53 protein-coding genes (2 of these 53 cut by a window edge) are annotated in these 57,671 nt (G+C 69.8%); 33 read left to right on the top strand and 20 right to left on the bottom strand.

Annotated features, from left to right (window positions below):
- On the top strand, nt 1-173 hold the end of the coding sequence (prfA, locus tag QUC20_RS11375; RefSeq protein ID WP_120264810.1) for a peptide chain release factor 1. 904 nt of this gene lie to the left of the window's left edge; 173 of the gene's 1,077 nt are visible here — the last part of the coding sequence; its start codon lies off the left edge, out of view; it ends in the stop codon at nt 171-173.
- Nucleotides 174-278: 105 nt separating this feature from the next.
- On the opposite strand, the gene epsC is transcribed toward prfA, so the two are convergent.
- The gene (gene epsC, locus QUC20_RS11370; protein ID WP_120264811.1) at nt 279-851 is read right to left on the bottom strand and encodes a serine O-acetyltransferase EpsC; all 573 of its coding nucleotides are present in this window, start codon (nt 849-851) and stop codon (nt 279-281) included.
- The gene (gene cysK / locus QUC20_RS11365; RefSeq protein WP_120264812.1) at nt 851-1,804 is read right to left on the bottom strand and encodes a cysteine synthase A; all 954 of its coding nucleotides are present in this window, start codon (nt 1,802-1,804) and stop codon (nt 851-853) included. The genes epsC and cysK overlap by 1 nt, the downstream gene beginning before the upstream one ends.
- A gap of 127 nt (nt 1,805-1,931) precedes the next feature.
- On the opposite strand from cysK, the gene prmC reads away from it, so the two are divergent.
- From prmC to QUC20_RS11280, 17 genes are all read left to right on the top strand, one after another.
- Nucleotides 1,932-2,813 (top strand): peptide chain release factor N(5)-glutamine methyltransferase, encoded by an 882-nt coding sequence (gene prmC / locus QUC20_RS11360; protein WP_289329927.1) that lies wholly within the window; start codon nt 1,932-1,934, stop codon nt 2,811-2,813.
- A gap of 34 nt (nt 2,814-2,847) precedes the next feature.
- Nucleotides 2,848-3,606, top strand: a complete 759-nt coding sequence (locus tag QUC20_RS11355; protein WP_289329926.1) for an L-threonylcarbamoyladenylate synthase — start codon at nt 2,848-2,850, stop codon at nt 3,604-3,606.
- Nucleotides 3,603-4,760, top strand: a complete 1,158-nt coding sequence (locus QUC20_RS11350; RefSeq protein WP_120264815.1) for an MraY family glycosyltransferase — start codon at nt 3,603-3,605, stop codon at nt 4,758-4,760. Before QUC20_RS11355 ends, QUC20_RS11350 begins: the two co-directional genes overlap by 4 nt.
- A complete protein-coding gene (locus tag QUC20_RS11345) occupies nt 4,757-5,242 on the top strand; it encodes a Cg1360 family ATP-synthase-associated protein (RefSeq protein WP_120264816.1) in 486 nt (161 codons plus the stop codon). The genes QUC20_RS11350 and QUC20_RS11345 overlap by 4 nt, the downstream gene beginning before the upstream one ends.
- 142 nt (nt 5,243-5,384) lie before the next feature.
- Nucleotides 5,385-6,191, top strand: a complete 807-nt coding sequence (atpB, locus tag QUC20_RS11340) for a F0F1 ATP synthase subunit A (RefSeq protein ID WP_259455379.1) — start codon at nt 5,385-5,387, stop codon at nt 6,189-6,191.
- 43 nt (nt 6,192-6,234) lie between these two features.
- The gene (gene atpE, locus QUC20_RS11335) at nt 6,235-6,474 is read left to right on the top strand and encodes an ATP synthase F0 subunit C (RefSeq protein WP_023955203.1); all 240 of its coding nucleotides are present in this window, start codon (nt 6,235-6,237) and stop codon (nt 6,472-6,474) included.
- Nucleotides 6,475-6,505: 31 nt separating this feature from the next.
- Nucleotides 6,506-7,060 (top strand): F0F1 ATP synthase subunit B, encoded by a 555-nt coding sequence (locus QUC20_RS11330; RefSeq protein WP_120264817.1) that lies wholly within the window; start codon nt 6,506-6,508, stop codon nt 7,058-7,060.
- Nucleotides 7,060-7,848 carry a F0F1 ATP synthase subunit delta gene (locus QUC20_RS11325; RefSeq protein WP_289329925.1) on the top strand — a complete coding sequence of 263 codons (789 nt, stop codon included), beginning with the start codon at nt 7,060-7,062 and terminating at the stop codon, nt 7,846-7,848. The genes QUC20_RS11330 and QUC20_RS11325 overlap by 1 nt, the downstream gene beginning before the upstream one ends.
- Before the next feature lie 73 nt (nt 7,849-7,921).
- Entirely contained in the window at nt 7,922-9,562 is a 1,641-nt protein-coding gene (atpA, locus tag QUC20_RS11320; protein ID WP_289329924.1) for a F0F1 ATP synthase subunit alpha, read from the top strand.
- An 18-nt stretch (nt 9,563-9,580) separates the two neighbouring features.
- Nucleotides 9,581-10,483: a F0F1 ATP synthase subunit gamma gene (locus QUC20_RS11315; protein WP_023955196.1), complete on the top strand. Its 903-nt coding sequence runs from the start codon at nt 9,581-9,583 to the stop codon at nt 10,481-10,483.
- Nucleotides 10,484-10,504: 21 nt separating this feature from the next.
- Nucleotides 10,505-11,950 carry a F0F1 ATP synthase subunit beta gene (gene atpD / locus QUC20_RS11310; protein ID WP_094260016.1) on the top strand — a complete coding sequence of 482 codons (1,446 nt, stop codon included), beginning with the start codon at nt 10,505-10,507 and terminating at the stop codon, nt 11,948-11,950.
- 1 nt (nt 11,951) lies between these two features.
- Nucleotides 11,952-12,209 (top strand): F0F1 ATP synthase subunit epsilon, encoded by a 258-nt coding sequence (locus tag QUC20_RS11305; protein WP_023955192.1) that lies wholly within the window; start codon nt 11,952-11,954, stop codon nt 12,207-12,209.
- Nucleotides 12,210-12,278: 69 nt separating this feature from the next.
- Nucleotides 12,279-13,031 carry a YaaA family protein gene (locus QUC20_RS11300; RefSeq protein ID WP_289329923.1) on the top strand — a complete coding sequence of 251 codons (753 nt, stop codon included), beginning with the start codon at nt 12,279-12,281 and terminating at the stop codon, nt 13,029-13,031.
- Nucleotides 13,032-13,140: 109 nt separating this feature from the next.
- The gene (locus QUC20_RS11295; protein WP_120264822.1) at nt 13,141-13,872 is read left to right on the top strand and encodes a large exoprotein; all 732 of its coding nucleotides are present in this window, start codon (nt 13,141-13,143) and stop codon (nt 13,870-13,872) included.
- Between the two features lie 85 nt (nt 13,873-13,957).
- A complete protein-coding gene (locus QUC20_RS11290; protein ID WP_289329922.1) occupies nt 13,958-14,941 on the top strand; it encodes an aldo/keto reductase in 984 nt (327 codons plus the stop codon).
- A 72-nt stretch (nt 14,942-15,013) separates the two neighbouring features.
- Entirely contained in the window at nt 15,014-15,838 is an 825-nt protein-coding gene (locus QUC20_RS11285; RefSeq protein WP_120264824.1) for a PP2C family protein-serine/threonine phosphatase, read from the top strand.
- 67 nt (nt 15,839-15,905) lie between these two features.
- Nucleotides 15,906-18,662: an FtsK/SpoIIIE domain-containing protein gene (locus tag QUC20_RS11280; protein WP_289329921.1), complete on the top strand. Its 2,757-nt coding sequence runs from the start codon at nt 15,906-15,908 to the stop codon at nt 18,660-18,662.
- Here QUC20_RS11280 and ald read toward each other — a convergent pair.
- Nucleotides 18,620-19,735, bottom strand: a complete 1,116-nt coding sequence (gene ald / locus QUC20_RS11275) for an alanine dehydrogenase (RefSeq protein WP_289329920.1) — start codon at nt 19,733-19,735, stop codon at nt 18,620-18,622. The genes QUC20_RS11280 and ald overlap by 43 nt on opposite strands.
- A gap of 34 nt (nt 19,736-19,769) precedes the next feature.
- Nucleotides 19,770-20,759, bottom strand: coding sequence for an asparaginase (locus QUC20_RS11270; RefSeq protein WP_120264827.1), 990 nt, complete (start codon nt 20,757-20,759; stop codon nt 19,770-19,772).
- 52 nt (nt 20,760-20,811) lie between these two features.
- Here QUC20_RS11270 and QUC20_RS11265 point away from each other — a divergent pair, with 52 nt between their 5' ends.
- Nucleotides 20,812-21,291 (top strand): OsmC family protein, encoded by a 480-nt coding sequence (locus QUC20_RS11265; protein ID WP_120264828.1) that lies wholly within the window; start codon nt 20,812-20,814, stop codon nt 21,289-21,291.
- Nucleotides 21,292-21,300: 9 nt separating this feature from the next.
- Here QUC20_RS11265 and QUC20_RS11260 read toward each other — a convergent pair whose 3' ends face one another.
- A complete protein-coding gene (locus tag QUC20_RS11260) occupies nt 21,301-22,104 on the bottom strand; it encodes a lysophospholipid acyltransferase family protein (protein ID WP_396652171.1) in 804 nt (267 codons plus the stop codon).
- A 232-nt stretch (nt 22,105-22,336) separates the two neighbouring features.
- On the opposite strand from QUC20_RS11260, the gene QUC20_RS11255 reads away from it, so the two are divergent.
- A complete protein-coding gene (locus tag QUC20_RS11255; RefSeq protein WP_183045402.1) occupies nt 22,337-23,314 on the top strand; it encodes an FKBP-type peptidyl-prolyl cis-trans isomerase in 978 nt (325 codons plus the stop codon).
- A 39-nt stretch (nt 23,315-23,353) separates the two neighbouring features.
- A complete protein-coding gene (dxr, locus tag QUC20_RS11250) occupies nt 23,354-24,439 on the top strand; it encodes a 1-deoxy-D-xylulose-5-phosphate reductoisomerase (protein ID WP_120264830.1) in 1,086 nt (361 codons plus the stop codon).
- Nucleotides 24,440-24,448: 9 nt separating this feature from the next.
- Here the strand turns inward: dxr and pflA are convergent, their stop codons facing one another.
- From pflA to QUC20_RS11225, 5 genes are all read right to left on the bottom strand, one after another.
- Entirely contained in the window at nt 24,449-25,252 is an 804-nt protein-coding gene (pflA, locus tag QUC20_RS11245; RefSeq protein WP_289331516.1) for a pyruvate formate-lyase-activating protein, read from the bottom strand.
- Between the two features lie 14 nt (nt 25,253-25,266).
- Nucleotides 25,267-27,540: a formate C-acetyltransferase gene (gene pflB, locus QUC20_RS11240; protein ID WP_289329919.1), complete on the bottom strand. Its 2,274-nt coding sequence runs from the start codon at nt 27,538-27,540 to the stop codon at nt 25,267-25,269.
- A 182-nt stretch (nt 27,541-27,722) separates the two neighbouring features.
- The gene (locus QUC20_RS11235) at nt 27,723-29,330 is read right to left on the bottom strand and encodes a Mur ligase family protein (RefSeq protein ID WP_289329918.1); all 1,608 of its coding nucleotides are present in this window, start codon (nt 29,328-29,330) and stop codon (nt 27,723-27,725) included.
- Nucleotides 29,331-29,396: 66 nt separating this feature from the next.
- Complete coding sequence (locus tag QUC20_RS11230) at nt 29,397-30,092, bottom strand: DUF1775 domain-containing protein (RefSeq protein WP_289329917.1); 696 nt, start codon at nt 30,090-30,092, stop codon at nt 29,397-29,399.
- A 56-nt stretch (nt 30,093-30,148) separates the two neighbouring features.
- Nucleotides 30,149-30,736: a hypothetical protein gene (locus tag QUC20_RS11225; RefSeq protein WP_289329916.1), complete on the bottom strand. Its 588-nt coding sequence runs from the start codon at nt 30,734-30,736 to the stop codon at nt 30,149-30,151.
- A 56-nt stretch (nt 30,737-30,792) separates the two neighbouring features.
- Between QUC20_RS11225 and QUC20_RS11220 the strand changes: the two genes are divergently transcribed.
- Nucleotides 30,793-32,097, top strand: a complete 1,305-nt coding sequence (locus QUC20_RS11220; RefSeq protein WP_289329915.1) for a M50 family metallopeptidase — start codon at nt 30,793-30,795, stop codon at nt 32,095-32,097.
- Nucleotides 32,098-32,121: 24 nt separating this feature from the next.
- Here QUC20_RS11220 and QUC20_RS11215 read toward each other — a convergent pair whose 3' ends face one another.
- Complete coding sequence (locus QUC20_RS11215; RefSeq protein ID WP_120264837.1) at nt 32,122-34,059, bottom strand: anthranilate synthase family protein; 1,938 nt, start codon at nt 34,057-34,059, stop codon at nt 32,122-32,124.
- A gap of 238 nt (nt 34,060-34,297) precedes the next feature.
- Here QUC20_RS11215 and ispG point away from each other — a divergent pair, with 238 nt between their 5' ends.
- Nucleotides 34,298-35,428: a flavodoxin-dependent (E)-4-hydroxy-3-methylbut-2-enyl-diphosphate synthase gene (ispG, locus tag QUC20_RS11210; RefSeq protein WP_023955151.1), complete on the top strand. Its 1,131-nt coding sequence runs from the start codon at nt 34,298-34,300 to the stop codon at nt 35,426-35,428.
- A 218-nt stretch (nt 35,429-35,646) separates the two neighbouring features.
- On the opposite strand, the gene pcp is transcribed toward ispG, so the two are convergent.
- Nucleotides 35,647-36,282 carry a pyroglutamyl-peptidase I gene (gene pcp / locus QUC20_RS11205; protein ID WP_289329914.1) on the bottom strand — a complete coding sequence of 212 codons (636 nt, stop codon included), beginning with the start codon at nt 36,280-36,282 and terminating at the stop codon, nt 35,647-35,649.
- A gap of 75 nt (nt 36,283-36,357) precedes the next feature.
- On the opposite strand from pcp, the gene QUC20_RS11200 reads away from it, so the two are divergent.
- On the top strand, nt 36,358-38,115 hold the full coding sequence (locus QUC20_RS11200; RefSeq protein ID WP_289329913.1) for a proline--tRNA ligase: 1,758 nt from the start codon (nt 36,358-36,360) through the stop codon (nt 38,113-38,115).
- Between the two features lie 113 nt (nt 38,116-38,228).
- On the opposite strand, the gene QUC20_RS11195 is transcribed toward QUC20_RS11200, so the two are convergent.
- The 3 genes from QUC20_RS11195 to QUC20_RS11185 form a co-directional block, all read right to left on the bottom strand.
- Nucleotides 38,229-39,038, bottom strand: coding sequence for a DUF1206 domain-containing protein (locus QUC20_RS11195; RefSeq protein ID WP_289329912.1), 810 nt, complete (start codon nt 39,036-39,038; stop codon nt 38,229-38,231).
- Nucleotides 39,039-39,133: 95 nt separating this feature from the next.
- Nucleotides 39,134-40,240: an NAD(P)-dependent alcohol dehydrogenase gene (locus QUC20_RS11190; RefSeq protein WP_289329911.1), complete on the bottom strand. Its 1,107-nt coding sequence runs from the start codon at nt 40,238-40,240 to the stop codon at nt 39,134-39,136.
- Between the two features lie 98 nt (nt 40,241-40,338).
- The gene (locus QUC20_RS11185; protein WP_289329910.1) at nt 40,339-40,947 is read right to left on the bottom strand and encodes an acetate uptake transporter family protein; all 609 of its coding nucleotides are present in this window, start codon (nt 40,945-40,947) and stop codon (nt 40,339-40,341) included.
- A gap of 142 nt (nt 40,948-41,089) precedes the next feature.
- On the opposite strand from QUC20_RS11185, the gene nusA reads away from it, so the two are divergent.
- The 4 genes from nusA to rbfA all read left to right on the top strand — a co-directional run bounded on the left by nusA (nt 41,090) and on the right by rbfA (nt 45,816).
- Complete coding sequence (gene nusA, locus QUC20_RS11180) at nt 41,090-42,076, top strand: transcription termination factor NusA (protein ID WP_120264845.1); 987 nt, start codon at nt 41,090-41,092, stop codon at nt 42,074-42,076.
- Between the two features lie 30 nt (nt 42,077-42,106).
- Nucleotides 42,107-42,358, top strand: coding sequence for a YlxR family protein (locus QUC20_RS11175; RefSeq protein WP_112617239.1), 252 nt, complete (start codon nt 42,107-42,109; stop codon nt 42,356-42,358).
- Nucleotides 42,359-42,453: 95 nt separating this feature from the next.
- The gene (infB, locus tag QUC20_RS11170) at nt 42,454-45,246 is read left to right on the top strand and encodes a translation initiation factor IF-2 (RefSeq protein WP_289329909.1); all 2,793 of its coding nucleotides are present in this window, start codon (nt 42,454-42,456) and stop codon (nt 45,244-45,246) included.
- 132 nt (nt 45,247-45,378) lie between these two features.
- Nucleotides 45,379-45,816: a 30S ribosome-binding factor RbfA gene (gene rbfA, locus QUC20_RS11165; protein WP_071919310.1), complete on the top strand. Its 438-nt coding sequence runs from the start codon at nt 45,379-45,381 to the stop codon at nt 45,814-45,816.
- Between the two features lie 43 nt (nt 45,817-45,859).
- On the opposite strand, the gene QUC20_RS11160 is transcribed toward rbfA, so the two are convergent.
- From QUC20_RS11160 to QUC20_RS11150, 3 genes are read right to left on the bottom strand one after another with little or no spacing between them, the layout of a single operon-like run.
- Entirely contained in the window at nt 45,860-46,726 is an 867-nt protein-coding gene (locus QUC20_RS11160) for an HhH-GPD family protein (RefSeq protein ID WP_289329908.1), read from the bottom strand.
- A 4-nt stretch (nt 46,727-46,730) separates the two neighbouring features.
- Entirely contained in the window at nt 46,731-49,109 is a 2,379-nt protein-coding gene (locus QUC20_RS11155) for a glycosyl hydrolase family 95 catalytic domain-containing protein (protein ID WP_289329907.1), read from the bottom strand.
- Between the two features lie 34 nt (nt 49,110-49,143).
- Complete coding sequence (locus QUC20_RS11150) at nt 49,144-50,145, bottom strand: LacI family DNA-binding transcriptional regulator (protein WP_289329906.1); 1,002 nt, start codon at nt 50,143-50,145, stop codon at nt 49,144-49,146.
- Nucleotides 50,146-50,404: 259 nt separating this feature from the next.
- Here QUC20_RS11150 and QUC20_RS11145 point away from each other — a divergent pair, with 259 nt between their 5' ends.
- The 5 genes from QUC20_RS11145 (at nt 50,405) to QUC20_RS11125 (ending at nt 55,487) form a co-directional block, all read left to right on the top strand.
- Nucleotides 50,405-51,682 (top strand): ABC transporter substrate-binding protein, encoded by a 1,278-nt coding sequence (locus QUC20_RS11145; RefSeq protein WP_220700932.1) that lies wholly within the window; start codon nt 50,405-50,407, stop codon nt 51,680-51,682.
- A gap of 61 nt (nt 51,683-51,743) precedes the next feature.
- Entirely contained in the window at nt 51,744-52,715 is a 972-nt protein-coding gene (locus tag QUC20_RS11140) for a carbohydrate ABC transporter permease (RefSeq protein ID WP_120264851.1), read from the top strand.
- A complete protein-coding gene (locus tag QUC20_RS11135; RefSeq protein ID WP_289329905.1) occupies nt 52,712-53,626 on the top strand; it encodes a carbohydrate ABC transporter permease in 915 nt (304 codons plus the stop codon). Before QUC20_RS11140 ends, QUC20_RS11135 begins: the two co-directional genes overlap by 4 nt.
- Nucleotides 53,623-54,402 (top strand): ThuA domain-containing protein, encoded by a 780-nt coding sequence (locus QUC20_RS11130; RefSeq protein ID WP_120264853.1) that lies wholly within the window; start codon nt 53,623-53,625, stop codon nt 54,400-54,402. The genes QUC20_RS11135 and QUC20_RS11130 overlap by 4 nt, the downstream gene beginning before the upstream one ends.
- Entirely contained in the window at nt 54,399-55,487 is a 1,089-nt protein-coding gene (locus tag QUC20_RS11125; protein ID WP_183045405.1) for a Gfo/Idh/MocA family protein, read from the top strand. Before QUC20_RS11130 ends, QUC20_RS11125 begins: the two co-directional genes overlap by 4 nt.
- Before the next feature lie 292 nt (nt 55,488-55,779).
- On the opposite strand, the gene QUC20_RS11120 is transcribed toward QUC20_RS11125, so the two are convergent.
- Nucleotides 55,780-57,054, bottom strand: coding sequence for a glycoside hydrolase family 27 protein (locus tag QUC20_RS11120; protein WP_289329904.1), 1,275 nt, complete (start codon nt 57,052-57,054; stop codon nt 55,780-55,782).
- Nucleotides 57,051-57,671, bottom strand: the 3' portion of a protein-coding gene (locus QUC20_RS11115; RefSeq protein WP_289329903.1) for an alpha-galactosidase. Its footprint extends 1,587 nt past the window's final position; only the last 621 of its 2,208 coding nucleotides appear in the window; its start codon lies off the right edge, out of view — the gene reads right to left on this strand; the stop codon is at nt 57,051-57,053. The genes QUC20_RS11120 and QUC20_RS11115 overlap by 4 nt, the downstream gene beginning before the upstream one ends.

Genomic DNA, 57,671 nt, shown 5'->3' with positions numbered 1-57,671 from the left:
GCTCCGAGCGCATCCGCACGTACAACTTCCCCGAGAACCGCATCGCCGACCATCGGACGGGCTACAAGGCATACAACCTCGATCAGGTGATGGACGGCGCCCTCGCGCCGGTCATCGAGAGCTGTATCGCCGCCGACGAAGAGGCGCGCCTAGCCGCTCTGGCCGACGACTGACCCAGCCCCTTCTCGATTCGGTCCGTCGACTCGCCAAGATCTGCGGGTCCGGCGGGCCTGGCACCCGCCGTTCCTGGCGAGTCGACGGGGGCGTCGGGGGAGTAGTCAGATGTGGTACTCGGGAGCGGTGAGCACCGCGCGGGTGTCCTCGCCCTCGCGGCGGGCACGCGGCCGGGCGGGGACACCGACCAGCACCGAGTCGGCGGGCGCATCCTTGGTGACCACGGCGTTGGCGCCGACGACGCTGCCGGCGCCGATCGTGATCGGACCCAGGATCTTCGCGCCGGCGCCGACCGCGACCCCGTCTTCGAGAGTGGGATGCCGCTTGCCGGCGTGACGGGTGCGGCCGCCGAGCGTCACGCCGTGGTACAGCATGACGTCGTCGCCGATGACGGCGGTCTCGCCGATCACGACGCCCATGCCGTGGTCGATGAAGAACCGCCGGCCGATCCGCGCTCCCGGGTGGATCTCGATGCCCGTGAGCCAGCGGGTCAGCTGCGACCCGGCGCGCGCGAGGAACCGCGCACGCCGGAGCCACAGCCTGTGCATGATGCGGTACGACCAGACCGCGTGCAGCCCCGGGTACAGCAACGCGATCTCCAGGCCGCTGCGAGCCGCGGGGTCGCGGAGCTTCGCGGCGGCCAGATCCTCGCGGATGCGTGCGCGGAGCGTTCCCATCAGTCTTCGCGCAGGTCCTCGAACAGCGGGGTCGACAGGTAGCGCTCTCCGAACGAAGGGATGATCACGACGATGTTCTTGCCCTCGGATTCGGGGCGTGCCGCCACCTGGAGTGCGGCCCAGACGGCCGCTCCCGACGAGATCCCGACGAGGATGCCCTCCTTCTGCGCCACCTCGCGCGCGACGCGGATCGCGTCGTCGAACGTGACGTCCTGCACCTCGTCGATGACGCCCTGATCGAGGATCGGCGGAATGAAGTTCGGCCCGATGCCCTGGATCTTGTGGGGTCCGGGCTTGCCCTCGGTCAGCAGGGGGGAGTCCTTCGGCTCGACCGCGACGACCTTCACATCGGCGACGCGTTCCTTCAGCACCTGACCGACCCCCGTGATCGTGCCGCCCGTGCCGATGCCGGCGACGAAGTAGCCGACCTGGCCATCGGTGTCGCGGAGGATCTCCTCGGCGGTCGTGCGACGGTGGATGTCGGGGTTGGCTTCGTTGGCGAACTGCTTCGCCAGAACGGCGCCGGGAGTCTCGGCGGCGATCTTCTCCGCCTCGGACACGGCGCCCTTCATGCCCAGCGAGGGGTCGGTCAGCACGAGCTCGGCGCCGTATGCCTTGAGCAGCAGGCGGCGCTCCATCGACATCGACGAGGGCATGGTGAGGATGACGCGGTATCCGCGCGCTGCACCGACCATCGCCAGAGCGATCCCGGTGTTGCCGCTGGTGCCTTCGACGATCGTGCCGCCGGGCTGGAGGGCGCCGGCCTTCTCGGCGGCGTCGACGATGGCGATGCCGAGACGGTCCTTCACGGACGACGCGGGGTTGTAGAACTCGAGCTTGGCGAGCACGGTGCCCGGCAGACCCTCGCTGACGCGGTTCAATCGCACGAGAGGCGTGTTGCCGTACGCGGTGGTGATGTCGGGATGGATGCCGTGGGTGACCGGGTCGGACATGTCTGCCTTTCAGGGTTTTCGAGCGGATGCCGCGTCGCGGCGGGATCGTCGCCCCAGCCTATTGTCGTGCTCCGATGAGAGAGCCGAATGTGACGAATCCGCGAGCGTGATTAGGCTTGTCGGCGCCATGAGCACCGCGTCCCTCCCTGCACCGCCCCTGACCGAGGTCCTGCGTGCCGCGACCGCCGAGCTCGAGGCCGCCTTCGTGCCGACTCCACAGGTCGATGCCGAGCTCCTCGCCGCGCACGTGCTGGGCATCGGGCGCGGCGAGCTGTCGGCCGCGGTCTTCCGCGGCGATGCGATCGGCTCCGAGGATGCCGCGCGACTGGCCGAACTGGTCGCGCGTCGCGCGGCCCGCGAGCCCCTGCAGCATCTCACCGGGGTCGCGCCCTTCCGTCACCTCGAACTCCGCGTCGGTCCCGGTGTCTTCGTGCCGCGTCCCGAGACGGAGTCGGTCGCCCAGATCGCGATCGACCTGCTGCGCGCGGCCGCCGGCCCCGAGCCCGTCGCGGTCGACCTCGGCACGGGCTCGGGAGCGATCGCCCTGGCGCTGGCGACGGAGGTGCCGCACGCACGGGTGCACGCGGCGGAGAACTCGGTCGACGCCTTCATCTGGACGAAGGAGAACTTCGCCCTCGTGGGTGCGCCGAACGCGCGCCTCGCCTTCATCGACCTCGAGCACGCGTTCCCGGAGCTCGACGGCACCGTGTCGGTGCTCGTCTCCAACCCGCCCTACGTGCCCGATGACGCCATTCCACGCGACCCCGAGGTGCGACTGTGGGACCCGCCGGCGGCGCTGTACGGCGGCCCCGACGGGTTGGACGTCGTCCGCACCCTCTCACGCGTCGGGCTCCGCCTGGTGCACCCGGGGGGCAGCATCGTCATCGAGCACGGCGAGCTGCAGGGGGCCGCCATCCGCGGCATCCTCGCCGCCGACGGATGGTCTGCGACCGCCACGCATCCCGACCTCACGATGCGCGACCGCACCACGACGGCCGTCCGCTCCTGAGAGCGGACGGCCTCCGCCGTACACTGGAGCGGTCATGTCTCCCGTTTTCGACTGCCGCGACGAGACCCAGGTCCTCCCCGGCATGCGCCAGGCGCGCCAGGCCATCGGTCGCGGCGATCTCATCGTCCTGCCCACCGACACCGTCTACGGTGTCGCCGCCGACGCCTTCAGCGCCGCGGCCGTCACCAAGCTGCTCGCCGCGAAGGGGCGGGGTCGCCAGTCGCCGCCCCCGGTGCTGGTCGCCGGCATCGCGACGATGCGCGCGCTCGTGGCCGAGGTGCCCGAGCCCGTCGAGCGGCTCGTCGAAGCGTTCTGGCCGGGAGGTCTGACGATCGTCCTGCCCGCGCAACCTTCACTGTCGTGGGACCTGGGCGAGACCCGGGGAACCGTCGCGGTGCGCATGCCCGCCGACAGGTTCGCCCTCGAGCTCTTGGAGGAGTGCGGGCCCCTGGCGGTCTCGAGCGCCAATCTCACGAAGATGAACGCTGCCGTCACGATCGACGACGCGATACGGATGCTGGGCGACAGTGTCTCGGTCTACCTCGACGGCGGCCCTGCCGCGACCGGTGTGGCCTCGACGATCGTCGACGCGACGACCTTGGTGGGCTCAGACCCTGCCCCGGTGCGCGTACTCCGCGAGGGTGCCGTCAGCCGCGAGGCACTGCGCGACGTGCTCGACGACCTGCTCGAACCCGACCCCGAGCCCGAGCACGCCGAGGCGGCGAACCGCACCCCCATGGAGCCCGGCTCCGGGGGCGGCACCGGCGAGACCGCCGGCGGCAGCGTCGCGTGAGGCTCTACCTGGCCACCTTCGTGGTCACGGCCCTCGTCACCTTCGGGTTGACGTGGCTCGTCCTCAAGGTGAGTCTGCGGTACAAGCTCTACCCCGAGATCCGCGACCGCGACGTCCACCGGACGCCGACGCCGAGACTCGGCGGCGTCGGGATGTTCCTCGGTGCCACCGCGGTCATCCTGGCCTCGTCGCAGATCCCGTTCTTCGCGATCTTCTGGGCCAAGCCCGAACCGATCTGGGCCATCCTCGCGGCGACCGCGCTCATCGTCGTCGTCGGCGTCGCTGACGATCTGTGGGACCTCGACTGGCTCATCAAGCTCGGTGCGCAGTTCGCCGCCGCGGCCATCGTCGTGGGTTTCGGGGGAGTGCAGATGTACACGATCCCGCTCGGGGGCCAGACGGTGGTCTCGAGCGCCGCGAGCTTCACGATCACGGTGTTCTCGATCGTCGTGGTGATGAACGCCGTCAACTTCATCGACGGCCTCGACGGCCTCGTGGCGGGGGTGGCCCTGATCGCGAACGGCGTGTTCTTCACGTACACCTATCTGCTCGGGCGCGACTTCGGCGCGAGCAGCTACGCGAACCTGGCATCCTTCCTGGCCGTCGTCCTCCTCGGGGTCTGCGCCGGCTTCCTGCCGCTGAACTGGAACCCCGCGAAGCTGTTCATGGGCGACTCGGGAGCCCTCATGATCGGGCTGCTCATGAGCTGCTCGGCGATCCTCGTGACCGGCACCCTCGTCCCGGCCACGGGAGACAACGACGTGTTCGGCCGCTCGCAGCTGCTGGGTGCGTTCATCCCGATCCTGCTGCCGGTCGTCGTCGTCCTCCTGCCGCTGCTCGACTTCGGCATGGCGGTGATCCGCCGCATGTCCCGCGGTAAGTCGCCGTTCTCGCCCGACCGCAAGCACCTGCACCACCGCATGCTCGACATGGGCCACAGCGATCGCGACGCCGTCCTCGTCTTCTATGCCTGGACGACGGTCGTGAGCCTCTCGGTGCTGCTGATGTACATCGGCACGACCGCGGCCTGGCCCGGCGACTACCTCTTCGGACTCGGCTTCCTCGTGCTCGGCGTCGCCGCGTGCCTCGTCGTGACCTTCATCCCCGCGCGCCCTCAGCGCCCGACCACCCTCGTGAAAGAGCCCTCCTCGTGACTGCGAACACCCCCGATCCCACCGCTCGCCGCCGCATCTCCAGCACACCCGTCCTGCGTGCCGCGCTCACGTGGGGGCTGCTCGTCGGCGTCGTTGTCGCGGCAGTCCTCGCGCTCGTCGGCGGGCTCGTCGCGGGGGCGGACGGCGCCTGGAGCGGCGTGCTGGGCGCGCTGGTCGGCATCGTCTTCCCCGCGTTCACCGCCCTCAGCATCCTGATCGGCAACCATTGGTACGGTCACCCGCAGTGGCTCCAGATCTTCTTCGCCGTCGTGCTGGGCGGCTGGCTGCTGAAGTTCGTCCTCGTGATCGTCGCGCTGCTTCTGCTGTTCCAGGTGGAGTGGCTCGAGCGCGGGATCTTCGCCCTCGCTGTCATCGTCGCGGCGGTCGCGTCGCTGGTGGTCGACCTGATCGTCCTGAGCCGGATGCGGCTCTCCGGTGCATCGGATGTCGAACTTCCGACGTCCGACACGATCCAGGATTAGGTCGAGCCGTAACCTTTGGTAGTGTGGGACTACACTCTGCGGCCGGTGTGCAGTGGCGACACTGAGGCCCCGCTGGAGTCGTTCCCCTTCTAAACCCTCACCGAGCTAGTCCTGGCTGGCCCGAGAAGCTGGAGCCAATACGTTGACTCAAGCGACGACGATTGTCGCAGCGGCGGCATCGGACAACGAGTTCCACCCGCCGTCCATCTCCGACTTCTTCCCGCCGGCTCTGCTGTTCGAAGGCACGCCCTTCGAATTCACCCGGATCAGCATGGTCCAGGTCATCGCGACCGTGGCGCTGGTGATCTTCCTGGTGGTCGGCACGCGCCGCCTCTCAGTGGTCCCCGGCCGGTTCCAGAGCGTGGTCGAGTTCGGCTTCGGCTTCGTCCGCGACCAGGTCGTGTACCAGGTCCTGGGCGAGAAGGACGGCCGCCGCTTCCTCCCGCTGCTGACCGCGATGTTCTTCACGATCCTGTTCATGAACCTGACGGGCGTCATCCCCGGCATGAACATCGCAGGAACCTCGGTGGCCGGTGCGCCGCTGGTGTTCGCGCTCGTGGCGTACGTCATGTTCATCTACGCGGGCATCCGCAAGCACGGGGTCGGACACTTCCTCAAGAACTCGCTCGTCCCCAGCGGCGTGCCGGTCTACCTGCTGCCGATCATCGCGCTCGTCGAGCTCATCTCGACCTTCATCGCGCGCCCGGTGTCGCTGTTCCTGCGACTTCTCCTGAACATGATGGTCGGCCACCTCATGCTCGTGCTGTTCTTCGCGGCGACCCAGTTCTTCCTGCTGGGCCTCAACGCCTTCACGCCGCTCGCGGCGGGCACGCTCGCGATGGGCTTCGCCTTCACCCTCTTCGAGATCTTCGTCTCGATCCTCCAGGCCTACGTCTTCACGATCCTCACCGCGGTCTACATCCAGCTCGCGGTCGCGGAAGAGCACTGACGAGCAGCTGACCGGCTGCTCGCCCTACGAAAGGAAAACACCAGTGGACGCAACGACGGTTCTCGCCCAGGTCACCGGCAACATCGCGACCGTGGGTTACGGCCTCGCGGCCATCGGCCCGGCCATCGGCCTCGGCATCATGATCGGCAAGACCATCGAGTCGACCGCCCGTCAGCCCGAGCTCGCCGGCCGCCTGCAGAGCACCATGTTCATCGGTGTCGCGTTCATCGAGATCCTCGCGCTGATCGGCATCGTCACGCCGTTCATCTTCAACGCGCTCTGATCCCGACGCGACCCACAGATAAGGAGACAGGATGCTGAACGCTCTTGTCACGCTTGCGGCCGAGGAGGGATCCAACCAGGTCCCCATCCTCCCGGCGGTCTACGACATCATCTGGTCGGCTGTCTGCTTCCTCGTCATCATCTTCGTGGTGGTGCGCTACGCGATGCCGCGCCTGAACACGGTGCTCGACGCGCGCAGCGCGGCCATCGAGGGCAACATCGCCAAGGCCGATGAAGCCCAGCGCAAGGCCGAGGCGGCGCTCGAGGAGTACACCGCTCAGCTGGCCGAGGCCCGCAAGGAAGCCGGCGAGATCCGCGACGCCGCTCGCGAGGACGGTCGCAAGATCGTCAGCGAGGCGAAGCAGAACGCTTCGGCCGAGGCCGAACGCCTCACCGCAGCCGCGCACACGCAGATCGAGGCCGAGCGCCAGGCGGCCGCCGTATCGCTGCGCAGCGAGGTCGGCACGCTGGCTCTCGACCTCGCCGGCGGCGTCATCGGCGAGACCCTGTCCGACGACCAGAAGGCTCAGGCTGTCGTCGACCGCTTCCTCAGCGAGCTCGAGGCCTCAGAGAAGGCGTCGAACTGATGGGCAGCGCGACCACTCAGGCACTCGTCGCGACGACGTCGGCCATCGCCGAGACCCCCGGGCTCACGCTCGAGGTGTCCGGTGAGCTGTTCGCCGCCGCGCGGGCTCTGGCGGACTCGCCGCAGCTGAGCGGCGCGCTGACGGACAACGCGGCTTCGTCGCAGATTCGCGACAAGGTCGTCGGCGACGTGTTCGGTCCGGCGTTCGCGCCGCAGACCGTGTCGTTGCTGCGCACGGCCGTCGCGCAGCGCTGGTCCTCTGTCGACGACTTCGTCGACGCCGTCGAGGAGCTGGCGATCCGCGCCGCCGCCGTCGCCGATCAGGGCGATCTCGAGAACGAGCTGTTCGGTGTGCTGCACACCGTGTCAGCGAACCCCGAGCTCGAACTCGCTCTCGGCAGCCGGCTGGGGGAGGCCTCGGCCAAGGGGGCTCTCATCGAGCGCCTTCTCGACGGACGCTTCGGCGCCGGTACGCGCCTCATCGCGTCGTCGATCGTGCAGCGTCCGCGTGAACGTCGCGTGCGTCAGCTGCTCGAGCGAGCCATCCGCATCGTCTCGAACCAGCGTGGTCGCGTGGTCGCGAGCGTCCGCACGGCGACCCCGCTCAACGATCAGCAGCGTGCCCGTCTCGCCGAGACCCTCTCGAACCGATACCGCACCGCCGTCGCGCTCAACCTCGTCGTCGACCCCGGGGTCGTCGGGGGTCTGCGCATCGAGATCGGCGACGACGTGATCGACGCCACCGTCGCCTCCCGCCTCTCCGATCTCCGCCAGCGACTGGCGGGCTGACCCACCTCACCGCCCGCAGGGGCGCACCGGCCGGATGCATCCGGACCCTCAGACTCAGGACCGAAGGAACACCATGGCAGAACTGTCCATCAGCCCGGATGTCATCCGTGACGCGCTGAAAGACTTCGTCGCCGCGTACGAGCCCACCGGGGCCGCCGCGACCGAGGTCGGCACCGTCGTCGACGCGGCCGACGGCATCGCCCACGTCGAGGGTCTGCCCGGCGTCATGGCGAACGAGCTCGTCCGTTTCGAGAACGGCATCGAGGGCCTCGCGCAGAACCTCGACGAGCACGAGATCGGTGTCGTCGTCCTCGGCGACTTCGCCGGGATCCAGGCGGGCCAGAAGGTCACGCGAACCGGCGAGGTGCTCTCGGTCGGTGTCGGCGAGGGTTACCTCGGCCGCGTCGTCGACCCGCTCGGCAACCCGATCGACGGCCTCGGCGAGATCGCCACGACCGGCCGACGCGCCCTCGAGCTGCAGGCGCCCGGCGTCATGCAGCGCAAGTCGGTCCACGAGCCGATGCAGACCGGTATCAAGGCCATCGACGCCATGATCCCCGTCGGCCGCGGTCAGCGTCAGCTGATCATCGGCGACCGCCAGACCGGTAAGACGGCCATCGCGATCGACACGATCATCAACCAGAAGGCCAACTGGGAGTCGGGCGACGTCAACAAGCAGGTTCGCTGCATCTACGTCGCCATCGGCCAGAAGGGCTCGACCATCGCTTCGGTGAAGGGCGCGCTCGAGGACGCCGGTGCCATGGAGTACACGACGATCGTCGCGGCTCCGGCATCCGACCCCGCCGGCTTCAAGTACCTCGCCCCCTACACGGGCTCGGCCATCGGCCAGCACTGGATGTACGAGGGCAAGCACGTCCTGATCATCTTCGACGACCTGTCGAAGCAGGCCGAGGCCTACCGTGCCGTGTCGCTGCTGCTGCGTCGTCCGCCGGGCCGCGAGGCATACCCCGGTGACGTCTTCTACCTGCACTCGCGCCTGCTCGAGCGTTGCGCGAAGCTCTCCGACGAGCTGGGCGCGGGCTCGATGACGGGTCTGCCGATCATCGAGACCAAGGCCAACGACGTCTCGGCCTACATCCCGACCAACGTGATCTCGATCACCGACGGCCAGATCTTCCTGCAGTCTGACCTGTTCAACGCCAACCAGCGTCCCGCGGTCGACGTGGGTATCTCGGTGTCGCGTGTCGGTGGTGACGCTCAGGTGAAGTCGATCAAGAAGGTCTCGGGAACGCTGAAGCTCGAGCTCGCGCAGTACCGCTCGCTCGAGGCGTTCGCGATGTTCGCGTCCGACCTCGACGCCGCGTCGCGCCGTCAGCTGGCGCGTGGTGCGCGTCTGACCGAGCTGCTCAAGCAGCCGCAGTACTCGCCGTACCCGGTCGAGGAGCAGGTCGTCTCGATCTGGGCGGGGACCAACGGCAAGCTCGACACGATCGAGGTCGAGGACGTCCTCACCTTCGAGCGCGAGCTGCTCGACTACCTCAAGCGCAACACGTCGATCCTCGACACGCTGCGCGAGACCAACGTGCTGGGCGACGACACCGTCGCCGAGCTCGAGAAGGTCGTCGACGAGTTCGTGCTCGAGTTCCAGGGCGGAAAGGGCCAGGCCATCAACAAGCCGGGCCACGAGGAGACCGCTGCCGCCGAGGCCGATGACGTGAACCAGGAGCAGATCGTCAAGGGCCGCCGCGGCTGACGCGGAGGACGACACACTATGGGCGCACAACTCCGGGTCTACAAGCAGAAGATCAGTTCTGCTCAGACGACCAAGAAGATCACGAAGGCGATGGAGCTCATCGCGGCTTCGCGCATTCAGAAGGCGATGGGGCGCGTCCGCGCATCCTCTCCCTTCGCGCGGGCCGTGACGCGTGCCGTCTCCGCGGTGGCGACCCACTCCGACGTCGAGCACCCGCTGACGACCGAGCGCGAGACCATCCGTCGCTCGGCGGTCGTCATCTTCGCCTCCGACCGCGGCCTCGCCGGCGCGTTCAACTCGCAGATCCTCCGCGAGGGTCTCGAGCTGGCCGAGCTGCTGCGGTCGCAGGGCAAGGAAGTGGACTACTACCTCATCGGCCGCAAGGCCGTCGGGTACTTCCAGTTCCGTCGGATGCGGGCTGCGGGCGAGTGGACGGGCGACACCGACACACCGCACTTCAGCACCGCTGAGCAGGTCGCCGGGGCCCTCCTCGACGCCTACGCTCAGGGCGGCGAAGACGGCGGAGTCGACGAGATCCACCTCGTGTACAACCGCTTCGTCAGCATGATGACGCAGACGCCTGAAGCAGTGCGTCTGCTGCCGCTCGAGGTCGTCGAGGCCGACGCTGCGACAGCGGACCAGGCTCCGGTCTACCCGCTGTACGAGTTCGAGCCCGATCCCGAGACGGTGCTCGATGCGCTGCTTCCGGTCTACGTCCAGAGCCGCGTGTTCAACGCGCTGCTCCAGTCGTCCGCCGCGAAGCACGCCGCGACGCAGAAGGCGATGAAGTCGGCGAGCGACAACGCCGACAAGCTCATCACCGATTACACCCGCCTGCGCAACAACGCTCGCCAGGCCGAGATCACTCAGCAGATCGCCGAGATCGTCGGCGGCGCCGACGCTCTGGCGTCGGGCAAGTAAGACCAACCGAAAGAGACAGACATGACCACCGTCACTGCCGAAGCCACGTCGGTCGTCGGCCGCGTTGCGCGCGTCACCGGCCCCGTCGTCGACATCGAGTTCCCGCACGACTCGATCCCCGACATCTACAACGCGCTCAAGACCACCATCACGATCGATGGCGAGTCGACCGAGATCACCCTCGAGGTCGCTCAGCACCTCGGCGACGACCTCGTCCGCGCGATCTCGCTGAAGCCGACCGACGGCATGGTCCGCGGCCAGGAAGTGCGCGACACCGGCGGCCCCATCACGGTGCCCGTGGGCGACGTCACCAAGGGCAAGGTCTTCAACGTCACGGGCGACGTTCTCAACGCCGCCGAGGGCGAGACCATCGAGGTCACCGAGCGCTGGGGCATCCACCGTCAGGCCCCGAGCTTCGACCAGCTCGAGTCGAAGACCCAGATGTTCGAGACCGGCATCAAGGTCATCGACCTGCTCACCCCCTACGTCCAGGGTGGAAAGATCGGCCTCTTCGGTGGTGCCGGCGTCGGCAAGACCGTCCTCATCCAGGAGATGATCCAGCGCGTCGCGCAGGACCACGGCGGTGTGTCGGTGTTCGCCGGTGTCGGTGAGCGCACCCGTGAGGGCAACGACCTCATCCACGAGATGGAGGAGGCGGGCGTCTTCGACAAGACCGCCCTCGTCTTCGGCCAGATGGACGAGCCGCCGGGAACGCGTCTGCGCGTCGCCCTGTCGGCCCTGACCATGGCCGAGTACTTCCGCGACGTGCAGAAGCAGGACGTGCTGTTGTTCATCGACAACATCTTCCGCTTCACGCAGGCCGGCTCCGAGGTCTCGACGCTGCTCGGCCGTATGCCGTCCGCGGTGGGCTACCAGCCCAACCTGGCCGATGAGATGGGTGTGCTCCAGGAGCGCATCACCTCGACCCGTGGCCACTCGATCACCTCGCTTCAGGCGATCTACGTCCCCGCCGACGACTACACCGACCCGGCTCCGGCGACGACCTTCGCGCACCTCGACGCGACGACCGAGCTCTCGCGCGAGATCGCGTCGAAGGGTCTCTACCCGGCCGTCGACCCGCTGAGCTCGACGAGCCGCATCCTCGACCCGCGCTACATCGGCGAGGACCACTACCGCGTCGCGACCGCCGTGAAGCAGATCCTCCAGAAGAATAAGGAACTGCAGGAGATCATCGCGATTCTCGGTGTCGACGAGCTCTCCGAAGAGGACAAGATCGTCGTGTCGCGCGCGCGCCGCATCCAGCAGTTCCTCTCGCAGAACACCTACATGGCGAAGAAGTTCACCGGTGTCGAGGGCTCCACGGTCCCGATCAAGGAGACGATCGAGTCGTTCGACGCGATCGTCAAGGGTGACTTCGACCACGTGGCCGAGCAGGCCTTCTTCAACGTCGGCGGTATCGGCGACGTCGAAGAGAAGTGGGCGAAGATCCAGAAGGAGAACAGCTGACATGGCTCTGACGGTCACGCTCGTCTCCGCCGAGGCGGAGGTCTGGTCGGGTGAGGCATCCCTCGTCGTGGCCAAGACCGTCGAGGGCGAGATCGGCTTCATGGCGGGTCACGAGCCGGTGCTCGCGATCCTCGCCGAGGGCCAGGTGCGCATCACGCAGCCTGGCGGCGAGAAGATCGTCGCCAACGCGCAGGACGGCTTCCTGTCGATGGAGGGCGACGAGCTCACCATCGTGGCCGGGAACGCCGCTCTGGCCTGACCTGTACCGCGTCTACGAGAGACCGCACCCTCCGGGGTGCGGTCTCTCGCGTGTGAAGGGAGACTCCGGATGCTGGTGCTGCTACCGCCCTCCGAGACCAAGCGTGCCGGCGGCACAGGCGGGCCGCTCGTCATGGACGAGCTCGCGCTTCCGCAGCTCGCACCCCAGCGGCGCGCAGCCGTCGACGCGCTGGTCGAGCTGTCGCGCGATCCGGATGCCGCGGCGCGGGTGCTGAAGCTCGGTGCCCGCCAGCTGGGCGAGATCGCCGTGAACGCCGGGCTGAAGACCGCTCCGACGATGCCTGCGGTCGACCGCTACACCGGCGTGCTGTTCGACGCCCTGGACTCGGCGAGCCTCGGCCCCGCGGCGCGCGCCTGGCTCGGCGAGCATGTGCTCATTCAGTCGCCGCCGTTCGGGCCGGTCGCCGCGCTCGACCCGATTCCGGCCTATCGTCTCGCGGCCGGAACAGCGCTTCCCGGCATCCCGCCGCTCCGCCGTCACTGGGCTGCGGCCGGCTCCGCGGCCCTGGGCGAGCTGAACGCGTCGTTCGTGCTCGATCTGCGCTCGGACGCCTACGTCGCGCTCGCTCCCGTGCCCGCGGAGGTGCCGTCGGCCTTCGTTCGCGTCGTCTCGGCGGGTGCCGACGGTACTGTGCGCGCCCTGAACCATTTCAACAAGCACGCCAAGGGCGAGTTCACTCGCGCTCTCGCGTTGTCCTCCGCTGTGGTGGGGTCACCGGCCGATCTCATCGCCTGGGCAGACGTGAACGGATGGGCGCTGCGAGAGGCGGCAGGATCCGCCGAGCTCGAACTCGTCGTCTGATCGGCATCGTGCCCCCGTCAAAGACCACGCGGGGGCGCGTGTTTCGCTAGCATGAGCGGCGACCGATGACGCGAGCGCGTCGTCCAGGTCACGACTGAGGAGGTCGTTCATGCCGGGTTACTACGACGACGGTGCGGGGGCGGGGGCTCTCTTCGCGCTCGTCCTGCTGCTCCTTCCCATCTTCCTGATCCTTCTGCTCGCGGGCTACATCATCAGCTCGTTCTTCTACATGAAGATCTTCGAAAAGGCCGGCGTGCAGGGCAAATGGCGCGCTTGGGTGCCGTTCTACCGCGAGATGGTCTTCGCGAAGCTCGGCGACCTCTCGCCCTGGGTCATGCTGGGCGCGATCATCGCGACAGGCGTGCTGAGCAACATCCCGGCCATCGGCTTCATCTTCGGATACCTCGCCCTCGTCGCCCTGGCTCTCGCGAGCGTCCGCGTCGGGCAGAAGCTCGGCAAGGACTGGCCGCTCGTCCTGCTCTACATCATCCCCGGCCTCGGCTCGCTGATCTGGCTGGGCATCGCAGCCTTCTCGAGCTCGCCCTGGAACCCGAACATCCAGCCGTCGCCGTGGCGTACCTCGTTCCTGCGCGACACGACGGTCTGGCAGGGCATCCCCGTGCAGCCCGACGGGGGAGCCGCGCCCGCTGCGGGCGCCTACGGAGCCGCAGGAGCCGGTTACGCTCCTCCCGCTGCGTCCAGCGCCCCGCCGGCCGGTTCCTACCCGCCTCCCGCAGCGCCGCCGGCGCCCCCGGCAGGTGCCTACCCGCCCCCGGCCGCGCAGCCGCCGGTCACGCCGCCGACGACCGAGCCCCCCGCTCCGGACGCGCCGCGGCAGTGAGCACCCGAGGAGCCCTCGTCGAAAGACGGGGGCTCCTCGTCGTCTCGCGCGCCGAGATCGCGCACGGGGGGTCTAGCGTGGAGGGATGGACGACGCAGTGCAGACCCGCCGACTCGGATCCTCCGGCCTCCTCGTCTCGGCCGTCGGGCTGGGATGCAACAACTTCGGTCGACGCGGGACGCCCACGCAGACGTTGGACGGAACAGTCGAGGTGCTCGACGCGGCCCTCGACGCCGGCATCACCTTCTTCGACACCGCCGACATCTACGGCGGCGAGCCCGGTCTCTCCGAGACGCTGATGGGCGAGGCCCTGCGGGGGCGTCGGGACCGCGTCGTCGTGGCGACGAAGTTCGGCCACAGCGCCGTCGACCTGGGGCTGCCTGGCGCCAAGGGATCGCGCGTGTACGTCCGCCGTGCGGTGGAGGCGTCGCTCGAACGCCTCCAGACGGACTGGATCGACCTCTATCAGTTGCACACCCCCGACCCCGAGACGCCGATCGAAGAGACGCTCGATGCGCTGTCGGAGCTCGTCCGCGAGGGCAAGGTCCGCTACATCGGGCACTCCAATTTCGCGGGGTGGCAGGTCGCCGAGGCCGAGGCCGTCGCGCGCGCCCGCGGAGATGTGCCCTTCATCTCGGCCCAGAACCACTACAGCCTGCTCGCCCGCGCCGCCGAGCGCGAAGTGCTCCCGGCCGTTCGGCACTTCGGGCGCGGCTTTCTGCCGTACTTCCCGCTGCACAACGGTCTGCTGACCGGAAAGTTCACGCGCGACCACATCCCGGCCGACTCACGGGTCGCGCGGGAGCGGCGTCACCTGTGGGAGAACGCACCGTGGGATGCGATCGACGCCTACCGGTCGTTGTGCGACGAACGGGGTATCACGATGGTGCAGGCGACGTTCGGCTGGCTTCTGGCGCAGCCGGCGCTGAGCAGCGTGATCGCCGGGGCGACCTCGGCCGAGCAGGTACGCTCGAACGCTGCGGCGGCCTCGGCGTGGCATCCCAGCGTCGATGAGCTGGCCACCATCGACGCGCTCTTCCCGCTGCCGTCGGATCCCGCCGCCGGCTGACCAAATCCCGCTCCACGGGTGCGTCCACTAGAGTGTGACACGCCCATCCGTCGACGAAAGAAGAGTGACAGCGTGCCCGACCCCACGACCCAATCCCGGATCGTGGACGTCCCGTCCGGTGCGATCGAACTCCGGTGGGCCGCCGCGACCGACACCGGACGTCGTCGCGACAGCAACCAGGATGCCGTTCTCGCGCAGTATCCGCTGTTCATCGTCGCCGACGGCATGGGTGGGCATATCGGCGGTGAGATCGCCAGTGCGAGCGCCGTCGAACGCCTGCGCGGCGTCGCCGACCGCGGTGTGGTCACCCCCGAAGACATCGAAGAGGCGCTCGAACGCGCGGTCGGCGACATCGCCGATCACCCCGAGACGACCGACGATGGAACCGGCACGACCGTCACGGGCGTCTACCTCGACATCGTCGACGGCGAACCGCAGTGGACGACGCTCAACATCGGCGATTCCAGGGTTTATCTGCTGCGCGACCAGGCCATCGCCCAGGTCACGACCGACCACTCGGTGGTTCAGGAACTCGTCGCGGCCGGACGCCTCAGCCCCGAAGAGGCGGAGCAGCACCCGTACGGCAACGTCATCACCCGTGCGGTCGGGCCGAGCGACGGTGTGACGCCCGACTATGTGCGCCTCGACGTCGTGGACGGCGATCGTTTCGTCATCTGCAGCGACGGGCTCACGAAAGAGCTCACCGACTACGGCATCCTGCATTTCCTGCTCGAGAACGACGACCCCGCTGCGGCGGTGTCCGCCATGATGACCGCCGCCCTCGAGAACGGCGGTCGCGACAACGTGACGATCATCGTGCTCGACGCGCACGTCGTGGGCGCCTCGGACGATTCGTCCGACGACTCCTCCGACGGCTCCTCCCCGAGCGCGGGCTGAGTCCGGCCTTCCCGCATTCGTGGTGATCAGCCGCGCGCAGGGTGCGGGTGTCGCTTGACTCGCATACGTGCATCCGACGGTCTCGCTCGACGCCCCCATCCGGTTCCCTTCACTGCGGCCTGATCCGCAGCGGCCTCCGTTCCCCGTGTGGGCGCTCGTCGTTCCGGCTGCGGGTGCCGTCATCCTCTGGCAGATCACCGGGTCGCCTACCGTGCTCTGGTTCGCCGCGTTGGGGCCCCTCGTCGCGGTCGCGACGCTCCTCGACGGGGCGCGGGTGGCCCGTCGAGAGAGGCGCCGGTCCGCGGCTCGCGCCGAGGCGGACCTCCGAGCGGCGCACGCGGAGCTCGACGAACGGCATGCGCTCGAGCGAGCGGATCGGTGGCGTGCGACGCCCGGTCTCGCCGGCCTTCTGGTCGCGCCGGATGACCTCTGGCGGCCGAGGCCGGGGCGCGAGGTGCTGGTCGTGGGATCGGGTGATGCGCCGTCGCACACGGGTGTCGAGGGTGACGCGCCGCCGGCCTTCCGACGGGCCGCCGCGACGGTTCGGCAGGCCCCGGTCACCGTGCCGCTCGAGGCTGGAGTCGCCGTCGTCGGGTCCGTCGCTCCCGCGGCATCGATCGCGCGCGCTCTGGTGCTGCAGATCTGCCTCGTCCACGCGCCCGGCGAGGTCTCGGTCGTCGCCGCGCCGGAGGACTGGGCCCGTGACCTCCCGCACACCTCGACGCCCGGGGGATTGCGGCTCTGGTGGGGGACGGGTGCTCCGCCTCCCGACGCCGACATCGTGATCGTGTGCGCCGATTCCGCTGCTCCGCCGCCCCGGTGCGGGGCCGTCGTGCGGGTGACCGGCGTCGACGACGCAGTGCTCGGGTACGGTGGCTCGTCCGCGACCATCCGCCCCGAATCGATCGGGCGCGAGCAGGCGGCGGCGACCGTCGCGCTGCTTCGGGAGCGCGCTGCGGCGGTGGCTGCGGATCACATGGCGAGTCTGACCTTCGATGAGCTGCCGACGCCGCGCGGTGCGGGACTCACCGCCGTCCTCGGCGCGGGCCGTGGCGAGCCGGTCGAGATCGACCTCGTCGAGGACGGGCCGCATGCGGTCGTGGTGGGGGTCACCGGCAGTGGGAAGAGCGAGCTGCTCGTGACCTGGATCGCGGCGCTGGCGCGACGCCTTCCACCGGCACAGGTGAACTTCCTCCTCATCGACTTCAAGGGCGGCCGTGCGTTCGACGCTCTCTCGTGTCTGCCGCATGTGGCCGGTGTCGTGACCGACCTCGACGAACGCAACGCGGTGCGCGCGATCGAGAGCCTCCGCGCCGAGGTCCGGCATCGCGAGCGGGTTCTCGCCGAGCTCGGGGCACGCGACATCGCCGAGACGGACGACGCGCTGCCGCGGCTGGTGGTCGTCGTCGACGAGTACGCCGCGCTGACGGCGGCCCATCCGGCGATGCACGACGTGTTCGCCGATATCGCCGCCCGGGGGCGTGCGCTCGGGATGCACCTCGTGCTGGCGACGCAGCGCGCGGCGGGGTTCCGCGAAGCGGTGCTCGCCAATGCGCCGCTGCGGATCGCGCTGCGCGTGTCGGATGTCGCCGAATCCCGCGCGGTGCTCGGCTCGGCCGAGGCCGCCGCGTTGCCCGGCGGACGCGATGACCGTGGGGCAGCTCTGGTGAGGCGGCCGGCCGACGCGCAACCGCTCCTGGTCCGCGTGAGTCGGTGCCCGCGGGCGGCGATCGAGGACATCGCCCGTGCGGCGGCCGGAGCGCACCCCGCCCGTCGCCCCTGGCTGCCGCCGCTGCCCGACCGTATCGAGCTCGCCGGGCTGAGGCAGGAGGATGCGGTGGTCCTCGGCCTGGCAGACGAGCCCGCCGAGCAGCGCCGGCGCGCCGTGGTGCTCGATCGGCGTGCGCCGGGGGCCGCCGTCCTCGGCCGCGCGGGCTCGGGGCGGACGACGCTGCTGCGGACCATCGCCGCGCAGGTGTCACCCGGGCAGGTGTGCTGGGTGCCGGCCGACCTCGAGAGCGCGTGGGACGTCATCGCCGTTCTCGACGATGTTCCGGAAGGGTGGGTCATCGTCGTCGACGACCTCGACCGCCTGCTCGGCTCACTGCCCGACGATTACAGCGCTGCCGCTGCCACGATGCTGGAACGTGTCGCACGTGATGCGCGTTCTCGCGGTATCCAGTTCGTGTGCGCGGCACAGCGCGTCACCGGGGCCGTCGGCAGGATCGTCGACCACCTGCCCGATCGTGCCGTACTCACCGCGGTGTCGCGCTCGGAGCACGGCGCCTTCGGCGGCGACGCGTCGCACCACGACCCCTCGGCACCCGCGGGGCGGGGGAGGTGGAGCGGGGCTCTCGTCCAGTTCGCGGATCCCGGCGAATCCCGCCCGCTCCGCCATGACGCTGGGGGACCCGGTGTTTTCGAGCCGCGTTGCGCCACGGCGTTCGTCGCACCCTCGACGGGCGCCACGCATGCCCTGCTCGATCACTGGCGCGGGCAGGGGTTCGAGGTCGCGACCGTCGACCAGACGACCTCCCTGCGGCCAGGCAGAGTGGTGTGGGGCACTCCGGAGGCATGGATGGGCCGTTGGCGCGCGGCCGCGGCCGGCGCGCAGGGACGCTGTCAGCTCGTCGTCGACGCCGCGAGCGCAGGCGACTTCCGCCTCGTCACCGGCAACCGGGAGCTGCCGCCGTACGCTGCTCCCGGTCGCCGACGTGGGTGGGTGATCGATACGCGGACCGATCGCGTCCGACGGGTCGTGCTGCCGCTCAGTGCTGCCGCTCAGCTCAGCGCGTCGGCCGACGAGTCCGCCGTGATGCCGTGAGCCGCTGCCACGCCGGCGTTGACGACCCGTCCAGCGGTGGTGTTGAGTCCGGCCGCGAGCGCGCCGTCGGCTCGCAGCGCCTGCCGCCAGCCGTGGCGGGCGATCTGCCGAACGTAGGGGAGCGTGGCGTTCGTCAGCGCCGAGGTCGAGGTGTTGGGCACGGCGCCGGGCATGTTGGCCACGCAGTAGAACACCGTGTCGTGCACGCGGAAGGTGGGGTCTGCGTGCGTCGTCGGCCGGGTGTCCTCGAAGCAGCCGCCCTGGTCGACGGCGATGTCGACCAGCACCGAGCCCGGCCGCATGCGTGCGACGGTCTCGTTGCGCACGAGCTTGGGCGCCTTCGCACCGGGGATCAGTACCGAGCCGATCACGAGATCGGAAGCCACGACCGACCGTTCGAGATCGAGCGGGTTGGAGGCGGCGGTCTTGACACGACCCTGGAAGTGATCGTCGAGGAAACGAAGACGCTGGATGTTGGTGTCGAAGATCGTGACATCCGAGCCGAGCCCTGCGGCGATGTACGCGGCGTTCGCCCCCGCCACCCCACCGCCGATGACGGTGACCGTGGCGGGTCGGGTTCCGGGCACCCCGGACATCAGCAGACCGAGACCCCCGGCGGAGCGCAGCAACGTGGAGGCTCCCACCATCGGGGCCAGGCGGCCGGCGACCTCGCTCATCGGCGCGAGAAGCGGCAGGCTCCCGCCGGGGAGCTGCACGGTCTCGTAGGCGATCGCCGTCATGCCGCTCTCGATCAGGCGGTCGGTGAGCGGTCGGTCGGCCGCGAGGTGAAGGTAGGTGAACAGCACCAGATCATCGCGGAAGCGGTGGTACTCGCTCGCGATCGGCTCTTTGACCTTGAGCAGCAGCTCAGCACGGGCCCAGACCTCGTCGGCGTCGTCGAGCAGCACCGCACCCGCGTCTGCGTACTCCGCGTCGGGCAGCGACGAACCCTCGCCGGCGCCACGCTGGACGAACACGTCGTGACCGTTGACGACGAGGTCGTGGACACCCGCCGGGGTGAGTGCGACGCGATACTCGTTGTTCTTGACCTCACTCGGAACGCTGATGCGCATGGCAGTCCTTTCTGCGCTCCCTCGTGAGGAGCCGCTACACCGTCGGCCGGATGATGCCGACGTTCTGTCCGCCGCCGAGCACGGTCAGCGGGAGATGAGAGATCACACGGGCCACGGGAGCGGCTTCGAGCGCCCCGGCCCGCACGAGCAGAGTGAGGGCGATCGCCGACGCCGCGCGGCCGTTGCCGTCGAGCACCTTCAGCGCAGCCGTCGTGCCGTCGGGAGCGACCATCACGAGCACGCCCTCCGCCCCGGTCTTCGCGAAGACGCCGAGTCGTTCGATCGCGACGGTGTCGGGCCGACCGGGACCGTCGATGGTCCACGGGTTCTCACGAACCGCCCGCACGAGAGCGCCGGCCATGCGGTGCAGGGCGAACGGCGATCGTTCGCTCGCGGTGCCGATGCGTTGGATCGCGCGCCCGAGCGCGATGAGGCTCATCGCGTACACCGGGGCGCCGCATCCATCGATCGCCATCGCCGACGCCTTGGTGCCGGTCAGCCGCTCGATCACCTCGCGGGTGTGCACCTGGAGGGGGTGGTCGGGGTCGAGGTACGTCCTGGTGTCCCAACCGCTCGCGACGCATGCGGCGAGCATCGCGGCGTGCTTGCCGGAGCAGTTCATCCGGATGCGGGTGGGGGCACCGAGCTCGCGCACGATCTCATCGCGCGTCGCGGTGTCGCCCGGCCAGGCGGGAGGGCATCCGAGGTCGTCCTCACCCAGACCGGCTTCGTTCAGGATGTCGCGCACCACGGAGACGTGCCGGTCGGTTCCGGAATGGCTGGCTGTCGCGAGGCCGAGTCGTTCGCCTTCGAGGGTGGCTCCCGCGGTCATGCTGGCGAGCGCTTGCAAGGGCTTCAGGGTCGAGCGGGGGAGGATCGGGGCGTCGACGTCGCCGAGGGTTCGGATCGGGGTGCCGTCCGCACCGAGGACGACCGCTGCGCCGGCGTGGCGCGACTCGATGAAACCGCTGCGCTCGACGACCGCGAGTTCGACGGCGGCGGGAACGGCGAAGGTCTGCGGCACCCCGACAGCCTACCGTCGCGGGCCCCGCCATGCGCCGTGTCAGACTGTCCGCATGTTGGGCGAGCATCGATACTCCGTGCGGGCCGAGTGGACCGGTAATCGTGGCACCGGAACCAGCGGTTACCGAGACTACGACCGGGCCGTCACGCTGAGCATCGACGGCAAGCCGGCTCTCGCCGCGTCGAGCGACAAGCCGTTCCGAGGCGACCCGACCCGGTGGAATCCCGAGGACCTCCTCCTCTCTGCGCTCTCCGAGTGCCATCTGCTGTCGTATCTGCACGCCTGCGTGACGGCCGGCGTGGTCGTGGTCGCTTATACGGATGACGCGACGGGGACGATGCGCGAAGACGGGCGTGGCGGTGGGGCGTTCGCGGAGGTCGTGCTGCGGCCCCGGGTCGTCGTCGCCGAAGCGTCGATGCGCGAAGCCGCGTTCGAGGCTCACGCGCAGGCGAACGCGTGGTGCTTCATCGCGAACTCGGTGAACTTCCCGGTGCGACACGAACCGACGATCGTCGTCTCGGGCGCGGAGTGATCGGCCGGGTCAGCGGCGTTCGTGCGGCAGGGCCTGTTTGATCCGCTCGACGGTGTTCTGCGGCGGGGCCTCGTTGTACGCGCCTGCCAGTTCCTGACCCGACAGGGCGTGGATCGCGGCCATGATCTCATCGGTGGCGTTGCGACGAGCGCGACCGGAGTCGGCCGAGCCGTGGTGGCTCAGGTCGAGCGGCGCGCCGAACCGGACGGTCACGCGCGGGCGCAGCCGCGGGAACTTCGCTCCGACGGGCATGATCTCGCTCGTTCCGACGAGTCCGACGGGGATGACGGGCGCACCGGTCTGCAGCGCGAGGAACGCGACACCGGTGCGGCCCTTGTAGAGGCGGCCGTCGAGCGAACGCGTGCCCTCGGGGTAGAGCGCGGTCGACCATCCCGCGTCGAGCATCTTCTTCTGCTGATCCAGGGCATCGAGCGCGGCCTGTCCAGCACCGCGACGGACCGGGAACGCGCCCGCGGCGTAGAAGAACTCTCGCGACAGCCAGCCGCGGAAGCCGGTGCCGTCGAAGTAGCTCGACTTCGCGAGGAACCGCACGGGACGCGGTGAGGCCATCGGGATGATGAAGGAGTCGATGAACGACAGGTGGTTGCTCGCAAGGATGACAGCGCCCTTGCGGGGGAAGTTCTCGCGGCCCTCGATGCGCGGCCGGTAGATCATGCGCGCCAGGGGCGCGAGCACCCACCGTCCGATCACATAGGTGAGTCCGATTCCCGGGACTGCTTCGACGGCGGCTGCGGCTTCGTCGTGCTCGCCGGGCTCGCCGGACTGCGGCTCGGTTGCGTCAGCGTTCACCAGACGAGGCTACTGCGGAACGCATGACTCCGTGGACATGTTGTGCACGCGCGCTCCGCCCCCGGTCCGCGCACCACGTCTGTGCTGCAGCGGCGCCGATGAACGACGACCCGACGCGAGTGGTCGTGTCGGCATCGGCTGAGGCGCCACTCGCGTCGGCTCGCGCGTTCTCAGCGCACACCGATGCTCGTGCGAGAGGATGAGGACTCCGTCTCCCCGATCGAAGAGGTTCTCCGTGCGTCTGCGCCCGTTCGCCGCTCTGTCCGTCGTCGCCGTCTCGGCGCTTGCGCTCGCCGGCTGCGCGAGTGGCGACTCTGCCACCGAGTCGCCCAGCCCGAACGCTTCCGGCGCATCGGAGCAATGCCTCGTGAACGCCCAGCCGGGGGAGGCCTCCGACAGCATCGAGGTGTCGGGTTCGGCGCCCGAGCTGACCGCGAAGGTCGACCCGGGCCTTGAGCCGACGGAGATCGAGCGCACGCTCACGACCCGCGGCGACGGCGACGACCTCGTCTCCGGCGACCTCGTCTCGGGCTCCTACGCGATCTACGACGGTGCGACCGGTGAGCTGCTCGAGCAGTCGCGCGACACCTCGCCCGACGACTCGGGCCTGGTGCCGGTGCTGCTCGACCCCCAGCAGTATTCGGTGTTCGTCGCGGCCCTCGAATGCGCTCCGCTCGGATCGACCGCGGCGCTCGCGATCCCCGGCTCGGCCTTCGGCGAGGGACGCACAGCCGTCGTCGTCGTGGCGGAGGGCGTCGAGAAGCTTCCGACGCGCGCGACCGGAACCGACCAGGCGCCGGTCGACGGGATGCCGACGGTCGAGCTGGCCGAGAACGGCGCCCCCACCATCACCCTGCCCGGCACCGACGCTCCGACCGAGGTGCAGCTGGCCGACCTCAAGACCGGCGACGGTGCCACCGTTCAGCCGGGTGACACCGCCTTCGTGCAGTACACCGGTGTGAAGTGGTCGGACGGGTCGGTCTTCGACTCCAGCTGGGACCGCGGCCAGCCCGCGGCCTTCCCGACGACCGGTGTGGTCGCCGGATTCCAGCAGGCGCTCGAGGGGCAGCAGGTCGGTTCGCAGGTGCTCGTCGTCATCCCGCCCGCTGCAGGTTACGGTGCGCAGGAGGGCAGCGAGCTCCAGAACGAGACACTCGTCTTCGTCGTCGACATCCTGGGCGTCCAGCGCACCCCCGTTCCCGCCGCAGGCTGACGGCCCCGTCAGCACGGCCGCAGCACCTAGGCTGACGGCATGCGTCGCGTCCTCATCCTCGGCTCCACCGGATCGATCGGGACGCAAGCGCTCGATGTCATCGACTCCCGTCGTGACCGGTTCGAGGTCGTCGGGCTCGCCGCCGGCTCGAACGCTCGGATGCTCGAAGAGCAGGCGGCGCGATTCGGTGTGACCCGAACCGCCCTCGGCGCGGCCGATGCGGAACGTCTCGTCCGTGATGTCGAGGCCGACGTCGTGCTCAACGGCATCACGGGCTCGGTCGGGCTGGGGCCGACCCTGGCTGCGCTCGAGTCGGGTCGCACGCTGGCGCTGGCGAACAAGGAGTCGCTGATCGTCGGGGGCGAGCTCGTCACGTCGCTCGCCGCGCCCGGTCAGATCGTCCCGGTCGACTCGGAGCACTCCGCGATCGCACAGGCGCTGCGATCAGGCACGCCCGACGAGGTGCGACGGCTCGTGCTCACGGCATCCGGCGGGCCGTTCCGCGGCCGGCGTCGCGACGAGCTGGCCACCGTCACCCCTGCCCAGGCCCTCGCCCACCCGACCTGGGACATGGGACGCGTCGTGACCACCAACTCGGCGACCCTCGTCAACAAAGGGCTCGAGGTCATCGAGGCGCACCTGCTGTTCGGTGTGGATTACGACCGCATCGACGTCGTGGTGCACCCTCAGTCGGTCGTCCACTCGATGGTCGAGTTCATCGACGGGTCCACCATCGCCCAGGCCTCGCCGCCCGACATGCGTCTCCCGATCTCGCTCGGCCTCGACTGGCCGCGCCGGGTCGCGGGAGTGGGGGCTCCGCTGGACTGGACCCGCGCGAGCGAGTGGACCTTCGAGTCGCTCGACGACTCCGCGTTCCCGGCGGTCGCGCTCGCGAAACGGGTGGGGCGCGCGGGCGGAACCTACCCGGCGGTGTTCAACGCCGCGAACGAGCAGGCCGTCGAGGCGTTCCACGCGGGCGCCCTGGGCTTCCTCGGCATCGTGGAGACCGTCGAACGCGTGGTCGACGCGCACCGTCCGCCGGGCGAGCTCACCCGGGAGTCGCTCGCGGAGGCGGAGGCGTGGGCGCGGAGCGCCGCAGACCGAGCGATCAGCGTGGTCGAGTGACGCTCGCCGTCAGTACACGGTGAGACCGCGATCGGCGAACTGGCCGCGGACCCGCGCGAGCAGTTCCGCATCCGGCGTCGGGCGACCGGCGAGCGGATAGGGGATTCCCAGACGCTCCCACTTCGACGTGCCCATCTGATGGAACGGCAGGACCTCGACCCGCTGCACGTTCTGCCACCGGGCGACGATGTCGGCGACGGCGTCGACGTTCGGGACGGCATCCGTGAGGCCGGGGACGAGCACGAACCTCACCCACACCGGAGTGCCGCGGGCCGCGAGGCGGTCGCCGAACTCGATCGTCGGCTGCAGGTCGCGGCCGGTGACCTCGCGGTAGGTGTCGGGCAGCCCGGACTTCACGTCGAGCAGGACGAGCGAGACGTCGTCGAGCAGCGCATCGGATGCGGCGCGGCCGAGGTTGCCCGATGTGTCGATGGCGACGTGGACACCGAGCTCGGTGGCGGCCCGGGCCAGACGCGTGACGAAGGCCGCCTGTTGCAGCGGCTCGCCTCCGGAGATCGTCAGCCCCCCTCCTGTCGCCCGGAAGACCGGCAGGTACCGGCGCAGACGGGCGACGATGTCATCGAGCGCGGTGAGCTCGCCGTCGCGCTGACGCCACGTGTCGGGGTTGTGGCAGTACTGGCAGCGCAGCGGGCATCCCGCGAGGAAGAGGGTCATCCTGGTGCCGGGGCCGTCCACGGAAGTGACGAGCTCCCAGGAGTGCACGCTCGCGACATGCCCGGACCGTCGCGCGGCGAGACGGTCGTGACGGGGGTCGCTCAGATCGGCGGTGCAGGCCGCGCCCGGCACCAGGATGGCGGACACGGGAGTCAGACCCCCGTGTGGAAGGTGCGGCTGAGCACGTCGAGCTGCTGCTCGCGGGTCAGTCGCACGAAGTTGACCGCATAGCCGGAAACCCGGATGGTCAGCTGCGGGTACTTGTCGGGGTTGACCATCGCATCCTCGAGCGTCTCGCGCGTCAGCACGTTGACGTTGAGGTGGTAGCCGTCCGAGGCCATCTGCGCGTCGAGCAGTCCCACGAGGTTGTGCACCCGTTCGTCGGGCGTGCGCCCCAGACCGCTCGGCGTCACCGTCGTGGTCAGCGAGATGCCGTCCTGCGCCTGGTCGAACGGCAGCTTCGCGACCGACAGTGCGGCTGCCAGCATCCCGTGCGTGTCTCGCCCGTTCATGGGGTTGGCGCCCGGGGCGAAGGGCTGACCGGCACGGCGACCGTCGGGGGTGTTGCCCGTGGCCTTGCCGTACACGACGTTCGACGTGATCGTCAGCACCGACTGGGTGTGCACCGCGTCGCGGTACGTCTGGTGCTTGCGGATCATGGACATGAAGTCCGAAACGAGTTCGCGGGCGATCTCGTCGACGCGGTCGTCGTCGTTGCCGAAGGTGGGGAAGTCGCCGTGGACGAGGTAGTCGACGATGAGCCCCGACGCATCGCGCACCGGCTCGACGGTCGCGTACTTGATGGCCGAGAGCGAGTCGGCGGCGACGGAGAGCCCGGCGATGCCGCATGCCATGGTGCGCAGGACGTTGCCGTCGTGCAGGGCCATCTCGAGGCGTTCGTAGGCGTACTTGTCGTGCATGAAGTGGATGCAGTTGAGCGCGTCGACGTAGGTCTCGGCGAGCCACTCCATCATGACCCGGAAGCGCTCGCGCACGTCGTCGTACCCGAGCACGTCTCCCGAGACCGGGGCGGCGGCGGGCGCGATCTGCTTGCCGCTCACCTCGTCGCGTCCGCCGTTGATGGCGTACAGGAGGGTCTTGGCGAGGTTGACCCGAGCCCCGAAGAACTGCATCTGCTTGCCGACCGTCATCGGCGACACGCAGCACGCGATCGCCGCATCGTCGCCGCACAGCGCGCGGATGTGGTCGTCGGACTCGTACTGGATCGACGAGGTGTCGATCGAGACCTGCGCACAGAACTCCTTGAACCCGTCGGGAAGGGCGTCGGTCCACAGCACCGTCAGGTTCGGCTCGGGGGCGGGGCCGAGGTTGTAGAGCGTCTGCAGGAAGCGGAATGCCGTCTTGGTCACGAGGGTGCGTCCGTCTTCGCCGACGCCGCCGATCGACTCGGTCACCCAGGTGGGGTCGCCCGAGAACAGCGCGTCGTACTCGGGCGTGCGGAGGAACCGCACGATACGCAGCTTGATGACGAGGTCGTCGACGAGCTCCTGCGCCTCCACCTCGGTGAGGATGCCGCGCGCCATGTCGCGCTGGATGTACGCGTCGAGGAACGCGGTGTTGCGACCGAAGCTCATCGCTGCGCCGTTCTGCTCCTTCACCGCTCCGAGGTAGGCGAAGTACAGCCACTGGATCGCCTCGCGGGCGGTGGCGGCGGGCCGGGTGATGTCGAACCCGTACGAGGCGGCCATCTCGGCGAGCTCGTGCAGGGCGCGGATCTGCTCGGCGTTCTCCTCGCGCGAGCGCAGGATGTTCTCCGTCGAGGGGTGCATGTCGAGCTCGGCGCGCTCGACGTTCTTCGCGGCCACGAGCGCGTCGGTGCCGTACAGGGCGACGCGTCGGTAGTCGCCGATGATCCGGCCGCGGCCGTAGGCATCGGGGAGGCCCGTGATGATGTGGCTGCTGCGGGCGCGGCGGACGGCCGGCGGGTAGACGTCGAAGACGCCGTCGTTGTGCGTCTTGCGGTAGCGCGTGAAGATCGTCTCGAGCGTGGGGTCGACGGGGTAGCCGTAGGTCTCGAGGGCTCCCTTGACCATGCGCCACCCGCCGTTGGGCATGATCGCGCGGCGCAGGGGCGCATCGGTCTGGAGGCCGACGATCAGCTCGTCCTCCTGGCGGATGTAGCCCGGAGCATGCGATGTGATGGTCGAGGGGGTGAGAGCGTCGACGTCGTACACGCCGCGCTCGCGCTCGGCGGGGAACATCTCGCTGAGCGTCTCCCAGAGCCCCGTCGTGCGCGCGGTCGGCCCCATGAGGAACGACGCGTCGCCGGTGTAGGGCTCGTAGTTGCGCTGGATGAAGTCACGGACGTCGATGTCGTCCTGCCACGGGCCCGGGGCGAAGCCCGCCCACGCGGTGGGGACCGCGTCGTCGTCGTGTGCTGTCGTGGTCGGTATGACTGTGCTCATCGTGGGTCCTTCGTCCTGTCGGAAGGCCCGCCGGGGAGCGGGGAAGGCGCTGGTCGTGCCTGCCGCGGCGTGCCTGTGGCCGACGCTACGCCGCACCCGCAGGGGGTGGAGGAATCGTGCACGGGAGCGACAGCACGGCGAGAGACCCACGATTTTTCACAGTGGTCCGACCACAAACACGCTCAGTCGGCGTATGGCACGTCCCAGCTGGGTTCGGGCACCGGCCAGCCGGCGTCCCGCAGTGCTCGACGTGCGAGCTCTCGAGCGGAGTACGGGGTGCGGACGCCGCGGATGTCGCGGTAGTCCTGGTGCCCGGGACCGGCCCACAGGATCGCGTCACCGTCGCCGACGAGCGACACGGCTTCGACGATCGCCTTCTCCGGCGGTGACGATTCGCGGATGTCGGCATCCGGGCGCGCTCGCCGAGCACCCTCGAGCAGGGTCGCGCGGATCGCGTCGGGATCCTCGAATCGCGGGTGGTGATCGGTCACGATCAGGATGTCGCTGCCGAGGACGGCCGTCGCGCCCATGTCGTGGCGCTTCGTCTTGTCACGGTCGCCGTCGGCCCCGAAGACCATGACGACGGTTCCGGGGGTGACGCGTCGCACGGCCGCGAGGGTCTTCTCGAAAGCGTCGGGGGAGTGGCCGAAGTCGACGTAGACGGCCGGTCCGCGATCGCCCGACACGCGCTGAGTCCGCCCGGGGAGGTGCGCCTCGATGCGCCGCCCGTCGAGTGCGCCGACGAGCGTCTCCCACGCGTAGCCGCCTTCGAGCAGCATGACGATCGCGAGGCCGGCGTTGGCCGCCATGTGCCGCCCGATGACCGGCACCGTCGTGGTCAGTCGCCGGCCGTCGGCGCCGATGAGCCGGAACTCCGTGCCGTTCTGCCGTTCCTCGACGATCTCGACCGTCCAGTCCGCCGGTGACGAGGGCGTCTCGGCGATCGCGGGCGTGATGATCGTCGTCACCGGGATCTCGGCGCGCGCGACGATCTGCACGCCGGCGTCGGAGTCGAGGCACACCACGCCGCGCCGTGCCCGGTCTGCGCGGAATAGGGGGAGCTTCGCCTCGAAGTACTCCGCCATGTCGCGGTAGTCGTCGAGGTGATCGTGCGTGAGGTTGGTGAAGCCGGCGACGTCGAAGACGACGCCGTCGACACGGTGCCGGGTCAGCGCCTGTGCGCTCACCTCGACCGCGACCGCTTCGACGCCGCGCTCGCGCATGAGAGCGAGCAACGCGTGGAACTCCGAGGCCTCGGGGGTCGTGAGCCGCGACACGATCACCTCGCCCGCGATGTGACGCTCGGCTGTCGAGGAGAGCCCCGTCACCGCGCCGAGCTGTCCGAGGATGCCTTCGATCAGGTGCGACACGCTCGTCTTGCCGTTCGTGCCGGTCGTCGCGAGCAGCAGCGGCAGCCGGTCCTCGCGGCCGGTGCCGTAGACCCAGGCCGACAGGTCGCCCAAGCGCGCCCGGGGATCGTCGACCACGACGATCGGCAGGCCTGCATCGGCGGCGAGCTCGGCGCCTCGGTCGTCGGTGACGATCGCCGTGGCGCCCGTCTCGGCCGCCTGCTTCGCGAACTCGGCCCCGTGTCGCACGGCGCCTCGGATCGCGACGAACGCTTCCCCCGGGCGCAGGTCCGCCGTTGCGAGCGTGATGCCCGTGACGGATACGTCGGAAGCATCGCCGACGATCCGGCCGCCGACGTGGGCCGCGAGCTCGGTCAGGGAGCGGTGCGGCGGACTCTCGGGGCGGAGGACGGGAGGGAGGTTCGGGGCGTCGTTAGGCATTGCCCCCATTGTCTCACCCCGGTTCCGGGGCGGCAGCGCCGATTGACGCGCCGCCCCGGGTGTGCCTCAGGCGCGTCGGCGGGCGATCGTCAGGACGAGCGCGGCGGCGGCGACGACGAGGGCGCCGGCGGAGAGCCAGATCGGCAGCGGGTCGGCTGCGGCAGGGGATGCTGCGGCGGCCTCGCCGTCAGCGGCACCGTCGGCCGACGAGTGGCCGCCGTCACCGTGGCCGCCGTGGGAATCGGCCGCAGCCGCGCCGACCACGACGACCGGAGCCGGGTACTCGAGGTCGTCCGGATCCTGGCCGTCCTCGGCGACCTGCACCCAGGCGGCCTCGCCCGTCTCGCACTGCTGCGTGACGGGGAAGGCGAAGCTCTCGCCCTCGGCCGAGCCGGGGAAGATCACGTTCATGCCGGCCGAGGCCGCATACGCGTCGGGGATGGGGGCGACCGCGGTGTAGGTGATGCGGGTGGGGATGCCGTTCTCGCCGGCCTCGGTGGTGATGGTCCATGCACCGTCGACGACGGGCGTCGCACCCTGCGCCTCGGCGGGGACGTCGACGACGAGCGCGGTCGTGGGCGACCCGTCGCAGCCGTGGCTGAACGAGAAGTCGATGCGGGTGGATCCGTTGGCGGCCACCTCTTCCGGCGTCACGTGGACGTGCGCGGAGGCGGCGAGCGGAAGGGCGAGGGCGAGGGCTGCGCCGGCGGTCACGCCGACGGCCAAGCGGGCGCGGCTGCGCGCGGTGATGTTGCGGGTCATGGTCGTCTCTCAGAACATGCGGATGGCACGGTGCCGTCCGCGACGGGAAGGGGGGCTCACACGGTGGTGACCGGTGGACCCCGCAGCGAGAGAGAGGAACGCAGGCGGCGTGCCGGGAGGATGCGCTCGCGGCCGGCAGCGGGGCGCAGCAGAGGAGTCCGTGTGCGCATCGACGGCGACATCAGTCGCGCGAACCGGCGGATGCCGCGGTGGATGAGGCGTACGAGACGCTCGCCGGCGACGAGCGTCGCGACGGTGACCGCCGCCGCGAGAACGTGCGTGGCGGTCATGTTCGTGCCGACGGCGTGCGCATGTGAGAGCGGGGCGGCGGCGGGGAAGGCGCCGCCGTGGACATGCGGCACGGGCGCCGTCGGGTCGGCTGCGCCGGCGATGGAGAAGAAGGTGTGGAACAGCCCCTGGCTCGCCAGGACGACGAGTCCGGTCCGCCACGCCGACGGGGCGCGGCCCACGAGCCAGACCGCGGCGGGAGTGGTGAGCAACGTCGCCGCGACGATGAGCCAGAGCGGCGCGAGCCCGCCCGAGATGGTGTGGGCGGTGGCGGCGAAGACGGTGGCGACGGCGGCGGAGGCGGTTCCCCGCACGGCGCGCGCACGCCGCACCGTCGCACTCCGCGCCCGCTCCATGGTTGGAGTTTACGGCCTGGGCCGATTCAAAGACTCGACGGGTACTCTGAGCGGTCGTGACCGTCCTCGCTTTCGTCATCGGCGTCGTGCTGCTCGTCGTCGGGCTCGCCGTCTCGATCGCGTTGCACGAGGTCGGGCACCTCGTCCCCGCGAAGCTGTTCGGCGTGCGCGTCGGCCGGTACATGATCGGCCTCGGTCCGACCCTCTGGTCGCGGCGCTTCGGTGAGACCGAGTACGGCGTGAAGGCACTGCCCGTCGGCGGCTACATCTCGATGTCCGGCATGTACCCGCCGGCTCCCGACGAGCCCGACGCAGCGACCCGACGCAGCGGCCGATTCTTCGGGGCGATGGTGCAGGATGCCCGCCTCGCCAACGCCGAGACGCTCGTCGAGAACGACACGCGCCCGGCGTTCTACCAGCTGTCGGTGTGGAAGCGCATCGTCATCATGGTCGGCGGTCCGTTCATGAACCTCGTGCTCGCCATGGTCCTCTTCGCGATCGCACTCAGCGCGATCGGCATCCCGAGCGTCTCGCCCACCATCGCCGCGGTCAACGAGTGCGTCATCCCGGCGGGCGCCGACCGCACGACGTGCGAGGCCGGTGATCCGGTGTCTCCCGCGGCAGCCGGGGGCATCCGTCCGGGAGACGTCATCGTCGCCGTCGACGGCACCGATGTCTCGGGTTACGCCGAGGCGACCGCGATCATCCAGGCGGCACCGGGGCGCACGATCCCGATCGTGGTCGAGCGTGGCAGCGACCGCGTGACGCTCGAGGTCACCCCGGTCGCCGCCGAACGTCCCGTGATGAACGACGACGGCACGACCGAGGTGAAAGAGGTCGGGTTCGTCGGCATGACGGGCACCCGGGTCAACGTCCCGCAGCCGATCTGGACCGGACCGCAGGCTGCGGTCGACCGGCTCGGCGCCGTCGCGAGCGTCATCTGGCAGCTCCCGGTCAAGGTGTACCAGACGGGGGTGGCCCTCGTCACCGGCGGCGAGCGCGACCCGAACGGGCCCCTGTCCGTCGTCGGAGCGGGCCGCATCGCGGGCGAGGTCGCCGCGACGGAGGCGCCGATTCAGGATCGCGTCGTCGACCTGCTGAGCCTGCTGGGGTCGCTCAACATCGCGCTGTTCATCTTCAACCTGCTGCCCCTGCTCCCGCTCGACGGCGGACACGTCGTCGTCGCCCTGTGGGACGGCATCAAGCGCGCGTGGGCGAAGCTGTTCCGCCGCCCGTCGCCGCGGCCGGTCGACGCCACGAAGCTCGTGCCCGTCACCTTCGTCGTCGTGATCGGACTCATCGTCATGGGCGGGACGCTCATCCTCGCCGACGTCTTCAACCCGATCTCGATCCTCGGCTGACGTTCGCCGCCGGGGCGGCGCGAGTCAGGCCGCGACGGGTCCCAGCGCGAATCCGATGAGCCGCTCGAGCGTCGGCAGACCGTCGCGCGACAGGATCGACTCGAGGTGTCCCTGCACGGATGCGTACCCGGGACCGCGCAGCGCATAGACGTCACCTGACGAGGGGTCGGCTGCGATCTCGGTGTCGCCGAGCCGGGTGGTGCCCGGGGCGACGCGCGCGGTGAAGGTGTTGTAGAACCCGATGGATGCCGGTTCGCCGAACACGTCGACGCTCTTCTGCAGACCCTGGTGCGGAGATGCGAGGGGAGCCAGACCGATCCCGAGCCGATCGGCGAGGATCTGGTGGCTCAGGCACACCGCGAGGAGCGGCCGCCCCGCCTCGGCCCGGCGGGCGACGAGTTCGCGCATGCGTGCGATGCGAGGGCTCGCGTCGTCTCGCGGATCGCCGGGGCCGGGCCCGAAGACGACGAGCCCCGCGTCGTCGACCGCGGCATCCGTGACCTCGTTCCACGGAGCGATGCGCACGGAGAACCCGAGGTGGCGCAGCTGATGGCCGAGCATGGTGGTGAACCGGTCCTCGGCGTCGACGACCAGCACCTCGCGGCCCGCGTAAGGACCGCCGTGCGCCGCCTGCGGGTCGAGCCAGAACTGCGCGAGCCGCGCGTTGCGCGAGGAGAGGAGGGCGGCGATCGTCGGGTCGTCGCCGAGTCGCGGACGATGCGCCGCGGGCGCGTCTTCGTCGACGGCCGCGGTGTCGGCGATCGAGGCGGGCGCCTCGTCACGGTCGACGGCGCCGATCGCCCCCAGGACACCAGCCGCCTTGCCGTGGGTCTCGCCGACCTCGCCCGCGGGGTCGGAGTGCCGCACGAGCGTCGCGCCCACCGGCACGCGCAACCGGCCGTCGACGAGGTAGGCGGTGCGGATCAGGATCGGCGCGTCGAGATCGTGGCCCCCACCCGGTGCGGGGGTGAACAGGGCGGCGACACCGGAGTAGTAGCCGCGCGGCGTGCGCTCGTGTCGCGCGATGACGGTGCACGCGTTCTGCATGGGCGATCCCGTGACGGTGGGGGCGAACATCGTCTCGCGGAGGATGTCGCGGGGATCCATCGTGCTCGACCCGCGCAGCATGTACTCGGTGTGGGTCAGGCGTGACATCTCCTTCAGATGAGGCCCGGTGATGCGGCCGCCGTCGGAGCAGACCGCCGACATCATCTTCAGCTCCTCGTCGACCACCATGAACAGCTCCTCGGTCTCCTTCGTCGAGGAGAGGAACTCCGTCAGGGTCTCGGCCGTCGCGCCGCCGCGGGGGTGGCGGAACGTGCCGGAGATCGGGTTCATCGTGACGATGCTGGTGCCCGGCTCGGCGGGCGCGCCGCTGCGGGCGCTGACATGGGCCTCCGGGCTGGCGCCGACCGCGACGTGGCCGTCGGTCACGACGAGGAACGTCCAGTACGCGCCGCGCTCGTGCTGCAGCAACGCCCGGAACCACGTGAGGCCGGCGGTGACGGCATCCGTGTCGACGCTGGCGGTGAAGTCGCGGCGGATGACGAAGTTGGCCCCCTCACCCCGGCCGATCTCATCGGCGATCACGCGTCGGACGATGTCGGCGTAGTCGTCGTCCGAGATGTCGAACCCGGCGTCCTCGAGGGGGACGCGCTCGGACGGCAGCTGGCGGAGCGCCTCGGCCAGCGGCAGCGCGGCGTGGTCGGAGACGCGCAGACAGCGAAGCGGCGCCCGGTCGTCGTGGCAGACGAAGCCACGTTCGACGACCTGTCGGAACGGGACGAGGGCGAGCACCTCGCGCGGGGTCCCGTCCGGGTCGTCCAGCGGGATGTCGGCGAGCAGGTCGACGTCGACGACGTCACCGCGCAGCACCTCGACGCTCGCCCCGTCGCGCGCGATGAGCGCGAACGGCTCACCGCTCGCGGCGAGATCGGTCAGGGTCGGGAGAGAACCGGTCATCGTCGTCTTTCTTCGTCGGAACGCCCGCCCCACGAAGAAGACCGCCGGGCCTTCAACGCCGGGCGGTCTGAAACGTGTGCACGTCGAACACACCGCCTAGGCGGTGTGCCACCAGGAGAGGCGCGTGCGCATGGGCCGAAATTATCACACCCGAGTGGGGGATGCGGCGCTGCGCGGCTCCCAGCCCGTCTGCGGCGGTGCCGCGTAGGCTGTGCCCGTGCCAGCTGTCAATCTCGGGATGCCCCAGGTTCCGGACGTCCTCGCTCCCCGCCGCAAGAGTCGGCAGATCCGTGTCGGAAAGGTGCTCGTGGGGGGTGGAGCACCGGTCAGCGTGCAGTCGATGACGACCACTCCGACCACCGACATCAACGCGACGCTGCAGCAGATCGCCGAGCTCACGGCATCCGGGTGCGAGATCGTCCGCGTGGCCGTGCCCTCGCAGGACGACGCGGACGTGCTGCACATCATCGCGAAGAAGAGCCAGATCCCCGTCATCGCCGACATCCATTTCCAGCCGAAGTACGTCTTCCAGGCGATCGACGCCGGATGCGCGGCTGTGCGCGTGAACCCGGGCAACATCCGGAAGTTCGACGACCAGGTCGGTGCGATCGCGAACGCGGCGAAGGCCGCCGGGGTGTCGCTGCGCATCGGCGTCAACGCCGGCTCGCTCGATCGCCGCCTGCTCGAGAAGTACGGCAAGGCGACCCCGGAAGCCCTCGTCGAGAGCGCGGTGTGGGAGGCCTCGCTCTTCGAGGAGCACGACTTCCACGATTTCAAGATCTCGGTCAAGCACAACGACCCGATCGTCATGGTCAAGGCCTACCGGCAGCTCGCCGAGCGCGGCGACTGGCCGCTGCACCTCGGCGTGACCGAGGCCGGTCCCGCCTTCCAGGGGACGATCAAGAGCGCCACCGCGTTCGGCATCCTGCTCGGCGAGGGGATCGGCGACACTATCCGTGTCTCGCTGTCGGCGCCGCCGGCCGAAGAGGTGAAGGTCGGACACCAGATCCTGCAGTCGCTCAACCTGCGCGAGCGCAAGCTCGAGATCGTCTCATGCCCCTCGTGCGGGCGCGCGCAGGTCGATGTGTACACGCTCGCCGATGACGTCACCGCTGGTCTGAAGGATGTCACCGTGCCCCTGCGCGTCGCCGTCATGGGCTGCGTCGTCAATGGTCCCGGAGAGGCGCGCGAAGCCGATCTCGGCGTCGCATCGGGCAACGGCAAGGGACAGATCTTCGTCAAGGGCGAGGTCATCAAGACGGTGCCCGAGTCGGAGATCGTCGCGACCCTCATCGAAGAGGCCCGCCGCATCGCCGACGAGCTCGGCCCCGATGCGCCGCTCGGCACAGCGCAGGTCGTCACCGCCTGAGATCGGTTCCATAACGCTTCGACCGCGGATGCCGCGGGTCGTGCGCCCGCCCTGCCAGGCTGGGGGCGTGCTTCGTCGCGGACTGGGGGCACGGCTCGCACAAGGTGTTCGCGACCGATGAGACGAACGTCGTGAGCGTCTACGAGAGCGACCTCGATCTGGCGTCTCAGGTCCTGGCGCGCATGCTCACCGCGCTCTCCAGCTGAAACGAGGCTGCGTCAGTCGATCGTGCCGGCGGCGTACGACGCGTCGCCGTCGGTGTCGAGCGAGGTGCGGAGCGCGATGCGCAGCGCCCGGGCGATATCGGCGAGCGGGAGCGAGGGCCGGTCGTCGGGCGCCGTCTCGCGCGCGTACGGCACATGGATGAAGCCGGCTCGTCGGACAGTCGGCCCGTCGACGTCGAGGGCGGTGAACATGGCGTGGTTGCAGACGAACGTGCCGGCCGAGTGCGAGACGGCGGCGGGGATGCCGGCATCCGCGATCGCGGCGGTGATCGCCTTGACGGGCAGGGTTGCGAAGTGAGCGGCGGGCGCGCCGGGCGATGACGGGACGTCGACCGGCTGGTCGCCGGCATTGTCGGGGATGCGCGCATCGATGAGATTGATGGCCACGCGCTCGACGGAGATGCCGGTGCGCCCGCCTGCGAGGCCCGTCGCGATGACGACGTCGGGTTCGTGCGTCGCGATGAGCTCGAGGAGGTTGCGGCGCCCGCGGTCGAACTCGACCGGAAGCACCGCGGTGACGAGCTGTTCCGGTTCGTCCCACTGATCGGCGACCATGCGGACGGCGTCGCCCGACGGGTTCGTCGCGTCTCCGGCGAACGGCTCGAATCCGGTCAGCAGCACGGTCGTCATAGCTTCAGGCTAGGCGCAAGCTCCGCCTTCGAACGAGCGCACGTCGCGGCCCCGCGGCATCCGTAGACTCGACTCGTGGTCACCCGTATGTCGCACCTGTTCCTCCGCACCCTTCGTGAAGACCCCGCGGGCGCCGAGGTCGCCAGTCACAAGCTGCTGATCCGCGCCGGCTACATCCGACCGCAAGCAGCAGGCATCTTCGCCTGGCTGCCGCTCGGCCTGCGCGTCAAGGCAAAGATCGAGCGCGTCGTGCGCGAGGAGATGGCCGCCGCCGGTGCGCAGGAGGTGCACTTCCCGGCCCTGATGCCGCGTGAGGCGTACGAGGCGACGGGACGCTGGGAGGAGTACGGCGATCTGCTGTTCCGCCTGCACGACCGCAAGGGCGGCGACTACCTGCTCGCGCCCACGCACGAAGAGGCGTTCACGCTGCTCGTGAAGGATCTCTACTCGTCGTACAAAGACCTGCCGCTGACGATCTACCAGATCCAGGACAAGTACCGCGACGAAGCGCGTCCCCGTGCGGGCCTGCTGCGCGGACGCGAGTTCACGATGAAGGACGCCTACTCGTTCGACGCGAACGACGCCGGTCTCGAGGTGAGCTACCAGGCGCAGCGCGACGCGTACGAGCGCATCTTCCAGCGCCTCGGACTCGAGTACGTCATCGTCCAGGCGGATGCCGGGGCCATGGGCGGATCGCGTTCGGAGGAGTTCCTGCACCCGACGCCCGTCGGCGAGGACTCGTTCGTGCGTTCCGCGGGCGGATATGCGGCGAACGTCGAGGCGTTCACGACGGTCGTCCCGGAGGCCAAGCCGATCGACGGCCTCCCGGAACCGGTCATCTTCGACTCGCCCGACACCCCCACGATCGAGACGCTCGTGGCACACGTCAACGCGAACCTCGAGGGCGAGTTCACCGCGGCCCACACGCTCAAGAACGTCGTGCTCGCCCTCACGCACCTCGACGGCACGCGCGAGCTCGTCGTCGTCGGCCTGCCCGGCGACCGCGACGTCGACGACAAGCGCGTCGAGGTCGCTTTCGCACCGGCCGAGGTCGAGCCGGCGACGGCCGAGGACTTCGCGAAGAACCCGCTGCTCGTGAAGGGTTACATCGGCCCATGGTCGCCCGAGGGGCCGGTGCTCGGCGAGGAGTCGGCGACCGGCATCCGTTACGTCCTCGACCCCCGCGTCGTCGACGGCACCTCGTGGATCACCGGCGCGAACATCGACCAGAAGCACGTGCACTCGCTCGTCGCGGGCCGCGACTTCACGGCCGACGCGTTCGTCGAGGTCGCCACCGTTCGCGAGGGCGACCCGGCCCCCGACGGTTCAGGCCCCGTCTCGATCGCGCGCGGCATGGAGATCGGCCACGTCTTCCAGCTCGGCCGGAAGTACGCCGAGGCGCTGGGGCTGAAGGTCCTCGACGAGAACGGCAAGCTCGTCACGGTCACGATGGGCTCGTACGGCATCGGCGTCACCCGCATCCTCGCGATCATCGCCGAGCTCAACAACGACGAGCGCGGGCTCATCTGGCCCGCATCGGTGGCTCCGTTCGACGTGCACGTCGTGGCGACGGGCCGGGATGCCGCGGCCTTCGAGCTGGCCGAGCAGCTCTCGAGCGATCTCGAGGCGGCAGGGCTCGAGGTCGTCTACGACGACCGCCCGAAGGTGTCGCCGGGCGTGAAGTTCGGCGACGCCGAGCTGGTCGGCGTGCCGTGCATCGTCATCGTCGGCCGCGGTGCTGCCGACGGCCAGGTCGAGCTGTGGGACCGCCGCGCCGGAGAGCGCGAGACCATCCCGGTCGCCGACGCCGTCGCTCGACTCACCGCGCGCTGAGCTTCGTCTCTCGTCGCCGGATGCCGCGCAGGTTGCGGCATCCGGCGCACTTTCTTGTGCGCTCGAGGGGCCGAAGTGCGCCCGAAAGCGGCGAGCGGTCGAACGGCCGGGGCTCAGAGGTCGGCGTAGCGTGCGCGGAAGACGGTGAACACGCCGTAGGCGATGAGCCCGGCGCCGACGACGACCACGATCTCGCGACCGAACGACAGATCGAGCAACGCCCGGATCGCGGCATCCAGACTGCCCGCCTCATCGGCACGTGAGCGCACGGCGGCGACGATGAGCACACCGCCCAGCGAGCCGAGCGCGACGCCTTTCGCGACGAACCCGGCGACACCGAGACCCTCGGCGACACGACCGAGGGCCCCGTCGGGGATCGTCATCTTCGAACGGAACGAACGTCGCACCCCCATCACGACGAAGACCACTCCGGCGATCGCGACACCGACGCCGACGAGCACGATCGCGAACACGCCGCCGGGAAGCGCGAGGATGCCGCGGCTCGCGTCGCGCGCGGTCTCGTCGGCCTGCGGGCGGGCGCCGAGCGCCACGGCGGCCGAGAGCCCGCCGAAGAACAGGAACACGATCGCCTGCCCCCACTCCGAGACGCGCAGCCCCCAGACGGACGCCCCGCGCCGGCGCCGCGAGGCGAGCATGCCCTCGGCCAGGTGCCAGACACCCAGAGCGGCCAAGAGCGTGGCCGCCGCCCAGAGCGCGATGAAACCGAGGGGAAGCTCCGCGACCGCGCGGAACGCCCCCGTCTGGTCGGCGTCGCGCTCGCCACCGAAGGCCACCGCGACGATGAGCGAGCCGATCAGCAGGTGCACGAAACCGTTCGCGACGTAACCGCCCCGAGCCAGCACACGTGCCGCGGGATGCCGTTCGACGGCGCTCGCCGCGTCGTGCACCCCGTGTTCGGCCATCCCGCGAGCCTACGGCCTCCCGCGCCCGGCGAGACGGATCGGGCCGGAGCGCGCATCCATGTGCGTGCTCCGGCCCGATCGGCGTATCCGGTCGGTCAGTCCATGACGAGGACGGCCTTCACCGCCTTGCCCGACTGCGTGTCGGCGATGGCCTGCTCGATCTCGGAGAACGGGTACCTGGTGATGAGCTGGTCGAAGGGGAAGCGGCCGGCCTCGTGCAGCGCGAGCATCTCGGGGATGAACTTCTGCGGCACCGCGTCGCCCTCGATCGCGCCGACGAACGTCTTGCCCGAGCCGGAGATCGATGCGAGTGCGATCTCGGTTCCGGGCTTGGGCACGCCGACCAGGGCGATCTTGGCACCGAACGCGGTGGCGGCGACGATCGTGTCGACGACGGCGGGAACGGCGGTGGTGTCGACGGCGTAGTCCGCGCCGACGCCGCCGGTGATCTCGAGGATGCGGGCGACGGCATCCTCGTCCTTGCTGTTGACGGTGTGCGTCGCGCCGAGCTTGGCGGCGAACTCGAGCCGCTCCGGGAGGATGTCGACCGCGATGATCGTCGTGGCGCCGGCTACCTTCGCGCCCATGATCGAGGAGAGCCCCACGGCTCCCGTGCCGGTCACGATGACCGATGCCCCGGCGGGGACGTCGAGCGAGTTGAGTACGGTGCCGGCGCCGGTCTGCACACCGCAGCCCAGGGGTCCGGCGATCTCGACATCGGCGTTCTCAGGCAGCTTCACCGCGTTGCGGGCCTCGACGATGACGTGGCTGGCGAAGGAGGACTGGCCGAAGAACGACCCGTGCACGGCCGACCCGTCGGCGGCGGTCATGGTGGCCGACCCGTCTTCGCGTGCTCCGCCGAAGTTGAGCGCCATGAAGTTACGGCAATACGCCTCGCGCCCCGTGAGGCAGTTGGTGCAGTGGCCGCACGACGCGAACGACACCGCGACCTTGTCGCCGACGGCGTAGCCGATGACGGCATCGCCGACCTGCTCGACGGTGCCGGCTCCCTCGTGGCCGAGCACGAACGGGAATGCGGCGGGGATGTGGCCGTGCTGCACGGCCAGGTCGGTGTGGCACAGCCCGGTCGCGGCGACCTTCACGAGCAGCTCGTTCGGGCGGATGTCGTCGAGGGTGATCTCCTCGAACGTGAACGGGGCGTCCTGGCCGTGCAGGACGGCGGCGTGCGCGGTGGTGGTCATGTGAGGTTCCTTTCGCGTTGCGGTCACGGCGGCAATGCCGTCGTCGCGACCGATGTCACGATCGGGCGTCGTCTCCCGCACCGCGGGCCGCCCGGTCCTCAAACAGTATGCGCCTGAATCGATACAGGGGAGGCTGTCCGGAACCACGCGGGCCCCAGTGGCAGGATGCTGCGGCCGAGCGTGCGGGCGTAGAACTTCTCGAGCAGCATGTACGCCGCGAGCGCGGAGGCTAGCAGCAGGGCGACCGAACCCGCCGCTCCGACGGTGGCCGGGCCGCCGAATGCGGTGACGGTCTGCAGACCGAGACCGGCCGCGACCGCGAGCAGGGTCACGGGCAGCACGGTGTTCCGCGAAGCGGCGGAGAGCGCGAACACCAGCGCGAGGATGGCGAACATCAGCGTGAAGACGCCCCGCGCCGGCCCTTCCACCTCGAAGAACCCGAGCTCGCCGCCGAGCAGGAAGCCCGGCATGCAGATCCAGTACCAGCCGAAGGCGTTGTAGACGATGAAGTGGAAGTCGTCGCCCGCAAAGTACGAGAGCATCCCCGCCGTGACCTGCACCACACCGCCGAACACGGCGCCGACCCAGAAGACCGGGCTCTCGTTCTGGAGCCCGAGATGCTCCAGCTGGGCCGTGAGCGTGGCGATCACGAAACCGAGCAATCCGATCAGTCCGGGGTCGGCGAGGCGGGGAGTGCGTTCGGTCATGCTCCCCAGTATCCCGAGATCGCCCGATCGACAGTTCCTCCCCAGCACCGGGCAAACACGTTCCCAGCCCCATCGGGTAACGTTGGATGGATGCCGGGAGCGCGAAACGCACCCGGACAAGAGCTGAATATGGAGGGCCCCCATGGATATCGATCTCTCACTGCTGCGCACCGTCGAGCGAGAGAAGGAGATCCCCTTCGACGAACTCGTCCGCATCATCGAGCAGGCGGTCCTCACGGCGTACGCCAAGCACACCTCGCCCGACGGCGAACTGCCCGAGGGGGCTCGTGCGGAGCTCGACCGCAAGACCGGACACGTCGCCATCTACGTGCCGATGCGCGACGACGAGGGCGTCGTCATCGGTGAGGAGGAGTCGACTCCCGACGACTTCGGCCGTATCGCCGCCTTCGCTGCGAAGCAGGTCATCAGCCAGCGTCTGCGCGACATCGCCGACGACGCCGTGCTGGGGGAGTTCCGCGGCAAGGAGGGCGACATCGTCGCGGGTGTCATCCAGCAGGGGCCCAACCCCCGCATGGTGCACGTCGACCTCGGCACGATCGAGGCCATCCTCCCGCCGGAGGAGCAGGTCGCGGGCGAGGAGTACCGTCACGGTTCGCGTCTGCGCGTGTACGTGACGTCGGTGTCGAAGGGCACCAAGGGGCCGTCGATCACCGTGTCGCGCACGCACCCCGGCCTCGTTCGCAAGCTCTTCGCCATGGAGGTTCCCGAGATCGCCAACGGTCTCGTCGAGATCACCTCGCTGGCTCGCGAGGCCGGCCACCGCACGAAGATCGCCGTCAAGGCCAACGACCCGTCCATCAACGCCAAGGGTGCCTGCATCGGCGAGCTGGGTCGCCGCGTCCGCGCCGTGACCGAGGAGCTCGGCGGCGAGAAGATCGACATCATCGACTACAACGCCGACCTGCCGGCGTTCGTGGCGAACGCGCTGTCTCCGGCGAAGGTCACCTCGAGCTTCGTCCTCGATGCGGCGACGAAGGCCGTCCGGGCGCTCGTCCCCGACTACCAGCTGTCGCTCGCGATCGGCAAGGAAGGGCAGAACGCCCGCCTCGCCGCCAAGCTCACCGGCGCAAAGATCGACATCCAGCCCGACTCGATCCTGGAGTCCTGACGAAACCGGGATGCCGGTCGAGGGGGTAGAATGGAACCTGTTCGAACGTGCGTGGGCTGCCGCGCGCGTGCCTCCCGGTCCTCGCTCCTCCGAGTCGTGGCCCGCGACGGCGTCTTGATCGCAGATCGAGCCGCATCGCTTCCGGGCAGGGGCGCGTGGGTGCACGAGACGCACGAATGCATGGATGCCGCCCTGCGGCGCCGCGCGTTCGGACGAGCCCTGCGGGTGTCTGGCCCACTGGACACGCAGGATTTCCCGATTGATCACCAGCGCAAAGGCTGAACGGCTATGGACACGAAGTGAACGGCTCGAAATGAGACCCGTCCGCGCTTAAGCGGTCCGCCCTGTCCGAGGGTGGGCCTTCAGACAGGAGAATTGTGGCAAAACCACGCGTACACGAGATCGCTTCCGAACTCGGCGTCGACAGCAAAGTCGCGCTCGCGAAGCTGAAGGAGCTCGGCGAGTTCGTCAAGAGCCCCTCGTCCACCATCGAGCCCCCCGTGGCTCGCAAGCTGCGGGCTGCGCTCGAGGCTGAGGGCGGCTCTGCCGCCGCGGCCCCCGCCCCCGCGGCATCGAACGGCGCCAAGCCCGGTGCCGCCCGTCCGGGCGCAGGCAAGCCCGGTCCCTCCGGCGCGAAGCCCGGCCCGGCTGCCAAGCCCGGTCCGGCCAAGCCCGCCGCACCCGCAGCCCCGGAGGCTCCGGCGGCATCCGCCCCGGCTGCTCCCGCGACCCCCGCTGCACAGCCTGCGGCACCCGCGGCGGCGTCCACGCCGTCTGCTCCGGCAGCCGGCGCAGGCAAGCCCGGTCCGGCCAAGCCCGCGGGCCCGACGCCCGGTGGCTCGCAGCCCCCGCGTCCCGGTGGCGCGCGCCCCGGCAACAACCCCTTCGCCCCCTCGCAGGGCATGGGTCAGCGTCCCGCCGGCCCTCGCCCCGGTAACAACCCGTTCGCGTCGGCGCAGGGCATGGGTCAGCGACCCACGCCCGGCAACATCCCGCGTCCGCAGGCTCCGCGCCCCGGCGCTCCCCGTCCCGGCGCCCCGCGTCCCGGTGGTGCCGGTCGTCCCGGTGGCGGCGGTCGTCCCGGAGCCCCCTTCCAGCAGCGTCCCGGCGGTCCCGGTCGTCCCGGCGGTGCCGGCGGCTTCCAGCGTCCGGGTGCTCCCGGCGGCGGTTTCGCCGGTCGTCCCGGTGGCGGCGGTGGTCGCGGTCGCGGCCCCGGCGGCGGTACCGCAGGTGCCTTCGGCAAGGGCGGCGGCAAGTCCAAGCAGCGCAAGTCGCGTCGGGCGAAGCGGCAAGAGTTCGAGATGCGGTCGGCGCCGGTCGTCGGCGGCGTCAACGTCCAGAAGGGCAACGGCGAGATCATCCGCCTGCGCCGCGGTGCGTCGATCGCCGACTTCGCCGACAAGCTCGAGGCGCTGCGCGGCTACACCGTGCAGCCCGGAACGCTCGTGACGATCCTGTTCAACCTGGGCGAGATGGCCACGGCCACCGAGTCGCTCGACGAGGCCACCTTCGAGGTGCTCGGCGAAGAGCTCGGCTACAAGATCCAGATGGTCTCGCCCGAGGACGAGGACAAAGAGCTCCTCGAGGGCTTCGGTCTCGACCTCGACGCCGAGCTGGAGGCCGAGAGCGAGGACGACCTCGAGATCCGTCCTCCGGTGGTCACCGTCATGGGCCACGTCGACCACGGTAAGACGCGACTGCTCGATGCGATCCGTCAGACCAACGTGGTCGCGGGTGAGGCCGGCGGCATCACGCAGCACATCGGTGCCTACCAGGTCTGGACCGAGCACGACGGCATCGAGCGCGCCATCACCTTCATCGACACCCCGGGTCACGAGGCGTTCACCGCCATGCGTGCCCGTGGTGCGCAGGTGACCGACATCGCGATCCTCGTGGTCGCGGCCGACGACGGCATCATGCCGCAGACGGTCGAGGCGCTCAACCACGCCCAGGCGGCCGGTGTGCCGATCGTGGTCGCGGTGAACAAGGTCGACAAGCCCGAGGCCAACCCGGCCAAGGTCCGTCAGCAGCTCACCGAGTACGGCCTGGTCGCCGAGGAGTACGGCGGCGACGTCATGTTCGTCGACGTGTCGGCTCGGCAGGGCACCAACATCCAGGAGCTCCTGGACGCCGTCCTGCTGACCGCCGACGCCGGGCTCGACCTCACGGCGAACCCGAACAAGGCGGCCCGCGGTGTCGCGATCGAAGCGAAGCTCGACAAGGGCCGCGGTTCGGTGGCCACGGTGCTCATCCAGTCCGGAACGCTGCGCGTCGGCGACGCGATCGTCGCGGGAACGGCTTACGGCCGCGTCCGCGCCATGATCGACGAGAACGGCGACCCGGTGGAGGAGGCCTGGCCTTCGCGTCCGGTGCAGGTGCAGGGTCTGAACTCGGTGCCCCGAGCCGGCGACGTGTTCATCGTCACCGAAGAAGACCGTCTGGCCCGCCAGATCGCCGAGAAGCGCGAGGCCGCCGAGCGCAACGCCCAGCTGGCCAAGGCCCGCAAGCGCATCTCGCTCGAGGACTTCACCCGCGCTCTCGAAGAGGGCAAGGTCGAGTCGCTCAACCTCATCATCAAGGGTGACGTCTCGGGTGCCGTCGAGGCCCTCGAGGAGTCGCTGCTCAAGATCGAGGTCGACGATTCCGTGCAGCTGCGGATCATCCACCGCGGCGTCGGCGCCATCACCGAGTCGGACATCAACCTGGCGACGATCGACAACGCGATCGTCATCGGCTTCAACGTCCGTCCCGACACGAAGGCGCGCGAGCGCGCTGCCCGCGAGGGCGTGGATGTCCGGTTCTACTCGGTCATCTACAACGCGATCGACGACGTCGAGCAGTCGCTCAAGGGCATGCTCAAGCCGGAGTACGAAGAGGTCCAGTCGGGTGTGGCCGAGATCCGCGAGGTGTTCCGCTCCTCGAAGTTCGGCAACATCGCGGGTGTCATCGTCCGCTCGGGCACGATCACGCGCAACGCCAAGGCCCGTGTCATCCGCGACGGTGTCGTGCTCGCCGATGGCCTCGCCATCGAGTCGCTGCGCCGCTTCAAGGACGATGTCACCGAGGTGCGCACGGACTTCGAAGCCGGTATCGGCCTCGGCAAGTACAACGACATCCAGATCGGCGACGAGATCGAGACCACCGAGATGGTGGAGAAGCCGCGCGGCTGACACTCGTCAGGCGCACCGGCGTTGGACGTCGCCCGGTGACGGATCCTTCGGGATCTCCGTCGCCGGGCGGACGTCCAACGCCGTCGCTGTCTCTGCCCGCCGCTGCGCGGGCCGGAAGAAGGAGAAGAAGGTATGTCCAGCGAACGTCAGTCGCGCCTGGCCGACCGTATCCGCGTGCTCGTCGCGGAGCGGCTCGAGAAGGGGCTGCGCGACCCGCGCCTCGGATTCGTGACCATCACCGACGTGCGCGTCACGGGTGACCTGCAGCACGCGTCGGTGTTCTACACCGTGTACGGATCCGACCAGGAGCGGGCCGACTCCGCCGACGCCCTGCGGGCGGCGACAGGCATGCTCCGCAGCGAGGTCGGCCGGAAGCTCGGTGTCCGGGTCACGCCGACTCTCGAGTTCATCCTCGATGCCATTCCCGAGAACGCGGGACACATCGAGCACCTGCTCCGCGAGGCGCGCGAGCGGGATGCCGCCACGGCGGCCACCGCGACGGGCGCGAGCTACGCGGGAGAAGCCGACCCCTACGTCAAGCCTCGCGAGGCCGACGAAGACGAGGACTGAGAAGAGGGATGCCGCGGCACAGCGGCATCCCTCTTCTGTTTCGTCAGCGGGGGAGGCGCAGCCGGCCGTCGACGGCTTCGACCAAGCCGTCGGAGACGAGCGAGTCGATCGCACGGTCGCGCTGAACCGTGTCGGGCCAGTCGCCGATGACATCGTCCACAGCCACGTCGTGTGTCTGGGCTGACCGCAGAACCTTGAGGATCGCGCCTCGCGTCTGCCGGTCGCTCCCTTCGTAGCGCGCTTGCTTCACGCGGGTGTCGCCGGTGTCGGGGTAGCCGGCGGCACGCCAGGCGCAGCGGTCCGCTAGCGGGCAGAGGTCGCACCGTGGCACCCGGGCCGTGCACACGAGCGCCCCGAGCTCCATCGCCGCGGCGTTCACGACCGTCGAATCGGTGACGTCGTCGGGCAGGATCTCGGCCATGTCGGCGAGGTCGCGCTTGGCTGCCGGCCCGGGCTGTGATCGACCATGAACGGCTCTGGCCAGGACTCGACGGGTGTTGGTATCGACGACGGGGTGCCGATCGCCATACGCGAAGACGGCGACGGCACGCGCGGTGTAGTCGCCGATACCGGTCAACGCGAGCAGATCGTCGACGTCGCGGGGCACGACGCCCGTGTGGCGGTCGCGGATCTCGACGGCGGCACGGTGCAGCCAGAGCGCGCGCCGCGGGTATCCGAGGTTGGCCCACTGCCGCACGGCGTCGGCCGGGGCGGCTGCGGCGAGGGCCGCCGGCGTCGGCCATCGCTCGAGCCACGCCTCGAGCAGGGGGATCACCCGTGCCACCGGGGTCTGCTGCAGCATGAACTCGCTCACGAGGATGCCCCAGGCGCCGAATCCCGGGCGTCGCCACGGGAGATCGCGCGCGTTGTCGCGGTACCACGCGATGAGCGGCGAGGCGAGGTCGGGCACCCGTTCAGCCTACGACGTCGCGACCGTGCGCCTCCGCCGTCGTGTCGCTCCGCCGCATCCGCAGGGTGACGGCGCCATCGCCCAGAGCGATGACCCGCCGGGTACCGTCCGCTTGGCCGTGCTCGTCCTCCCACGTGAACCCGGATCCGGTGCGCACGGCCGTCGTGCCGGTGGGGCGGAGCCACGAGGCTGCGGGCAGCCGGCGCAGCTGGGCCGTCGCCCCGCGCTCGTCCCACGACAACTGATCGATCACGATTCCGCCGCGCGCCCGGAGCCCGGTGATCCTCCCGCTCGGCCATCGTGGCGGCAGCGCCGGCAGCAGCTCCAGCGAGTCCAGCGTCGATCGGCACAGCATCGTGGCGACGACGGCGGGCAGTGCGCCGCTGGCGTCGAGGTTGAAGATGTTGCCGGCGTCGTGAGTGGTCGTCAGCGATGGGCGCCAATGCAGAAGAGCGAGCCACTCGACGCACCGCACCGCCGCTTCCGCATCGCCGAGGGCTGCGGCCGCCTGACCGAGCTGCCCGAGACCGAAGGCCATCTCCATCCGGCCCGGCGGGGGAGCGGGATCGTGTGCTCGCCACGCGATCTTGTCGGCGGTCGTGCGCCGGGCGGCCTGCCGCAGCGCGGCGGCCGACGGACCGTCACCCGTGAACGCCTCGTCGGACTCGTACCAGAGCGGGTACAGCTGCGAGGCGTGCCGGTGAGCGATGTTCTCCGGCGTCGCCGGGTCGAGCCACTCGGCCAGCGTCCCGTCGGGTGCCACGGCGAGGTCGGGGAGGCTGTTCGCCAGCGCCTCCCACCGTTCGTCGAGCGAATCGTCGCCCCGAGCGCGCCCGAGCAGACGGGCCGCGCGGGCGGCGTCGCGGTATGCCGCGATGTCGATGGCGGCATCGATCGCGAGTGGCGTCGCCGATCCGGCGGGGGTGTTCTCGGGCGAGTAGCTCGGCGAGAAATGGCGGACGCCGCCCTCGACGACTGTCGCGGTCTCGCCGAAGGCGAGTACACCGGTGACGAGTCCCCAGAGCCGGTCGTCGACGATCGAGCGATCGCCCGTGAGCGCCACGATGTCCGCCGCTATGCGGAGGACCCACGGGCCGGCGCCTGCCCAGAAGACGTGCGGGTACGCGCGGTCGACGTGGTTCGCGATGCCGTGTGTCGACATGCGAGAAGGAAGCAGCATCCCGGCGGCGCCGTAGATCCGGCGCGCGTTCTCGCGGTAGTCGTCGAGGTGAGGGAGGACCAGTTCGAGGAGCGAGCGGGCGAGTTCGGGGCTTCCCGTCACGCCGATGCCGGCGAGAGCGCCGTTCTGCACGTTGCCGTTCATGGTGTAGTCCGCCGACCACGCCGGCCTCCAGGTGCCCTGCCAGACGCCCTGCAGGGTCGGGGGCAGCTCTCCGGTGGCTGCGATGATGTTCGACCGCCCCGACACGTAGGCGATCTCGATCGCGTGCCGGACGGCGTCGGCGTTCCCCGACCGCGCTTCGCGCCAGAGCTCACCGGTCGTCGCAGCATCCGCACCGGGTACGCCATGGAGGTCGAGGAGCGAGGAGGTGACGAGTGAGCCGTGGTCGCGTTCCTGCGAGCGGAGACGCTCGTCCCAGTCGGCACCGGGTGCGGGAGCGGGCGATCGTCCGGTGACGGACAGATCGAACCGCACCGTGCGACGGTCGCCGCTCGGGACGTGGATCCGCGCTTCCAGCGCGTCTTCCGCTGCCCGCCAGGCGACGTGGTGGCCGGGGGTCGTGGCGGCGACGGCGGCGACGATCCGAGCTGCCCTGTCGACGATCTCGAGGTGCCCGACCTCGCCCGCGCGCGTCCGTCCCGTGACGGTCCCCGTGTAGTCGGGTGCGAACGACGTGGCAGGCGAGTCGTCGGTCGGTGCGAGTCTCAGGCGGATCCGCATCTCGGTGTCGGTGTCTGATTCGAGTGCGAGCTCGACCGTGTCGGTGCCGCGCGCGGCGACGACGCGGACCCGGTGCGTCGCGCCGGAGTCGTCGCGCCAGGTCACGCTCGCCATCCCGCGGGCGAGGTCGATCTCGCGCGTCGTCGACGCGCATCCGCCGGGGGTCGTCATTGTCAGCGAGCCGCAGAGCGCGAGCGGATCGGTCCAGACGAGGTCGGTGAACCCGGCCTCCGCCAGAGCGGAGTCGAAGATGTCGCCGGCCAGGCGGGAGTCACCGAGAGCGAGAGCGGCCCGCAGCCGTGGCACGGCCTCGCGAAGCAGCGGTGCCGGCGGTCGCGGGTTGGCGGGCAGGAAGAACCTCTCGTGCGCCATCGAGATGCGCAGGTCGTCGCCGGTTCCGTGGATGACGGCGCCGACGCGGCCGCTTCCGACGATGAGGCCGTGCTCCCACGAGTCGGCCGATTCGGTGCTTCGGAACACCAGACGCGGGTGCGCGCTCACTCCGCCGCCGCGGTCACAGCGATTCCCGGTGGACGAGCGAGGTGGGCAGCACCTGCACGCGCTCGACGGCTTCACCGCGGATGGCGCCGAGCAGCGTGTCGGCGGCGGCGCGACCCATCTCCTCGAGCGGCTGGCGCACGGTCGTCAGCGGGGGATCGTTCGTCGCCGCGAGGAGGACGTCGTCGAAGCCGACGAGTGAGACGTCGGTCGGCACACGCCTTCCGGCGGCCTGCAGCACGCGCATGGCACCGGCGGCCATGAGATCGGAGCACGCGAACACCCCGTCGAGGGTCGGGACGCGCTGCAGCAGCCGGGCCATCGCCGCCGTCCCGCTGTCGAGGGTGAAGTCGCCGTGGACGATGGGTCCCGGCTCGATGCCGTGGCGCGCGAGCTCGTCGGTCCAGCCGCGGGTGCGTTCGCGGGCCTGTTCCATGTCGAGCGGCCCCGTGATGATGCCGATGTTGCGGCGTCCGTGTTCGACGAGCGCTCGCGCGGCGAGGACCCCGCCCCCGTAGTTGTCGGAGTCGATCACGATCGGGTCGGGGCCGATCTCGCCACGCGGCCGGCCCACCCACGCGATCGGCACGGGCGAGTCGGCGAGCCTGTCGACGAGGTGGGTGATCTCGTGCTGGAGCACCACGATCGCGCCGTCGATCGCGCCGGATCGCAAGAACCGCGGGATGCGATCGAGGTCTTCGTGATCGGCGGGCAGCAGCACGGGCTGCACCTCGCCGGCGGATAGGCCCTTGGCCGCGCCCTTCATGACCGCCGTGAAGAACGTGCCACTCAGTCCGCCCAGCTCGTCGAACGCGATGACGAGTCCGATCGCGCCGGCTCGTCCGCCGCGCAGCACCCGCGCTGCGAAGTTCGTCTCATAACCCAGGCGCGCGGCCTCGCGGCCGACGGCTGCCGCCATGGCCGGGTCGACGTTCGTCGCTCCGGCCAGGACGCGCGCGGCCGTGGCGCGTGAGACGCCGGCGGCGCGGGCGACGTCGACGATGGTCGGTCGAGACATGGCTTCCTCTTCCTCAATTCCGGATCGGAGAGCGAAAGATCGTTCTCCGACGCGATGATCTTTGCACGACGGTAGCCGCCGTGCGCAACTTTGCGACGGTGACGGGGGTCTCTCCATGCGTGTCACGAAACAGAAGGATGCTGCGGCTTGCCAGGCATTCGAACACGGGATACTGTGTCCCGGCATGAGAGAACGATCTCTCAGTGGGGTATCTGATCGCCCCGCGCACATCACATGTCCCCAAAGAAGAGGAGCAGTTGTGAATCGTCGCAGACTGGCCCTGCCCATCGCAGCTCTCGGCGTCGTCGCGATCGCGATGACCGCGTGCACATCCGGTGGATCCGGCGGCGGGTCGGATGACCCGAACGCCGAGTTCGAGTTCTGGTCGTTCACGGGTATCGGGCAGCAGGACTCCGTCAACCAATATCTCGAGCAGAACCCGGACGCCAAGGTGAAGCTGTCGGAGGTGGGCAGCACCGCCGAGACCGCCACAGCGCTCACCGCGGCCCTCGCCGGCGGACGCGTTCCCGACCTCGTCATGATCCAGAACGACGAGCTGCCGAAGTTCATCGCGAACCCGAGCAACTTCATCGATCTGCGTACCCTCGGGGGTGATGACCTCGGCGAGGGGTATCTCGACTGGGCCATCGCCGAGGCGACCGGCGAGGACGGATCGATCGTCGGCATCCCGACGGATATCGGCGGACTGGGGTTCGCCTACCGTGCCGACCTCTTCGAGGCGGCGGGGCTTCCGACCGACCCGGATGAGGTCGCCGAGATGTGGTCGACGTGGGACGGCTTCATCGAGATGGGCAAGAAGTACACGGCCGCGACCGGAGAGCCCTTCGTCGACAACGTCGAGACGAGCGTCTTCTTCTCGACCGTGAACCAGGTCACCGAGAAGTACTACACCCCCGACGGCGAGCTCATCTTCGACACCAACCCGCAGGTCGAGGAGGCGTTCGACGTCGCGGTGCGCACCTACGAGGCGGGCATCAGTGCCGGTATCGCCGCGTGGTCGTCCGGCTGGGCGCCGGGCAAGGCGAACGGCGCCTTCGCCGTGAGCACGGCACCGTCGTGGATGCTGTCGGGCTACAAGAACGACGCACCCGACACCGAGGGTCTCTGGCGAGTGGCCTCGATCCCGGGCGTCGGCGGCAACTGGGGCGGCAGCGTCATCGCGATCCCGGCCCGCGCGAAGAACCCGCAGGCGGCATGGAAGTACATCGAGACGATGCTCTCGCCCGAAGGTCAGACGGCTCACTTCGCCCGCACCGGCACCTTCCCGGCAGCCAAGAGCGCTCTCGAGAGCACCGAGGTCACCAGCTACACCGACCCGTTCTTCGGGGACTCCCGGATCGGTGAGGTCATCAGCAACTCGGTGCTGCAGTTCCAGTCGTTCCACAACGGACCCGACACGAGCGCGATCGGGGCGGCACTGCTCAACGCACTCGTCGACATGGAGGCGGGTAACGTCGCGCCGCGCGAAGCGTGGCAGACCGGCGTCGACAGCGCCCGGGCCGCGATCGGCGGTTGACCTTACCCGTTCGGTGGTGGTCCGCCCCTGGGCGGACCACCACCCTCATCGAGGACGCACCATGACTGCGACAGCCACCGCCACCTCCATCACCATCGACAAGAGAACCGCTCGGCGCGAACGCCCGCCCAGACGCGCCATCCGACAGCCGCTCGCCGAGCGCATCGCGCCCTACATCTACATCGCCCCGTTCTTCGTCATCTTCTTGATCTTCGGGCTGTTCCCCCTGCTGTTCACGTTCTACGTGGCCCTGTTCGACTGGAACCCGATCGGCGAGCAGACGTTCGTGGGCCTGGCGAACTTCGAGCGGCTCGTCCAGGACACGCGCTTCTGGAACGCGTTCGTGAACACCTTCGGGATCTTCCTCATCTCCACGATCCCGCAGCTGCTCCTGGCTCTCGGGCTCGCGCACCTGCTGAACCACGCGACCCTGAAGATGGCGAACTTCTTCCGCATGGCGCTGCTGGTTCCCTACATCACATCGGTCGCCGCGACAGCCCTCGTCTTCGCGCAGATCTTCGACAAGAACTTCGGGCTCATCAACTGGGTGCTCGACCTCTTCGGCATCCCGGCGGTGAACTTCCTGTCGTCGCAGGTCGGCTCGTGGATCGTCATCTCGTCGATGGTGATGTGGCGCTGGTTCGGATACAACACGCTGCTCTACCTCGCCGGGCTCCAGGCGCTCCCGCGCGAGATGTACGAAGCGGCCTCGGTCGACGGCGCATCGGGCTGGCAGCAGTTCATCCACCTCACCATCCCGTCGCTGCGCCCCATCATCATCTTCACGGTCATCATGTCGACCATCGGCGGTCTGCAGATCTTCACGGAGCCGCTGCTGGTGGCCCCGGAGTCGGGGCTGACCTGCGGCGGCGGGCGCCAGTGCCAGACCCTCGCGCTGTTCCTCTACGAGCAGGGCTTCGGCCAGTTCGAGTTCGGCTACGGCTCGGCGATCGGCGTCGCCCTCTTCGTCGTGGTCGTCGTCGTGTCGGCGATCAACTTCTTCCTGACCACCCGCACCCGAAAGGCCCGATGATGTCCGACGCCGTCGACACAGCTGTGCCGCACCCCCTCGCCCCGGCCGCCCTGAGCGCGCCCCGCAAGCGTCCTCGGCGCGGCGGCGGTCGCGTCGGACGCGTGCCGTGGCCGGTCTACGTCCTGCTCGGGATCGCGGTCTTGATCAGCGTCTTCCCGCTCTACTACATGTTCGTGATCGCCTCGGTGGGGGCCTCCGCCGTCACCTCGATCCCGCCGCGCTTCTACCCCGGACTGAACTTCTTCGACATCGCGACGAAGGTGTTCGACACCGTGCCCTTCTTCCAGTCGCTGCTCAACAGCGCGATCGTCTCGCTCTCGATCGCGGTCATCGCGTCGCTGCTGTGCGCGCTGGCCGGGTTCGCCTTCGCGAAGCTGCAGTTCCGGGGCCGTAACGCCCTGTTCGTCATCGTGCTGCTCACCATGACGGTGCCCGCTCAGCTGAGCGTCATCCCGCAGTACCTGATCATCTCGTGGCTGGACTGGGTCGACACCCTGCAGGCGATCATCGTGCCCGGGCTCGCCAGCGCGTTCGGCATCTTCTGGATGCGGCAGCACATGGCGACCACCCTCAACGACGAGCTCATGCATGCGGCCCGCATCGACGGTGCGAACAGCTGGCAGATCTTCTGGCGTATCGGATTCCCGGTGGTGCGGCCGGCGGCATTCGTGCTCGGTCTCATCACGTTCACGTCGGTGTGGAACGACTTCATGTGGCCCTTCATCGTGCTGAAGTCGCCCGAGCTGTTCACGGTGCAGATCGCGCTCAAGCAGCTGCAGGCGAACCGCTCGATCGACCTCGCGCTGACGATGGGCGGATCGTTCCTGGCGACACTGCCGCTGCTCATCGTCTTCTTCGTCGTCGGGCGGCGTATGGTGGCGGGCATCATGGACGGGGCGTTCAAGGGGTGACGAGCACAGCGAGCGCCCCCATCCGCGTGCTGGTGTGGGGCGAGAACCATCACGAGAAGCACCACGACATCCCGCGCGCCCTCTATCCCGACACGATGCACGGGACCATCGCCGCCGGGCTTCGGCGACTGCTCGGCGACGATGCCGTCGTCGAGACGGCGACACTCGACGATCCCGAGCACGGTCTGAGCGAGGAGCGGCTCGCGCAGACCGACGTGCTGTTCTGGTGGGGACACCTCCTGCACCACGAGGTCGACGACGTCGTCATCGAGCGGGTGCACCGCCACGTGCTCGGCGGGCTCGGGTTCGTGGCGCTGCATTCGGCGCATTTCTCGAAGGTCTTCGTCCGTCTCATGGGGACGACCTGCGCGCTGCGCTGGCGCCAGGCGCAGGACCGCGAACTCGTGTGGACGGTCTCGCCCACGCATCCGATCGCGGCGGGTGTGCCGCAACCGATCGTCATCCCCGAACAGGAGATGTACGGCGAGTTCTTCGACGTGCCGCAGCCGGACGAGCTCGTGTTCGTCTCCAACTTCTCGGGCGGCGAGGTGTTCCGCTCGGGGATGACGTTCTTCCGCGGCCACGGGCGGGTGTTCTACTTCTCGCCGGGCGACCAGGACTATCCCGTCTACCATCAGCCCGAGATCCAGCTCGTTCTCGCCAACGCGGCACGATGGGCTCGGAACGATCGCCCCCGCGGCACCGCCCGGCTGGCGATGCATCGGACGGGGGAGTGGGACACTCCGCGCGAGTGGAACGGCGAGGAGCAGTCGTGAACGGAGACGCCCGTCGTGTCGTCGTGGTCGGGGCCGGAGCGATGGGGAAGGCGTGGATCGACACGGTCGCCCGCCGTCCCGATCTCGAGATCGTCGGGCTCGTCGATGTCGTCGTCGACGCCGCACGGACCGCTGCGCTCGAGCGGGGCCTCGTCGTGGCGAGCTTCGGCTCGGTCGACGACGCGCTCGCCGCACTCGGCGTTGACCTGGTCGTCAATGTCACGATCCCGCAGGCGCATCTCGAGGTGAGCGCGGCAGCGCTGCGGGCGGGTGTTCCCGTCCTCAGCGAGAAGCCGGTGACGCCGACCGTGGCGGAAGCGCTGCTGCTGTCCGCCATCAGCGCATCGACGGGAACCCTGATGGCGACGAGCCAGTCGCGTCGGCATTCCCGGGGGATCCGGGCCTTCCGTGATGCTCTCGTCGCCCTCGGCGGGGCCGAGCAGCTGGACGTCCGCTTCTTCCAGAACCCGCGGTTCGGGGGCTTCCGCGACGAGATGCCCTCGCCTCTGCTCGTGGACATGGCCATCCACCAGTTCGATCAGGCGCGATACCTGCTCTCGGGCGAACCCGTGTCGGTCTACTGCGAGGAGTTCTCGCCGAGCTGGAGCTGGTACCGCGGTGACGCTGCGGCAGAGGCGGTCTTCCGTTTCGCGGACGGGCGCCGTTTCTCGTACTCCGGCAGCTGGTGCGCCGACGGGCTGACGACGTCATGGAATGGCGACTGGCGGGGGAGCGCCGCCGGCGGATCCGCTGCCTGGGACGGTGAGACAGAGGTCGTGGTCCAGCCCCGAGAGGGCAGCGCGCAGGCCTGCGCGCTGGCGGACGGGGCCGAGGGACTGGATGCCGCGCTCGCCGAGTTCGTCGCGGCCCTCGACAGCGGTCCGGTGCCGTCCGGCGAGATCACGCGGAACATCGGCAGCCTCGCGATGGTCGAGGCGGCCGTGGCGTCCGCGGCCACCGGCGCCCCGGTCAGGTTCGACGACCTGTTCGAGCGGGCATCGGCGCGCGCCGAGGAGCTCGCTCGCGTCGGGGGCTTCGATGACGCGGCCGGCGTGCTCGGGAGCGACCCGCGCCGCGCGTCCTGACGGTCAGCCCGACGCCGGCCCAACGCCGGCCCAACGCCAGCCCGACGCCGGCCCGACGCCGGCCCGACGCCGGCCCGACGCCGGCCCGACGCCGGCCCGACGCCGGCCCGACGCCGGCCCGACGTGAATCGTCGTGTCAGCGGCGAGTTGGCAGCCGTTTGCGTCGGCTCGCGTGCCGGAGGGGAGCGCGGGTCGTCGATGGTCGCCGACCCGACGTGAATGGTCGTGTCGGCGGGGGATTGGCAGCCGTTTGCGTCGGCTCGCCGTCGGGCGGGGCCGCGCCGCCCGACGGTCAGCCGAAGACGAGCAAGCGCGTGCCGTGACCGGGCACCGTCAGTATGACGCGTCCTTCGGCGATTTCGACGGGGTCGCCGCTCCACACGTCCGTGCACGAACCCGTCCCCGCGGCGCCGACCCCGAGATCGGCGAGGTGGACGACGAGATCCTGAGTGTCGTCGCCGAGCCAGAAGACCGCGCGGTAGGCGCGTGCGCCCACCCGCGCGCTCCAGATGACGAGGTCGCCGTCGCGCACGATCTCGCGCGACTCTTCGCCGTCACGCAGCGCGAGGACCCCGGCGTTGCGCAGGAGGTCGAGCGTCTCGGGCGGGGTGTCGGGGAGGTGGCCGCCCATCATGAGCGGTGAGCGCATCATGCTCCACAACGTCATGACGGTGCGCTGCTCCTCGACCGTGAGGCGGCTCAGACGATCCTCGCCGACGTGTCCGCGCACGCCGATGCGGCCGAAGGGGAGCATGTCGGCATCCGCCCATGCCCCGCGTTGCTGGAACGGGGCCCAGCGGGCCGCGCGCTGGAACTGTTCGACCACCTGGGGCCAGTCGTCCCAGAAGTCGTCGGAGATCCGCCACATCTGACCGTGATCCCGGAGGGTGTCGAGGTGCGCGAGCGACAGTCGCTTGCCGGGCGACAGGCTCAGGACCATCGTCCGTCCCGACCGATCGATCGCGCGTGAGATCCCGGCGATCTCGGCCGTCTCGACGGGCGGGTAGAGCACGTCATCGAGCTTGACGAAGTCGACGCCCCAGGCCGCCAGCTGCGCCATGACCGAGTCGTAGTATTCCTGGGCTCCGGGCGCGGTCATGTCGACGCCGTAGTTGTCGGGGTTCCACACGCAGGCATTCGAGCGGTCGGCGATCGAGTCGCACGTCGCGTCGGGGTGACCCGAGACGGGCAGGGCCGCGTCTGCTGCGGCGCGCGGGACGCCCCGCATGAGATGAACGCCGAAGCGCAGGCCGAGCTCGTGGATGCGGTCGGCGAGGGGGCGGAAGCTCCCGTCCGCCGCGGAAGGGAAGCGTTCGGGCGCGGGCAGCGGCCGGCCCCATGCGTCGAGCAGCGGCCGTGAGACCTCTCGATAGTCGTGCGCGCCCGGATCGGGTTCGTACCACTGGATGTCGACGACGATCGTGTCCCACCCGAAGCTGAGCAGATGCTCGGCGGCATATTCCGCGTTCGCCAGGACCTCGGCCTCCGTCACGGACGACCCGAAGCAGTCCCAGCTGTTCCACCCCATCGGGGGTCGGGATGCCGCGGCCCGGCGCTCGGCGATCACGATGGCGTCACCGCCGCGAGGTGCACGACGGCCGCGCGATCGGGGTGGAAGGTCGGGAACTCCAGCCCGACCCGCGAGAGCACGGCACCCGCGATGACCGGGCCGGTTCCGGTCCCGCCACCACCGAGCGGCGGGCTCTCTCGGAGCCAGGCGGGAACCTGCCAGGGCGGTCCGAACGACTCGGAGCCGCTCACCGACACACGGTAGCTCCGATCGATCGACAGACCGGGGAACCGGACGCGCGCGATCGTGTCGGGCGAGGTCGTCGGAGTGACGATCGTGAACAGCGCCTCGGACCGGTCGGGCGCGACGACCCCGCGCACCTGCGGAGCCGCGGTGTCGAGCTCGCCCGACCCGACGGTCCGCCCCGACGCGATGAGGTCGCGGTGCCGGCGGTACCGCGCGATCCAGGCGCCGAGGACGCGCCGGTCGTGCTCGTCGAGATCGCGGATGTCCCATTCGATGCCGAAGTGGCCGAGGAAAGCCACGGCGCACCGGAACTGCAGGTCGTGGGTGCGTCCCGTGACGCTCGACACGGGGGAGGCGACGTGCGATCCCATCATCTCCGGGGGCACCAGCAGGCCCGTCCACCGCAGGATGCCGAAACGGTCGTGCGG

The sequence above is a fragment of the Microbacterium arborescens genome (genome assembly GCF_030369635.1).
Classification (GTDB): domain Bacteria; phylum Actinomycetota; class Actinomycetes; order Actinomycetales; family Microbacteriaceae; genus Microbacterium.
Note: the sequence above shows the minus strand (reverse complement) of the source record. Positions and strands in the feature narration are given on the sequence as shown.

Bases quoted from the DNA above. Each gene is read 5' to 3' on its own strand.
- epsC (WP_120264811.1), bottom strand. From the start codon at position 851: ATGGGAACGCTCCGCGCACGCATCCGCGAGGATCTGGCCGCCGCGAAG.
- cysK (WP_120264812.1), bottom strand. From the start codon at position 1,804: ATGTCCGACCCGGTCACCCACGGCATCCATCCCGACATCACCACCGCG.
- prmC (WP_289329927.1), top strand. From the start codon at position 1,932: ATGAGCACCGCGTCCCTCCCTGCACCGCCCCTGACCGAGGTCCTGCGT.
- QUC20_RS11355 (WP_289329926.1), top strand. From the start codon at position 2,848: ATGTCTCCCGTTTTCGACTGCCGCGACGAGACCCAGGTCCTCCCCGGC.
- QUC20_RS11330 (WP_120264817.1), top strand. From the start codon at position 6,506: ATGCTGAACGCTCTTGTCACGCTTGCGGCCGAGGAGGGATCCAACCAG.
- QUC20_RS11325 (WP_289329925.1), top strand. From the start codon at position 7,060: ATGGGCAGCGCGACCACTCAGGCACTCGTCGCGACGACGTCGGCCATC.
- atpA (WP_289329924.1), top strand. From the start codon at position 7,922: ATGGCAGAACTGTCCATCAGCCCGGATGTCATCCGTGACGCGCTGAAA.
- QUC20_RS11315 (WP_023955196.1), top strand. From the start codon at position 9,581: ATGGGCGCACAACTCCGGGTCTACAAGCAGAAGATCAGTTCTGCTCAG.
- atpD (WP_094260016.1), top strand. From the start codon at position 10,505: ATGACCACCGTCACTGCCGAAGCCACGTCGGTCGTCGGCCGCGTTGCG.
- QUC20_RS11305 (WP_023955192.1), top strand. From the start codon at position 11,952: ATGGCTCTGACGGTCACGCTCGTCTCCGCCGAGGCGGAGGTCTGGTCG.
- QUC20_RS11300 (WP_289329923.1), top strand. From the start codon at position 12,279: ATGCTGGTGCTGCTACCGCCCTCCGAGACCAAGCGTGCCGGCGGCACA.
- QUC20_RS11295 (WP_120264822.1), top strand. From the start codon at position 13,141: ATGCCGGGTTACTACGACGACGGTGCGGGGGCGGGGGCTCTCTTCGCG.
- QUC20_RS11290 (WP_289329922.1), top strand. From the start codon at position 13,958: ATGGACGACGCAGTGCAGACCCGCCGACTCGGATCCTCCGGCCTCCTC.
- ald (WP_289329920.1), bottom strand. From the start codon at position 19,735: ATGCGCATCAGCGTTCCGAGTGAGGTCAAGAACAACGAGTATCGCGTC.
- QUC20_RS11265 (WP_120264828.1), top strand. From the start codon at position 20,812: ATGTTGGGCGAGCATCGATACTCCGTGCGGGCCGAGTGGACCGGTAAT.
- dxr (WP_120264830.1), top strand. From the start codon at position 23,354: ATGCGTCGCGTCCTCATCCTCGGCTCCACCGGATCGATCGGGACGCAA.
- pflB (WP_289329919.1), bottom strand. From the start codon at position 27,540: ATGAGCACAGTCATACCGACCACGACAGCACACGACGACGACGCGGTC.
- QUC20_RS11235 (WP_289329918.1), bottom strand. From the start codon at position 29,330: ATGCCTAACGACGCCCCGAACCTCCCTCCCGTCCTCCGCCCCGAGAGT.
- QUC20_RS11230 (WP_289329917.1), bottom strand. From the start codon at position 30,092: ATGACCCGCAACATCACCGCGCGCAGCCGCGCCCGCTTGGCCGTCGGC.
- QUC20_RS11225 (WP_289329916.1), bottom strand. From the start codon at position 30,736: ATGGAGCGGGCGCGGAGTGCGACGGTGCGGCGTGCGCGCGCCGTGCGG.
- QUC20_RS11215 (WP_120264837.1), bottom strand. From the start codon at position 34,059: ATGACCGGTTCTCTCCCGACCCTGACCGATCTCGCCGCGAGCGGTGAG.
- ispG (WP_023955151.1), top strand. From the start codon at position 34,298: ATGCCCCAGGTTCCGGACGTCCTCGCTCCCCGCCGCAAGAGTCGGCAG.
- pcp (WP_289329914.1), bottom strand. From the start codon at position 36,282: ATGACGACCGTGCTGCTGACCGGATTCGAGCCGTTCGCCGGAGACGCG.
- QUC20_RS11195 (WP_289329912.1), bottom strand. From the start codon at position 39,038: ATGGCCGAACACGGGGTGCACGACGCGGCGAGCGCCGTCGAACGGCAT.
- QUC20_RS11190 (WP_289329911.1), bottom strand. From the start codon at position 40,240: ATGACCACCACCGCGCACGCCGCCGTCCTGCACGGCCAGGACGCCCCG.
- QUC20_RS11185 (WP_289329910.1), bottom strand. From the start codon at position 40,947: ATGACCGAACGCACTCCCCGCCTCGCCGACCCCGGACTGATCGGATTG.
- nusA (WP_120264845.1), top strand. From the start codon at position 41,090: ATGGATATCGATCTCTCACTGCTGCGCACCGTCGAGCGAGAGAAGGAG.
- QUC20_RS11175 (WP_112617239.1), top strand. From the start codon at position 42,107: ATGGAACCTGTTCGAACGTGCGTGGGCTGCCGCGCGCGTGCCTCCCGG.
- rbfA (WP_071919310.1), top strand. From the start codon at position 45,379: ATGTCCAGCGAACGTCAGTCGCGCCTGGCCGACCGTATCCGCGTGCTC.
- QUC20_RS11150 (WP_289329906.1), bottom strand. From the start codon at position 50,145: ATGTCTCGACCGACCATCGTCGACGTCGCCCGCGCCGCCGGCGTCTCA.
- QUC20_RS11140 (WP_120264851.1), top strand. From the start codon at position 51,744: ATGACTGCGACAGCCACCGCCACCTCCATCACCATCGACAAGAGAACC.
- QUC20_RS11135 (WP_289329905.1), top strand. From the start codon at position 52,712: ATGATGTCCGACGCCGTCGACACAGCTGTGCCGCACCCCCTCGCCCCG.